General features: G+C 43.4%; 51 protein-coding genes (1 of these 51 running past the window's edge). 29 read left to right on the top strand and 22 right to left on the bottom strand.

The window, feature by feature from the left end:
* Nucleotides 1–302: 302 nt before the first annotated feature.
* From ACTRXI_RS13035 to ACTRXI_RS13045, 3 genes are all read right to left on the bottom strand, one after another.
* On the bottom strand, nucleotides 303–1,133 hold the full coding sequence (locus ACTRXI_RS13035) for a sugar phosphate isomerase/epimerase family protein (RefSeq protein ID WP_474263177.1): 831 nt from the start codon (nucleotides 1,131–1,133) through the stop codon (nucleotides 303–305).
* An 88-nt stretch (nucleotides 1,134–1,221) separates the two neighbouring features.
* Nucleotides 1,222–2,046: a sugar phosphate isomerase/epimerase family protein gene (locus ACTRXI_RS13040; RefSeq protein ID WP_474263179.1), complete on the bottom strand. Its 825-nt coding sequence runs from the start codon at nucleotides 2,044–2,046 to the stop codon at nucleotides 1,222–1,224.
* A 24-nt stretch (nucleotides 2,047–2,070) separates the two neighbouring features.
* Nucleotides 2,071–3,087 (bottom strand): Gfo/Idh/MocA family protein, encoded by a 1,017-nt coding sequence (locus ACTRXI_RS13045; RefSeq protein ID WP_474263181.1) that lies wholly within the window; start codon nucleotides 3,085–3,087, stop codon nucleotides 2,071–2,073.
* A gap of 726 nt (nucleotides 3,088–3,813) precedes the next feature.
* On the opposite strand from ACTRXI_RS13045, the gene ACTRXI_RS13050 reads away from it, so the two are divergent.
* From ACTRXI_RS13050 to ACTRXI_RS13120, 15 genes are all read left to right on the top strand, one after another.
* Nucleotides 3,814–5,097, top strand: coding sequence for a glycoside hydrolase family 140 protein (locus ACTRXI_RS13050; protein ID WP_474263183.1), 1,284 nt, complete (start codon nucleotides 3,814–3,816; stop codon nucleotides 5,095–5,097).
* A 141-nt stretch (nucleotides 5,098–5,238) separates the two neighbouring features.
* Nucleotides 5,239–6,777: an alpha-L-rhamnosidase-related protein gene (locus ACTRXI_RS13055; protein WP_474263185.1), complete on the top strand. Its 1,539-nt coding sequence runs from the start codon at nucleotides 5,239–5,241 to the stop codon at nucleotides 6,775–6,777.
* An 84-nt stretch (nucleotides 6,778–6,861) separates the two neighbouring features.
* Nucleotides 6,862–8,634 carry a sensor histidine kinase gene (locus ACTRXI_RS13060; protein ID WP_474263187.1) on the top strand — a complete coding sequence of 591 codons (1,773 nt, stop codon included), beginning with the start codon at nucleotides 6,862–6,864 and terminating at the stop codon, nucleotides 8,632–8,634.
* On the top strand, nucleotides 8,612–10,093 hold the full coding sequence (locus ACTRXI_RS13065) for a response regulator transcription factor (protein ID WP_474263189.1): 1,482 nt from the start codon (nucleotides 8,612–8,614) through the stop codon (nucleotides 10,091–10,093). Before ACTRXI_RS13060 ends, ACTRXI_RS13065 begins: the two co-directional genes overlap by 23 nt.
* A gap of 96 nt (nucleotides 10,094–10,189) precedes the next feature.
* Entirely contained in the window at nucleotides 10,190–11,476 is a 1,287-nt protein-coding gene (locus tag ACTRXI_RS13070; RefSeq protein WP_474263191.1) for an ABC transporter substrate-binding protein, read from the top strand.
* Between the two features lie 79 nt (nucleotides 11,477–11,555).
* The gene (locus ACTRXI_RS13075; protein WP_474263193.1) at nucleotides 11,556–12,443 is read left to right on the top strand and encodes a carbohydrate ABC transporter permease; all 888 of its coding nucleotides are present in this window, start codon (nucleotides 11,556–11,558) and stop codon (nucleotides 12,441–12,443) included.
* 15 nt (nucleotides 12,444–12,458) lie between these two features.
* Nucleotides 12,459–13,307, top strand: a complete 849-nt coding sequence (locus ACTRXI_RS13080; RefSeq protein ID WP_474263195.1) for a carbohydrate ABC transporter permease — start codon at nucleotides 12,459–12,461, stop codon at nucleotides 13,305–13,307.
* 14 nt (nucleotides 13,308–13,321) lie between these two features.
* Nucleotides 13,322–13,951 carry a YesL family protein gene (locus tag ACTRXI_RS13085; RefSeq protein WP_474263197.1) on the top strand — a complete coding sequence of 210 codons (630 nt, stop codon included), beginning with the start codon at nucleotides 13,322–13,324 and terminating at the stop codon, nucleotides 13,949–13,951.
* A 27-nt stretch (nucleotides 13,952–13,978) separates the two neighbouring features.
* Complete coding sequence (locus tag ACTRXI_RS13090) at nucleotides 13,979–16,867, top strand: alpha-L-rhamnosidase (protein ID WP_474263199.1); 2,889 nt, start codon at nucleotides 13,979–13,981, stop codon at nucleotides 16,865–16,867.
* A gap of 671 nt (nucleotides 16,868–17,538) precedes the next feature.
* A complete protein-coding gene (locus ACTRXI_RS13095) occupies nucleotides 17,539–18,600 on the top strand; it encodes a tyrosine-type recombinase/integrase (protein WP_474263201.1) in 1,062 nt (353 codons plus the stop codon).
* A gap of 175 nt (nucleotides 18,601–18,775) precedes the next feature.
* Nucleotides 18,776–19,879 (top strand): hypothetical protein, encoded by a 1,104-nt coding sequence (locus ACTRXI_RS13100; protein ID WP_474263203.1) that lies wholly within the window; start codon nucleotides 18,776–18,778, stop codon nucleotides 19,877–19,879.
* Nucleotides 19,845–20,129 carry a hypothetical protein gene (locus ACTRXI_RS13105; RefSeq protein ID WP_474263205.1) on the top strand — a complete coding sequence of 95 codons (285 nt, stop codon included), beginning with the start codon at nucleotides 19,845–19,847 and terminating at the stop codon, nucleotides 20,127–20,129. Before ACTRXI_RS13100 ends, ACTRXI_RS13105 begins: the two co-directional genes overlap by 35 nt.
* A gap of 278 nt (nucleotides 20,130–20,407) precedes the next feature.
* Nucleotides 20,408–22,903, top strand: coding sequence for a Spaf_1101 family AAA-like ATPase (locus tag ACTRXI_RS13110; protein ID WP_474263350.1), 2,496 nt, complete (start codon nucleotides 20,408–20,410; stop codon nucleotides 22,901–22,903).
* A gap of 438 nt (nucleotides 22,904–23,341) precedes the next feature.
* Nucleotides 23,342–23,608, top strand: a complete 267-nt coding sequence (locus ACTRXI_RS13115; protein ID WP_474263207.1) for an AbrB/MazE/SpoVT family DNA-binding domain-containing protein — start codon at nucleotides 23,342–23,344, stop codon at nucleotides 23,606–23,608.
* A gap of 20 nt (nucleotides 23,609–23,628) precedes the next feature.
* Nucleotides 23,629–24,048, top strand: coding sequence for a type II toxin-antitoxin system death-on-curing family toxin (locus ACTRXI_RS13120; RefSeq protein ID WP_474263209.1), 420 nt, complete (start codon nucleotides 23,629–23,631; stop codon nucleotides 24,046–24,048).
* A 1,227-nt stretch (nucleotides 24,049–25,275) separates the two neighbouring features.
* Here the strand turns inward: ACTRXI_RS13120 and ACTRXI_RS13125 are convergent.
* The 14 genes from ACTRXI_RS13125 to ACTRXI_RS13190 all read right to left on the bottom strand — a co-directional run bounded on the left by ACTRXI_RS13125 (nucleotide 25,276) and on the right by ACTRXI_RS13190 (nucleotide 40,020).
* Nucleotides 25,276–26,490, bottom strand: coding sequence for a CynX/NimT family MFS transporter (locus tag ACTRXI_RS13125; RefSeq protein WP_474263211.1), 1,215 nt, complete (start codon nucleotides 26,488–26,490; stop codon nucleotides 25,276–25,278).
* 188 nt (nucleotides 26,491–26,678) lie between these two features.
* On the bottom strand, nucleotides 26,679–27,821 hold the full coding sequence (ald, locus tag ACTRXI_RS13130; protein WP_474263213.1) for an alanine dehydrogenase: 1,143 nt from the start codon (nucleotides 27,819–27,821) through the stop codon (nucleotides 26,679–26,681).
* A 44-nt stretch (nucleotides 27,822–27,865) separates the two neighbouring features.
* Nucleotides 27,866–29,338 carry an alanine/glycine:cation symporter family protein gene (locus ACTRXI_RS13135; RefSeq protein ID WP_474263352.1) on the bottom strand — a complete coding sequence of 491 codons (1,473 nt, stop codon included), beginning with the start codon at nucleotides 29,336–29,338 and terminating at the stop codon, nucleotides 27,866–27,868.
* 121 nt (nucleotides 29,339–29,459) lie between these two features.
* Nucleotides 29,460–30,134 (bottom strand): SDR family oxidoreductase, encoded by a 675-nt coding sequence (locus tag ACTRXI_RS13140; RefSeq protein WP_474263215.1) that lies wholly within the window; start codon nucleotides 30,132–30,134, stop codon nucleotides 29,460–29,462.
* A gap of 64 nt (nucleotides 30,135–30,198) precedes the next feature.
* Entirely contained in the window at nucleotides 30,199–30,798 is a 600-nt protein-coding gene (locus ACTRXI_RS13145) for a short chain dehydrogenase (RefSeq protein ID WP_474263217.1), read from the bottom strand.
* Between the two features lie 23 nt (nucleotides 30,799–30,821).
* Nucleotides 30,822–32,048, bottom strand: coding sequence for an NAD(P)/FAD-dependent oxidoreductase (locus tag ACTRXI_RS13150; protein WP_474263219.1), 1,227 nt, complete (start codon nucleotides 32,046–32,048; stop codon nucleotides 30,822–30,824).
* The gene (locus ACTRXI_RS13155; RefSeq protein WP_474263221.1) at nucleotides 32,048–32,368 is read right to left on the bottom strand and encodes a (2Fe-2S)-binding protein; all 321 of its coding nucleotides are present in this window, start codon (nucleotides 32,366–32,368) and stop codon (nucleotides 32,048–32,050) included. The genes ACTRXI_RS13150 and ACTRXI_RS13155 overlap by 1 nt, the downstream gene beginning before the upstream one ends.
* Complete coding sequence (locus ACTRXI_RS13160) at nucleotides 32,352–32,636, bottom strand: (2Fe-2S)-binding protein (RefSeq protein WP_474263222.1); 285 nt, start codon at nucleotides 32,634–32,636, stop codon at nucleotides 32,352–32,354. Before ACTRXI_RS13160 ends, ACTRXI_RS13155 begins: the two co-directional genes overlap by 17 nt.
* A 17-nt stretch (nucleotides 32,637–32,653) precedes the next feature.
* Complete coding sequence (locus ACTRXI_RS13165) at nucleotides 32,654–33,436, bottom strand: aspartate/glutamate racemase family protein (RefSeq protein WP_474263224.1); 783 nt, start codon at nucleotides 33,434–33,436, stop codon at nucleotides 32,654–32,656.
* Nucleotides 33,437–33,512: 76 nt separating this feature from the next.
* The gene (gene dapA, locus ACTRXI_RS13170) at nucleotides 33,513–34,409 is read right to left on the bottom strand and encodes a 4-hydroxy-tetrahydrodipicolinate synthase (protein ID WP_474263226.1); all 897 of its coding nucleotides are present in this window, start codon (nucleotides 34,407–34,409) and stop codon (nucleotides 33,513–33,515) included.
* A 21-nt stretch (nucleotides 34,410–34,430) separates the two neighbouring features.
* On the bottom strand, nucleotides 34,431–35,615 hold the full coding sequence (locus ACTRXI_RS13175) for an NAD(P)/FAD-dependent oxidoreductase (protein ID WP_474263228.1): 1,185 nt from the start codon (nucleotides 35,613–35,615) through the stop codon (nucleotides 34,431–34,433).
* Nucleotides 35,616–35,637: 22 nt separating this feature from the next.
* On the bottom strand, nucleotides 35,638–37,152 hold the full coding sequence (locus ACTRXI_RS13180) for an aldehyde dehydrogenase family protein (protein ID WP_474263230.1): 1,515 nt from the start codon (nucleotides 37,150–37,152) through the stop codon (nucleotides 35,638–35,640).
* A gap of 28 nt (nucleotides 37,153–37,180) precedes the next feature.
* Nucleotides 37,181–38,533 (bottom strand): aminotransferase, encoded by a 1,353-nt coding sequence (locus tag ACTRXI_RS13185; protein ID WP_474263232.1) that lies wholly within the window; start codon nucleotides 38,531–38,533, stop codon nucleotides 37,181–37,183.
* A gap of 29 nt (nucleotides 38,534–38,562) precedes the next feature.
* Complete coding sequence (locus ACTRXI_RS13190) at nucleotides 38,563–40,020, bottom strand: CoA-acylating methylmalonate-semialdehyde dehydrogenase (RefSeq protein ID WP_474263234.1); 1,458 nt, start codon at nucleotides 40,018–40,020, stop codon at nucleotides 38,563–38,565.
* A gap of 216 nt (nucleotides 40,021–40,236) precedes the next feature.
* On the opposite strand from ACTRXI_RS13190, the gene ACTRXI_RS13195 reads away from it, so the two are divergent.
* Together ACTRXI_RS13195 and ACTRXI_RS13200 are read left to right on the top strand one after the other, a co-directional pair.
* Entirely contained in the window at nucleotides 40,237–41,112 is an 876-nt protein-coding gene (locus ACTRXI_RS13195) for a LysR family transcriptional regulator (protein ID WP_474263236.1), read from the top strand.
* A 240-nt stretch (nucleotides 41,113–41,352) separates the two neighbouring features.
* A complete protein-coding gene (locus ACTRXI_RS13200) occupies nucleotides 41,353–41,994 on the top strand; it encodes a DUF6198 family protein (protein ID WP_474263238.1) in 642 nt (213 codons plus the stop codon).
* 475 nt (nucleotides 41,995–42,469) lie between these two features.
* On the opposite strand, the gene ACTRXI_RS13205 is transcribed toward ACTRXI_RS13200, so the two are convergent.
* Complete coding sequence (locus tag ACTRXI_RS13205; RefSeq protein ID WP_474263240.1) at nucleotides 42,470–42,691, bottom strand: hypothetical protein; 222 nt, start codon at nucleotides 42,689–42,691, stop codon at nucleotides 42,470–42,472.
* A 106-nt stretch (nucleotides 42,692–42,797) separates the two neighbouring features.
* Nucleotides 42,798–43,577 carry a helix-turn-helix transcriptional regulator gene (locus ACTRXI_RS13210; protein WP_474263242.1) on the bottom strand — a complete coding sequence of 260 codons (780 nt, stop codon included), beginning with the start codon at nucleotides 43,575–43,577 and terminating at the stop codon, nucleotides 42,798–42,800.
* Nucleotides 43,578–44,513: 936 nt separating this feature from the next.
* Between ACTRXI_RS13210 and ACTRXI_RS13215 the strand changes: the two genes are divergently transcribed.
* The 8 genes from ACTRXI_RS13215 (at nucleotide 44,514) to ACTRXI_RS13250 (ending at nucleotide 51,928) form a co-directional block, all read left to right on the top strand.
* Nucleotides 44,514–44,807, top strand: a complete 294-nt coding sequence (locus ACTRXI_RS13215) for a hypothetical protein (RefSeq protein ID WP_474263244.1) — start codon at nucleotides 44,514–44,516, stop codon at nucleotides 44,805–44,807.
* A gap of 118 nt (nucleotides 44,808–44,925) precedes the next feature.
* The gene (locus ACTRXI_RS13220) at nucleotides 44,926–45,537 is read left to right on the top strand and encodes an N-acetylmuramoyl-L-alanine amidase family protein (protein ID WP_474263246.1); all 612 of its coding nucleotides are present in this window, start codon (nucleotides 44,926–44,928) and stop codon (nucleotides 45,535–45,537) included.
* Nucleotides 45,538–46,157: 620 nt separating this feature from the next.
* Nucleotides 46,158–47,270: a S8 family peptidase gene (locus tag ACTRXI_RS13225; protein ID WP_474263249.1), complete on the top strand. Its 1,113-nt coding sequence runs from the start codon at nucleotides 46,158–46,160 to the stop codon at nucleotides 47,268–47,270.
* Nucleotides 47,271–48,103: 833 nt separating this feature from the next.
* Nucleotides 48,104–48,535 (top strand): OsmC family protein, encoded by a 432-nt coding sequence (locus ACTRXI_RS13230; protein ID WP_474263251.1) that lies wholly within the window; start codon nucleotides 48,104–48,106, stop codon nucleotides 48,533–48,535.
* A gap of 83 nt (nucleotides 48,536–48,618) precedes the next feature.
* Nucleotides 48,619–48,933 carry a thioredoxin gene (gene trxA / locus ACTRXI_RS13235; RefSeq protein WP_474263253.1) on the top strand — a complete coding sequence of 105 codons (315 nt, stop codon included), beginning with the start codon at nucleotides 48,619–48,621 and terminating at the stop codon, nucleotides 48,931–48,933.
* A 193-nt stretch (nucleotides 48,934–49,126) separates the two neighbouring features.
* Nucleotides 49,127–50,230 carry an oxidoreductase gene (locus tag ACTRXI_RS13240; protein WP_474263255.1) on the top strand — a complete coding sequence of 368 codons (1,104 nt, stop codon included), beginning with the start codon at nucleotides 49,127–49,129 and terminating at the stop codon, nucleotides 50,228–50,230.
* 209 nt (nucleotides 50,231–50,439) lie between these two features.
* Nucleotides 50,440–51,663 (top strand): helix-hairpin-helix domain-containing protein, encoded by a 1,224-nt coding sequence (locus tag ACTRXI_RS13245; protein ID WP_474263257.1) that lies wholly within the window; start codon nucleotides 50,440–50,442, stop codon nucleotides 51,661–51,663.
* Nucleotides 51,664–51,673: 10 nt separating this feature from the next.
* A complete protein-coding gene (locus tag ACTRXI_RS13250; RefSeq protein ID WP_474263259.1) occupies nucleotides 51,674–51,928 on the top strand; it encodes a DUF3006 domain-containing protein in 255 nt (84 codons plus the stop codon).
* Between the two features lie 63 nt (nucleotides 51,929–51,991).
* Here the strand turns inward: ACTRXI_RS13250 and ACTRXI_RS13255 are convergent, their stop codons facing one another.
* The 3 genes from ACTRXI_RS13255 to ACTRXI_RS13265 all read right to left on the bottom strand — a co-directional run bounded on the left by ACTRXI_RS13255 (nucleotide 51,992) and on the right by ACTRXI_RS13265 (nucleotide 54,088).
* Nucleotides 51,992–52,573: a Crp/Fnr family transcriptional regulator gene (locus ACTRXI_RS13255; RefSeq protein WP_474263261.1), complete on the bottom strand. Its 582-nt coding sequence runs from the start codon at nucleotides 52,571–52,573 to the stop codon at nucleotides 51,992–51,994.
* A gap of 183 nt (nucleotides 52,574–52,756) precedes the next feature.
* Nucleotides 52,757–52,984 (bottom strand): hypothetical protein, encoded by a 228-nt coding sequence (locus ACTRXI_RS13260; RefSeq protein ID WP_474263263.1) that lies wholly within the window; start codon nucleotides 52,982–52,984, stop codon nucleotides 52,757–52,759.
* Between the two features lie 354 nt (nucleotides 52,985–53,338).
* On the bottom strand, nucleotides 53,339–54,088 hold the full coding sequence (locus ACTRXI_RS13265; protein ID WP_474263265.1) for a helix-turn-helix domain-containing protein: 750 nt from the start codon (nucleotides 54,086–54,088) through the stop codon (nucleotides 53,339–53,341).
* Nucleotides 54,089–54,413: 325 nt separating this feature from the next.
* Here ACTRXI_RS13265 and ACTRXI_RS13270 point away from each other — a divergent pair, with 325 nt between their 5' ends.
* From ACTRXI_RS13270 to ACTRXI_RS13285, 4 genes are all read left to right on the top strand, one after another.
* Complete coding sequence (locus tag ACTRXI_RS13270; RefSeq protein WP_474263267.1) at nucleotides 54,414–54,728, top strand: thioredoxin family protein; 315 nt, start codon at nucleotides 54,414–54,416, stop codon at nucleotides 54,726–54,728.
* 354 nt (nucleotides 54,729–55,082) lie between these two features.
* On the top strand, nucleotides 55,083–56,456 hold the full coding sequence (locus ACTRXI_RS13275) for a glycosyltransferase family 2 protein (protein WP_474263269.1): 1,374 nt from the start codon (nucleotides 55,083–55,085) through the stop codon (nucleotides 56,454–56,456).
* Nucleotides 56,457–56,478: 22 nt separating this feature from the next.
* Nucleotides 56,479–57,408, top strand: coding sequence for an LCP family glycopolymer transferase (locus ACTRXI_RS13280; protein ID WP_474263271.1), 930 nt, complete (start codon nucleotides 56,479–56,481; stop codon nucleotides 57,406–57,408).
* A 106-nt stretch (nucleotides 57,409–57,514) separates the two neighbouring features.
* Nucleotides 57,515–57,671, top strand: the 5' portion of a protein-coding gene (locus ACTRXI_RS13285) for a hypothetical protein (protein WP_474263273.1). The gene runs 122 nt beyond the window's last position; the window shows 157 of its 279 coding nt (coding positions 1–157); it begins with the start codon at nucleotides 57,515–57,517; its stop codon lies off the right edge, out of view.

Genomic DNA, 57,671 nt, shown 5'->3' on the forward strand with positions numbered 1-57,671 from the left:
GACGTGTGCTCTTCCGATCTAGCTGGCTTTTTGTGTGGAACATGTTAAAAAAACTATTTTTTATACTTTTCAAAAAGTACAACGTTTTGAGAGGCACAAGCAACGTACTAAAGTAGCCATTAAGCTTGCCACTTAACAAAGCGAGAGAAAGTCCCTCAGAGAAAAAATGACTCCATAGAAAAGTTGCCGTTGGAGGTGATTCTCCAACGACAACCTATGAATTTTACGTCTGGCTTGTTGTCTTCCTCTTTTTTCTGCTTCCTTGATACTTGCCGCATGTCGAAAGCAACTGGTTCGTTCCGTTAAGGAGCAGCGGCCTCCTCCAGCGCTTTTTTCACATAGGCATACGAAGCATCCGCGCATGCCTGCTTCTCCATGTCCCAATACTCCTGCCGGAACAATTCCAGGCTGGCGGGCCCCTCGTAGCCGATGTTTTCAAGAGTGCCAATGATCTCCCTTAAAGGTATCAGGCCGAGGGTCGGGAACACCCGGTTCGCCTCGGTCCGTTCGGCTTCCGGAACGTCTTCCGCATCATCGATATGAAAAACATACAAGTTTTCTTGATAGACTTCTTCGAGATCCTGGAGAGTCGATCGTCCAATGAAAAAGTGATAAGCATCCACCACGAGTCCTACACTCGGATGGTCGGTAAGGGAAACGATGCGATTGGCCGTGGATAGTTCATTGACCGAAAAGCTGCTGTAACCAATAAATTCGAACGCGATACGCACGTGGTAGTTGGCGGCAATATTCCCCATTTGTCGGAGCATGGGTACGGTGTTTTCGATGATCGTCTCGGTGGGGGTTCCCTCCGGCACTTCACTCGGCACCGCAATCACATACGGGCAGCCGATGGCGGAAGCGATGCGGCACCAGCGTTCGGTTTCCTGCAACATCTTTTGCTGTTCCAGCTCGGGCTTCATGTTAAAAAATTCTACAGAATTGATCGCGTAAGGATGCACGGAAGACTGTTGGAAGCTTTTGGCAAGCTCTGCGAGCGAATGGTCTTCCAGATAGGAATCCAGCTTATACGTGCGTAGTTCCAGGGTATCAAACCCCGCTTTTTCTGCCACTTCGATGTCTTCCAACAAGGTACATTGATTCGTCGTCGATCCGTTCAAGCCGATCTTCATCGTATTATCTCTCCCTTTTTGTTCTCTCCGTGCATAGAACTGTTGTAATTGCATCCAAACGTTAAGCGCTTACGTAAAATGACAAGAATCATAAAAATAAGCGTTTTAATGTTGAAAGCGATGAGGTGGCATCTTCATACAACTGATTCATCTGGGTTTCCGCTTTATTGGGATTAAAGGGGTCTTTCCCCGGAGCCAGGCACTCCACCGTGATCGTGCCGTGATAGCCACTGTTTTTGACGTTGGCCGCAAATGCTTCCCAGTCTAGGCGGCCTGCTCCCAGACCTCGTCGATTCGTGTCCGCCACGTGGATGTGGGCCAGGGCGTCGCCGACATCGTGAAGTGCTTCTTCAAAATTGGTTTCTTCGATGTTCATGTGAAACGTATCCAACATCGTTTGTACGGCCGGGTGGTTAACTTCGTTGACCAAGGCGCGGGCCTGTTTGCCGTTATTAATGATACAGCTTTCATACCGGTTGAGAGGTTCCTGCACTAACACAATATTGTTGGCATGGGCATAGGGGGCGATGTCTGTTAACGACTGCACGGCCGCGTCCCAATTTTGCTGCTCGCTGGCATCAGGAGCTGCTTTTCCAGGGGCGCAGGGAGACATGACAAAGTACTCGGCCCCGGCACGCGCGACCCGGTCAATTTGTTGATGAAAATAGTCCACCGATTTTTTTCGCATGCCGGGCTCTGTCTGGGAGAGGTCTGTGGTTTTATCCGGCCAGCCGGCATTGGCGGTAATCCCACGAATCGTTAATGACAAGTCGTCCGCTAAGCTGTTCAGTTTGTTCCAATCATAATCATGGGCATGAATTTCAATTTCATCGTATCCCATGGCGGCTACGTCCCGCATCGTCTGTTCGATCGGCTGATCACCAAACACCCAACTGCATATGGAAAATTTCATTACGACCATCCTTTTTGCTTTGTCTTATATTGTCTTCAGATGCTTGACCCGGCTGGCAACATCGATTTCTTTCCCGGTACGGGCGCTCTCATAAATGGCGTTGACCAGCATGGTTAATTGGTAGGCGTCATCGACATCTACGGGTGGGGCGGTGTCGTTAACCAGGGCGTCGATAAACAGCCGGTCTTCTTCAATGTATCCGCCTTTTTCATAGAACGGGACCTGCGTATAGTCTTCGGCTATCATCTGCTGTTCCAGCCCGGGGGACAAACGCACTGTTTCAAGCTCGGCGGTCGATGCTGTGGCATATTTTCCGTAAAGTTCGATAGCTTCAAATGGAAAGCTCCAGCCCGAATGGGCCGAGGAGACAAGGGTGGCCATGCCGCCGTTTTCGAAGGTTACGAGCACGGCAAAATCATCAAATTCATTATCGGAAATGGTTTGTCTTGCTTCACATCGAATGGTTTTCACCGGACCGAAAAAATAAGGGAGCAGATCGATTTGATGTATCGTCGTTTCATACAGAAACCCACCCGTTTTAGTTGAATCTGCTGTCCATGCTGGCTTGAGTAGTTCCCCGCGGTTGAGCTTGAACTGTCCGAGGTAAGGGTGGAGCGCACCTTCTTCAATCCAGTCCTTTACTTTTTTATGTGTATACGCGTACCGGCGGTTCATTCCTAAATTATATACGCCTTTGGACCTCTTTGCTGCGGCCCGGATTCGTGCCGCTCCTTCTTCGGTCACAGCCATCGGTTTTTCACTAAATACATTCAGATCTGCTTCCAGGCATTGAATCACAGGCTCGACGTGGGTCGTATTCGGCGTTGTCACATACACCGTATCGACTCCTAAGCCGATCAGGTCCTCCAGGGTTTCCACGGCCTGCACATGTCCTTCCAGGGTTTGGGCTAACTTTTTGGCATTATCCAGCACAATATCGGCAACTCCCATAATTTCCACGCGTTCGTCCTGCTGCAGAATAGAACTGTGTACAGAAGCAATGAAGCCCGAACCTAAGAAACCGACCTTGATTTTTTCCATGTATGATCCCCCCTAAATTAGAGTAAGCGCTTTCGTAATCATACGCTCATTGTAATGAATTTCCTTCTTGATGTAAACCTTTTCAATTATCGGTAGAACATACAGATGGGGAAACTTTCTTATGCCCTGGATATGTAAACGGTATAGACATCATATAGGAGGTAAACATTCCATTTATGCAATTGGCGTTGTCCTAATCACATGCAAAAAGGCTTCCTGGAGGGAGCCAGAAAGCCTTTATGTTCGCTATATTATAATGAAGCTTTAGACAAACAGCCATCGAAATAAAATCAAAAAAAGAGGGACGATTCCAAAAATCGAATGATCACTCATGAAACGGAAGCTGGAGATAATTCTCTGGCTTCTTTTTCATGGTTCCTGTTTTCTTTTACAAATGATAGGCAACGGCCAACAGCCCAAATTTCGTGGTAATCTTGGTGGTTCCTCTTTAATGTACAATTTGTCGACGCTCTCAGGCAGGGGCCAAAAGGCCGCTGCCTTTTTTATATGGAAGAACTCTTCCACCTGTAAAAAAAGCATGTTTTCCAAAGAATGCTCAATTGTAACCGCTATCATTAGGGTGGTTTAATAAAGAAAAACAGTAAAGGTTTAAAGTACAGATACTGACGGAAGAACTGGGGTGGGCAGTGAGACAGCTGGATTTTTCAGAAATGTCATTTTCATGAAGTGAAAATGATAAAAGAGCAATAAGTGGGAGGGAATCAATTGAATACAGTCAGGGTCTCGGAAAATAAACGGGATTTGGAAACAAAGGATGGAAAAAAGTTTTTTTATCTTGCCGATACGGTATGGAGTGCTTTTACGAATGCGACTCTGGAAGAATGGGGGAATTATCTGGATTACAGAAAAATACAAGGTTTTAATGTTCTCCAAATCAATCTGCTGCAGCAATGGGATGCCAGTGAAGCAGATATTCATATAAAACCATTCGACTACTACAGCGATGGATCGTTTAATTTCTATGAACGAAATGACGCTTATTTTGAAAGAGCTGAACAAATGGTGAAGATGGCCGTGAATAAAGGCTTTGTCCCAGCTCTTGTACTGTTATGGTGCGACTACGTTCCGGATACGTGGGGGTCTAAACTTAATGATAAAAACATCATGCCTTTAGAGCTGGTGGAAGAGTATGTAAAATTTGTTGATCGTCGGTTTTCAAAATACGCGCCTGTATATTTGGTGAGCGGGGATACCGATTTTCCGACAGAAAAAGCAATTGAACATTATAAGGTGGCTTTGAATACAATCAAGGAATGCAGCCCTGATTGTATAACATCATTGCATGTTAAAGGAGGGTTCATGGATTTGCCGCCTGAATTATTATTCAGCGATAATCTGGATATTTACATGTTTCAATCCGGCCATAACATCCAGGCTCAGCATATGTCCCATAAGCTGGCGGAAGAGTTTAATAACAAGCTGGTACAAAAACCCTCCCTTAATTCAGAGCCGTGTTATGAGCAAATGGGATACGCTGGAAATACCTTTGGAAGGTTTAACCGGTTTGAGGTCAGAAAAGCTGCCTGGCAGAGTTTATTGTCCGGTGCCAGTGCTGGTATCACTTACGGCGCCCACGGAATATGGAGCTGGCATAAAAAAGGAAAACGGTTTGGGTTAGTGGGGGAATCCTTTGAGCTTCCATTCGATTGGCGGGACGCCTTAAAGTTCGAAGGAGCCTGGGACTATTCATTTATGAAAAAATTATTTGAATTATACAAGCTGGAAGACATACAACCAATAGACCTTGTATCAAAAAGCACTGAAGAAATCAGGGCTTCCCAGGTCGGGGAGTTAACAAAAGTCATTATTTACGTGCCGGTAAACACAGTGATTGAACTGAATCAACGGCTGGAAGGTTACACATTTACGATTATCGATTTAGAACAGAGACGTTTTGGATCAGCAGAAGCTTCGTTTGAAACAAACAAGACCGTTATTGATATGCATAACTTCGAGTCGGATGTGTTAATCATCGGAGAAAAAACATAAAAAACTATTACCAGTAAAATGAGCATGTTTTTCAATGAATGTTGAATTATAACCGTTATCATTTGAACGATTTAATAAAAGAAGAGAATATTTTCAACTATCGAAATCAATCATATATACAAATGGGAGGAGTGGGGAGCGGTGAACGAGAACCTTAAACGTAAGGCAGAAGCACGGAAGCCTGAAATGGCCGAACGAACAATAACTCCGCAGCGGATCGTAAACATTATGCCCTCCAGCGAACATATCCATGGCTGGAAAGCGGAGCCTGTGGCTGAAGCCGTAGCGTTGCATGAGTACACGTTCGGCAAAGGAGACTCTGTGGTGCTTGATTTCGGTGAACACGTGGTCGGCTATCTGCAGATGAATATTGTTCCTGTGGGCAGCCCGCCGGATGCACCGCTGCATCTGAAGTTGACAGTGGGGGAAATGCCGGTCGAAATCGGCGAGCCGTTCGAGGAGTACGACGGCTGGCTCAGCAGCTCATGGCTGCAGGAGGAAGTGTATCACGTTGATTTGCTGCCGGCGGAGCTGCATCTGCCACGGCGATATACGTTCCGCTACGTAAAGCTCGACGTACTCGCTACGTCGCAGAAATACCGTGTCCAGTTTTCAAATGCGAAGGCAGTTCATGTAACTTCTGCGTCCTTCGATTTTCCTGTCCCTTCTCTCGCGGCAGATGAACAGACGCAGCGGATTGACCGTACGGCTGTCACGACGCTTCGCAACTGCATGCAGTACGTGTTTGAAGACGGACCGAAACGAGACCGAAGGCTGTGGCTCGGAGATTTGCGCTTGCAGGCGCTAGCGAATTACTATACGTTTAAGAATACGTCCCTCGTGGAGCGCTGCCTGTACCTGTTTGCCGCAAGCGCGGATAAAGACGGCCGCGTGGCGGCAAACGTGTTTACCCAGCCGGAGCTGATCGCCGATGACACGTATCTGTTTGACTTCTCTGCCTTTTTTGCGGCTACCCTGTATGACCTATATGACTACGGGGGAGTGACGGAAGCAGTTACCGACTTGTGGCCGACGGCGCTCCGCCAGATGGAGATCAGCTTTGAGCGCCTTGACGGGCGGAACGTGCTGATGGATGACGACACATGGTGGTCGTTTATCGACTGGCATGATGAGTTAAACAAACAGGCAGCAAGTCAGGGCGTGCTCCTCTACTGCTTGGAGCGGGCAATTGTGCTCGCTGAAGCCCTGGGCGATCCGGCGGCGGAGATGCTGAGAGAAAAGCACCGGCAGCTGCAGGGGGCTGCCCTTACGTACTTATGGGACGGGGATCGCGGATATTTTGTAAGCGGGAAGGACCGCCAGGTATCGTGGGCGAGCCAGATCTGGATGATTTTAGCCGGGGTGCTGAACGCAGAGGAAAGCCGGCAGCTGCTCTCACGGCTGGAGAACGACAATGTTACAATCCGGCCAATGACGCCGTACCTGTACCATCACCTTATAGAAGCGTACGCGCTGAGCGGGGAAAATAAACGGGCTATGACAGAAATGAAAAACTACTGGGGAGCGATGGTGGATAACGGCGCGGATACGTTCTGGGAGCTGTTCAACCCGTCGGACCTGCAGTTTTCCCCGTACGGAAGTCACATCATCAACAGCTACTGCCACGCCTGGAGCTGCACCCCGTCGTACCTGATGCGGAAGTATCACCTGCAGTCATAAAAGAACGAACCAAGCCAGCACGCTAAACGCAGCGTGCTGCTTTCGTCTATCGTTATTTATTTTATTCCGGAGAGAGGTGGAAAGATGAAGTGGAGAAACCGGTTCTGGTCGCTCGTGAATTTAAAGCAGCTGCGCGGCCGCTTTTTTTTAACGATGATACTTATTGCGATGCTCCCGCTTATCGCGCTCGGCATTATTTCCTATCATATTTCCAAGGATACGATCGAATCGAATTACGTCACGACCAATCAGGACCAGCTGAGCACCTCGAGCCAGATGACGGACCTGCTGCTCGAAGACGTCATCGAGCTCCACCGCCTCATCCTGTCCGATGACCGCCTGCAGCAGGAGCTCCGCAACGGCAGCACGAGCAGTGAAGAGGGGGAGGTGATCGGCTATGAGTCGACGCTCCGGATGCAAGAGATCATCTCTAACTATCTGATTGAGCAGAACCATATCGCTTCGGTCTGCCTGTACGACAACCAGCTTCGGGCGGCCTGCAGTGGACGGTCCAATAATCTGGGGATCTATCAGAGCAATCCCGAACGGGTTAGAGACGAGGACTGGTATCGGCAGATGACAGAAGCCGAAGGCAGGGAAGTATTTCTGCCCCAGAACGTGCTGACCAGCCGGGAGGAGAGCGAGACGTTTTCGTCGGTCAAGCAGCTGCTCGATCCAGACAACTTCGACCGGAGTCCGATCGGCTTTCTTGTGATCAATCTCGATACGGACGTATTTGGGGAGTCGATGGAGGAGTCGGAGGAGAGCGAGTTCATGGTGATGGCTCCGGAAGACGGAGGCACGCAGAGAGTCGCCGGCTCTGCAGGCCCCCTGGAGACAGACGACACGCGGGGAGACATTGACAATGTCACAGCCGGACTCGAAGACAACGGCTATATGGTGACGAGTCATGTGAACAGCACAACCGGCTGGCATCTGGTGAAAATGATTGAATCACGCTATCTGCTGCGGGATTCCCGGCAGATCGGCATTGTCACGTTCATTCTTGTGCTCGTGATATCGGCGTTAATAATTGCTGTCTCGGCCATCATGTCCAAGTCCATCACCCGACCGCTCAACAAAATTAAAGCGATGCTACTCGCCTGGTCGCTCGGGCAGCGGAAGTTTTCGACCACATTTAAAAACGATGAAGTCGGCATGATTGGTAACACCTTTAAAGCCGTATCAGCCGAAAATGAAAAGCTGAATCAGCGCCTCCTGCAGGCCAGAATCAGCGAGCGGGAATCCCGGCTGCATGCGCTACAGGCCCAGATCAATCCGCATTTTTTATACAACGTGCTTGATTCGATGTACTGGAAGGCAGCGCTGCAGAACAACGACGATGTCGCCCAGATGGCAATTTCCCTGTCGGAAAACTTTAAAATGATTCTCACTCAGCACGGGCGTCTCATCCCGGTTCGGCAGGAGCTGCAGCATGTCCAGCATTACTTAACGATTCAAAACATCCGCTACAACGACCGGTTTACCTTTACTGAAAGTATTGATGACGATCTGTACGACGAAAACATCCTTAAGCTGCTGCTGCAGCCAATGATTGAAAACGCGATTTATCACGGCCTGGAGCCGAAAATGGGGGAAGGGACGATTACACTCGAAGGGTACCGGGACAACGGTTACATTGTTTTTGCCATTACGGATAATGGCGTCGGCTTTGAAAACGATGATACCCACCAGAACGGGATTGGCATGAGAAACGTACGGGAGCGCCTGGAGTACAGCTACGGCAAGCACAGCTTTTTCCACGTGGAGAGTACGGTCGGCGAAGGGACGAGAGTGATGCTCGGCTACGTTCCCGGAAAGGAGAGTATACAGGATGAAAGCGATCATTATGGATGACGAATACATTGTGCTTGAAGGGCTGCAGAAGCTGATCAACTGGGAGGAGTACGGCATCGAGCTCGCAGGTACTGCGAGTGACGGGGAAGCCGGGTGGCAGTTGTACCTGGATACCCGGCCGGACATTGTGCTGACTGATATCAAAATGCCCGGCATGAATGGCCTTGAGGTGATAGAAAAAATCAAGGAAATGGACCCGGAGACTGTCTGCATTGTATTCAGCGGCTTTAATGAATTCGAATACGTGAAAAAGGGGCTGTCGCTCGGCATTCTGGAGTACATTGAAAAGCCGGTAACGATCCCAAAGGTTAAGGACGTGCTTGATAAAACGATGAAGGAAATCGGACGCCAGCAGGAGTTTCATACGATAAAGGAAGCCTTGCAGGAAAGCGAGGAGGAGCTGGCGGAAAAAGCACTGGCTGATCTGCTGCACGGCGCAGAGGAAGCGGCGGGCAAATGGCAGCCGCTGCTTGAAGAAAAGCTTGCTGGAGCGGTCTGTTATTCCGTGCTCGTATCGAAAACGCCGCTCGATATGGAAGCGGGCGGCACACTCCGCTACATGGCGTTGCAGGAGAAAACAAGTTGGACGTATGTGCTGCTGCACGAAAAAAAGGAAAGCGACGTGGAATGGCTGAAGCAGAATGATTTGTTTTTAACGGCGCCGGTAGTCGGTGTCGGCCGTCGGCGCGAAGCGGTGACGGACATTCCGGCAAGCTACCGGGAGGCAGTGAAGGCGTGGACCTACGGCCAGTTTATGGGTGAAGAGGGAGTGGTGTTTTATGAAGATCTTCCACATGCCGAATCAGCGGGCCGGCAGCTCTCCACCCAGGGGGAAGCGATGATTCTCTGTCTGAAAATCGGCAGCCGGGAGAAGCTGGAGGACCAGATTGAGCGTTACAGGGAATGGTTTTACAGCCAACGGTTCGAAAAAGAGGTAATGGAAAACGAGATTCTCGAGCTTTTGTATTCCTGCATGCACGCGGTCAAGGAAATGAACGACTACCAGGATATTGACCTGATCAAGGACTGGCGTCCGCATAAAGAAATTCAGGATTTACTGACGAGAGAAGAAGTATTCGCGTGGTTTTACCACCGGCTGCTGACGCTATTTGCATGGATGAAAGAGCGCCCGCAGGAACAAAGACACGCCTCTGTGAAGAAAGCTCTGCGGTACATGGAGGAAAACTATGATCAGCCGATCACCCTGCACGAAACGGCAGAACATGTGGAGCTGAACGCCACCTATTTTAGCGTGCTGTTTAAAGAAGAAACAGGAGAAACGTACATCAAATACTTAACAAGGTACCGGGTGAGAAAGGCGAAGGAAATGCTCGCTGCAGGTGAAAAAACGGCTAATGTTGCCGGTAGGGTCGGCTATCATACATACCGGCACTTTGCCGAGGTGTTTAAAAAACATACCGGAGTCACACCCGGCGAATATAAAAATGCCGGAGCCTGACCAAAAAAAACGGACCATATACGAAAAATGGCGCAGTTATATTAATAGTTGAAAGCGCTTACTATGAAAGTAAGCAATCACGAAGGGGGAAATTCGATGAAGAAGAAAGCAGCAGTAATGGCAGTGGGGATGCTCGTAGCGGGCGTGACCGCAGGGTGTTCGTCTGGCGGGGGAGAAGAAGGGGGAAGCTCGGATACAAAAACGATGAACTTTCTGACTGCGAACAGTGAAGGTGGGGACACGCGGGTGATCATGGACCTGGCCGAACAGTACCAGGAGGAGGAAGGCGGTGCGGAGGTGGAGCTTGAAACGGTGCCTCAGACCGACCTGCAGCAGCGGATTCAGACGCTGTCTTCGAGTAATGATCTTCCGGACATGTTTGAATTTGAATCCAACCGGCTCCAGGATCTGATTGAAGCCGACCAGCTCGTCAATATTGAAGAAGAATTTGAAAACCTCGGTCTGGAGGATTCCCTGAACCCGGCAGCTGTGGATTTACTGAAGGATCTGTCGGGGACGGACGGGCTGTACGCCGTACCGGTGGAATTAAACATTGAGGGCTTCTGGTTTAATGAGCAGCTGTTTGAAGAAGCAGGCATTGAAGAGCCGGAAACATGGGATGAAATGCTTGAAGCAAGTGAAACGCTCCAATCCCAGGATATTCAGCCATTCGCCGTTGCCGGTCAGGAAAAATGGCCGATCACGAGGCTGATCAACGCTTATGCGATCCGTGAATACGGCAGTGACGCAATGGACCGGGTGGCCGAGGGTGAGCTGAGTATTACCGATGACGGCTTCGTTGAAGCAACGGAAACGGTGCAGAACATGGCGGACCAGGGCTATTTCGGTGAGGGAGCCAATACATTGGACGCAAACGCCGCTTTGGACATCTTCCTGCAGGGTGACGCTGCAATGTACTACTCCGGAAGCTGGTCGCTCTCCGACTTTAACAATGAAGAAGTGAACCAAATCGATATCGACAATATTGGCTTCTTTAACATACCAGAGGTGGAAGGCGGCGAAGGATCTGCTGACGACTACTCCATTAACGCTGGACTCGTACTTGCGTTCTCTAAAGAAAACTTTGATGAGCAGACAGCAGATTGGATGGAATACGTTTTCACCAGATACCCGGAAACGGCACTTGAGGACTATGGCTTTGTATCAGGCTTTAAAGTAGAAAATGTGCCAGACAATGTCGATCCATTAACCGAGCTGGTTGTAGGAGAGATTGACCAGGTCGAAGAAGGCGCATTATGGTTCGAGGCCAACTTTGACGCCGAAACCCAGCGGGAAGCCGAGGACGGTGCGCAGCAGCTGATCAACGACTCCATGTCACCGGAAGAGTATCTCCAGGGCATCGAACAGACGATGCAGGAATAGATTAACCTGTTACAGGAGGCCGGTGGAGAGGTTGCCGGCCTCTTTCAATTACTAATTCCCTGATAGAAGGTGGCCGCATATGAAACGAACGTTGGGAAGAAAACGAATCATACTGGCGTTTTTAGCGCCGGCGCTGTTGATTTACTTAGTTATTATTATCATTCCTACTATTTGGTCTCTCGTGTATACGTTTTTTGAAGGGTCGCCGATCACCGGTTTTGAATTCGTCGGAGTGCGAAACTACCAGGCGGTATTCAACGACCCGGACTTTTTTGCCAGTCTGTGGCGAAGCGTGCGGTACATGTTTATCGTTACGACCGGCCAGGTCGTGCTTGGCCTGATAATTGCCCTGTTGTACGTGTTTTACATCCGGAAATTTTCATTTTTAATCCGGACGCTCATCTTTTTCCCGGTTGTCCTGCCGGCAGTAGCGGTTGCCCAGCTGTTTGCGAAGGTATTTGAAATCTCTCCGCAGCTCGGTATTTTTAATGAACTGCTGCGGGTGCTCAACCTCGAAATGTGGATTCAGGCCTGGCTCGGCCAGGGCGACACGGCGTTTTGGATTGTTTGTATTATGGATATCTGGCGGGCAATGGGCTTCTATGCGGTTATTCTGTATGCCGGCCTGATAGATATTCCTGATGATGTGCTCGAGTCGGCAAAGCTTGACGGAGCCAAAGGATGGAGCCTTGCCACCAACATTGTGCTTCCGATGATCCGGCCAATTTTAATATCTGCGATCATTTTCAGTCTGAACGGCACGCTCAAGGTGTTTGAATCGGTCATCGCCCTGACGAACGGCGGGCCGGGCAACAGCACCGAAATGCTCACAATGTACATGTACCGGGTGGCGTTCACCTACAGCCAGTATGGCTATGGAAGCACGATTGCCGTGTTCATCCTGCTCCTCTCGCTTATTGTCACACTCGCTGTGTACAGATTTTCCCGTACAGATGTCACGGAATAATAAAGGGTGGTCATAATGAATAACAAAGTTAAAAGGTTTTTTGAGCCTCTCAATTTAATCAGCAAAATTCTGGTTGCGTTCTTTCTGCTTGTGACGATTTATCCGATCATCTGGCTGCTTCTGTCCTCGCTGAAAGCACCGAGCGAATTTAACACAAAGCCGATGTTCGCCCTGCCGGACGGATTTTACTGGCAGAACTACGTGGATGCCTGGACGATCGGTAACATTGGCACCTACTTTACAAACAGCGTCATGGCGACGTTCCCGGCGCTCTTTTGCATTCTGCTGTTCGGCGCGATGGCCGCATTTGCCATTGAGAAGCTGCGTTGGAAGTGGAAAAACGGCGCAATGCTCTTGTTTCTGGCCGGTATTATGGTGCCGGTGCAGATTGTATTGCTCCCGCTGTTTAACATTTACTTTAACGTCGGGCTTTTGAACAGCATTCCCGGGCTGATTCTTACTTATATTGCATTCGGCCTGCCGCTCACGATCTTTTTGTTCTCCGGCTACTTTAAAGCCCTGCCGAATGAGTTGATCGAGTCGGGCATTGTGGACGGGGCCAATATTTTTCAGGTGTTCTACCGCATCGCGGTGCCGATTATTCTAAATGCCTTTGTCACGATCGCCCTCGTTCAGTTTTTCTTCGTCTGGAACGATTTGATCTTCGCGCTCACGTTCATTAACGATACCGATCTGCGGACGATCCAGACCGGGCTGCTGAACTTTACCAGCTCGTACGGCCAGCGCCAGTGGGGACCGACATTTGCAGCGATTTCTCTTACAGTAATCCCGACGCTGACGCTTTATCTTTTCCTGAATAAGCTCGTCATGAAGGGCATGACCAGCGGTGCTGTGAAAGGTTAAGAAGGGAGAAAACGATGAAACTTATCGCATTTATGCAGAAGCTTACCCAGTGGAGCCTGAAGCTTATTTATTTAAACTTTCTCTGGCTCGGATTCACCATTATCGGCCTGTTCGGCCTCGTTGGATTTTTTCCGGCGCTTGCTTCTGTTTTTGCGGTAGCAGACCGTCTGCGGGAAGACCCAGACAGTGGAAAGTCGATGAGGAAGGAATTTTTCGCACACTACAAGCGGCTGTTAGTACGGAGCAACATGATTGGGTACGGCATGACGGCAACGGCTGTCGTGCTGTATGTGGATGTGCATCTGCTGCTGCGGATGGAAACGACGCTTTCTTATGTGCTGCTGCCGTTTTTGGCTACGGTCGCGATTATTTTTACATGCGCCGCAGTAGTTGTTTTCCCTTTTCTGCTCGATGGGCGTTGGAGCGTGCCGCAGTGTTTTAAACAGGCGTTTGTGTTCGGAACGGCATCGCTTGTGTCGGTATTTCCGATTGTGCTCGTCGTGTTTGTGCTCTTTTTATTGACGATCAACATACCGTTCTTATGGCTGATGGGTGCGAGCCTGCCGTGTCTGCTGATTACTGTCATGCTTCAGAAGCCGCTATCAAAAATGCCTGTATATCAAAACGAGGAATCAGCGGCATAAGCATGCTGACTGTAAGGAGGAAACAATGTGAAGATTACGCATCTGCGAGTGAACGGCCTGGAGAAGCCGCTCGGCTTTTTCCTGGAGCCGCTCCGGCTTTCATGGATTACGGAAGATCAAGAGGGAGACTCGTCCTTCCAGCAGGCTGCCCGGGTGGAAATCTCCCGGAACGCCGCGTTTGAGAATGTGCTGTTTGACAGCGGAAGGGATGAAAAGATCCGGTCACTTGCCTACAAGCCGGAGGGTCTGAAGCTGGAACCTAGAACCCGCTACTACTGGCGGGTCAGTGTGTGGGGCGATCATGGCGGCTACGCCGTGAGCGAGCCGGCCTGGTTTGAAACAGCGAAAATGGAGGAACCTTGGCAGGCGCATTGGATTACGCCAGGGAACGGAGTATCGGGAGACGCGCATCCGCTGCTGAAAACAGTGTGGAAAATCGACAAACCGGTACAGTCGGCGCGGGTGTATGCGTGCGGACTGGGAATTTACGAACTGTTCGTAAACGGTAGGAAAGCAGGCAACGAATATCTGCTTCCGGGGTTTCACGCGTACGACTACTGGCTGCAGTATCAGACGTTTGACGTCAGTGACTATATCCACCACGGCGATAATGTGATCGGTTTCTCACTTGGACCCGGCTGGTACAAGGGGCGTTTTGGTTTTAACGGAGGTCATACAGATCTGTACGGCGAGGATTATGCAGCGATTGCTGAAGTGATTGTCACGTTTACAGACGGCACCGAGCAGGTAATCCGTACGGATGACAGCTGGAAGGCGGCAGTCTCGCCGGTAACGTTCAGCAATATTTACGACGGTGAAGTGTACGATGCTACGAAAGCAATTAAGGACTGGTCGAAAAGCCCGGAGGCTGCAGGATGGCAGCCGGTGAGGCAGCTGGAGCCATTCACGGCACAGCTGACTGCCCGCTACAGCCCATCAGTTAAAATCATGGAAACGCGACCTCCGGCCGAGATTCTGCATACGCCTGCCGGAGAAACGGTGCTTGATATGGGGCAGAACATGACTGGATGGGTACGGTTCCGGACGGAGGCGCCTGCCGGTACTGTGCTGCAGCTGAAATACGGAGAGGTGCTGCAGGACGGCTGTTTTTATCAGGAGAACCTGCGGACGGCTGAAGCCCAGTACACTTACATTGCCGACGGGCACGAGCAGGAGGTGGAGCCGGCGTTTACGTTTTACGGCTTCCGTTACGTGAAGCTGATTGGGTTTGAAAAAGTATCAGAAGCAGACTTTACCGGCCTCGTCGTGTACAGTGACATGGACCGGACTGGCAGCGTGGAGACGTCCAGCGATCGCGTGAACCGGCTGTTTGAAAACGCGCTGTGGAGCCAAAAGGGCAACTTTCTGGATGTACCGACTGACTGCCCGCAGCGGGACGAACGTCTCGGCTGGACGGGGGACGCCCAGATTTTTGCGGCGACGGCTTCAATGAATATGCATACGCAGGCATTTTTCCGGAAATACATGAAGGATGTGCGCGAAGAACAGCTGCGCATGAACGGCGCGGTGCCGTTTTTAGTGCCCGAAATCAAACCGGCCGAAGGTGGCAGAGGCTTCCTGGCCGCTTCCTCGACCGGCTCCACCGCCTGGGGGGACGCCGCCACAGTGATTCCTTGGGCACTTTACCAGCAGTACGGCGATCTCTATCAGCTTGAGGAGCATTATCCGATTATGTCCGACTGGGTGGACTATCTGCGGCGCACCGATGACACCACGCGTGAACACCGTCTGCTGACGGAAGGATTTCATTTTGGTGACTGGCTTGCGCTCGATGGCAGCGGGAGTTTTGACGAAGACCGTTTCGGGGGCACCGATGTGTATTATATCGCCTCCGCGTACTACTGCTATTCCGCTGCCCTCACCGCCAAAGCGGCGAGGGCCCTCGGCAGGACGGACGAGGCGACGGAATACGAACAGCTTTCGAAGGAAATCAAAGAGGCTATTCAGCAGAAATACTTTTCCATTGCCGGTAAATGCACGATTCCCACCCAGACGGCCCACGTGGTCGCTCTGTATATGGATCTGGTGCCGGAGCATTTTAAGCCGGGTATCAGTGCGGAACTGCATTACCTGCTGACGAAAAATCACAGCTATCTGCAGACCGGGTTTGTAGGTACGCCGTATTTGAATCACGCCCTTTCGGACAACGGTATGAATACGCTGGCGTACACGCTGCTGCTGAACGATAAATATCCGAGTTGGCTGTACGAAGTGGACATGGGGGCGACGACCATCTGGGAGCGGTGGAATTCGATACTTCCCGACGGGAGCATCAGCGGTACCGGTATGAATTCGTTGAACCATTACGCGTACGGCTCCATTGCCGAGTGGATGTATACGAAAATGTGCGGCATCCAGACGGACGAAATCGCTCCCGGCTACAAGCGGATCACGCTGGCTCCACAGCCGGACGCGCGGCTTACCTACGCCCGGGCTTCCATTGAAACGGCTTCCGGCCATGTAGCCTGTGGTTGGGAGTTTAAAGGCGGGCACATCCACATTACGTGCAGCGTGCCGTTTGATGCTGAAGCACGGGTGGAGCTCCCGGGGGCTGAAGGGAAAAAAGTATGGATTAACGACGCGGCTGCCGAGCAGTACGGCGAGCATGACGCGGAGCTGTTGCTGTCGAAGGGCGAGTATCATATCGTCTATTCGGCAGACGGATGGTTTAGCGCCGAACGGGGCGTGCATTGCTCGATCAATGAGCTGTTCGCACACGGCCCGTCTAGAGATATACTGCTCACGGAAGCGCCGGAATTCGCCGGAGAGGAAGTCGTCTGGACGAATTACCCCGATACACCCATAAAGGAGTTAGTACAAACCCCGGTTGTGAACGATAAAATAGATAAAGATGTCCTGAATCAGCTTAAAGCCAGATTGGAAGCGGAAAAATAGGTTTTTTTGGTCAGAGGAGGTTTTGGCGTGGACCCATCCACGGCTGCTTGGATGCCTGGGGGGTGTTGTTGCTTCTGCAGGTGAAGAATCTTTGCCTGCTTCCCAAGCTTGGTGCAGTGTGCTTTTTTAAGTGTTTGTAAAGATCATTGTGTTCACGTAGCCCATAGATCCTGCTTGTGATAAGGTAAGAATGGCCCCCCAATTATTACCTTAATCGTTATATACCTACCATGCTTACCAGCCATATTGGCTGGGATTTTTTTGTACTGTCGAAAATTTTATGGACCGTACATAAAACATCAATCATTCTTCTTAATACGTAAATAATGAAGTCGTTGGATTGGCGCAGCAGAAATATAACTATTAAAGGACAAGCGCCGTAGACGACCGTGTGATAATGTACGAACTTGAGCAAAACGACTTAAAGATTGACGCCTAAAAATACTATGAAGATAAACGTTCTAACCCCCAGGCAAGTGTGTCTATTTTTCAGGTGCAAGTGCAACATATTACTAGATTAATTTACTGAAACGTTTACGTGTACGTAAATGTGATTATTTACATTATTTAACCAACTGTATATCGTCTAACCATGATAAAATAAATACTAAAGAAAGCTTCAGTTTCCTTAGGTTTTAAAATAAGAACAATAACAATGGGGAGGGCTTTGAATGAACCACTTAGTTCTACCAGGAAATCAAACCCAAGCTCTTTCATTGGAAAGGTCTCACTCGTTTCTGAATAGCGACTTATATACAGATATTTCTGCCGAAGGTTTTGAAGGAGTCGAGTGGGGGCAGATCCCCGATGAATTTTTGATGTATATCTATTTACATAAAAACAATACGCTGCGTAAGGAGCGAAGTGAGCGAACAAAGCGCAAATACTTAGAAACGCTTGTCCCATTTCTTACTTACGTACAGGGTTTCGGAGGATTAAGAAATATTTCTCCTCAACGTATCTATGCCTATCAGTTGCATCTCGAGCGAGAGAAAGGGTATAAAGCGAGTACGCTGGCACGCCATAGTACGGTTATTAAACAATTCCTACGGTTTCTCGTGCAGGAAGATATGATAGAAACCGATTTGACGACAAAAATGGCGCCCGTGGCTCAACCTAGAGAGGAGCTCGTGGACCGGGATCTCCATGAGCACGAAGTCCAGCAATTGCTAACGTATTTCAAACAGAAAGATCTGTTTGCTTATACGTTGTTAGTCGTTTTAACGAGTACAGGTATGCGAATTGAAGAACTAGCGAATGCAAAATGGCGCGACCTGGAATGGCGTTCACCAGAAGGGGCCTTTTTTCTGCACATTACGGGAAAGGGAGAAAAGGAGCGGCCAATTTTCCTTTTCGTCGATGTGCTGCGTATCCTCCAAAATTTCCGGAAAGAGCGTGGAATGATCACAGAGATTTTTACCGGAGAGTCTGCCTTCTTTCCAAAGAAAAACGGGGAGCATTATCATGTAAACTACTTAGGAGATCGTTTCAGCAAGCTCATGGCCTCAGCGCCATTTCCATTTGTCCAACATCGTAGAGACCCTATTACGCCACACACATGCCGTCATTATACGACGTATTATATGTTGGAGCACGGTGCTGACCTTGCTTCGGTTCAGGATATGCTGGGTCATGCGTCGATAAGAACAACGGAACGGTACTTACTGCGCCGGAGAAATTACGGAGAGCATGCAGGGTTAAAAGTGAATACGAGAAGTTTCACAAATAAATAACAGAAGCGTTTGAATTTTGATATCCTAATATTAGATTGTTTTTTCCTTACAAACAATCTTCAAATATGTATCTATTTCGGCAAATAATATCTAATTTTAAGCTAAAAAATTATCGTTGATACTGTTTCCATGCTATACTTTGAACACCAGTAAACAAATAAAAGGAGAGTACATTTTGTCATTTAACAAACAAACTCCTCCTACAAGAAAAGCGACAATATATGATAAAGCTAAATCAATTAATATTACCGAAAAAGGCACTGGTAAAACTATTGGGTTTCTTAGTATTTTCTTTGCTATAATTGCCCTGATAGGTGATTGGCAAAATTTTCTTTGGCCTATAATATTGGTTGGCGCAAGCTTGACTTTTTTTTTCTTATGGTCAGACAAAAAGAATGCAGAAATTAATCACTATAAGAGTTTATTAGAAAAAGCCGGAATAGATTATGTGAATTTATATAGTACTTTGCAGCATTATGAAAGAGATTCTCTATACAATGAATTGTGTAAAAAGTTTGTAAGTAATCAACAAAACGTTTTAAGCGTACAATTATATGACTATGCTTTGGCAATTCAGAAAAAAAACTATGTGGTTAGGTTGAGTTATGATCAAAGCTATATAGATATTGATAGCAGCTCTAATGCTATTATTCAGGAAACATATAGATTCAATAAAAAAAAGGTTAAGGAATTAAGAAAAGCTGTGTTAGCTTTAGAACTTTCAGCGGATTTTAGTCCTTTATTGAAGTTTATTGAGCAAAGTGATGCTAATTATGTTAAAGATGAAGATGAAAATTTTATGTTATTTGACATTGCGTTAAACTATATTTTAAAAGGATTGAATAGAAAAGGACTACAAGAAAATAAAGCCTATGAACCTTTTTTTGATTTAATTGAAGACGTATATCAAGAAATCGAAGACCGAAGAAGTGCTGGTAAAAGAAGAATTGGGATACCCCAAGCCATACTTTTACATGAGCCAATTAATATAAGCGTTATTCATGATTTTTCCTATGAAGGAATTAATGAAGAGAAAAATTCAAGAAATTATTTAACCTATATAGTTCATACCTCTTTTGGTGAAAAAAAATTATTTTTGATAGCCTACGACATAGGTGAAGAAATGGATTTATCCGTAGAAGAAATTTCTATGTTAGAAGAAGAGATACTTTCAACATTCAAAGAGCTGTTGTTTAGATATAATCTTGTTAAGGGAAACATAAATGATAAAGGAGGTATTTTGGATGACAATCTACAACACCTCAAAAGGGAATTTTGAAAACAATGAAGAAATAATAAAAGATCTTTTAGAAGCTCTAAGTGAGGGTGGATTTTTAGAAGAAAAAGAAGAAGTGAAAGAAAAAATATTAAAAGGTCTTGAAAGTCAAGCTGTGCTGGAGAGTCAACCACAAAAAGACGAAGAAGAAAAAGATTCGCCCAAAGAATTTAATAAACTAGAAAATATTAAATTGAGATCTAGAGTTAGAAGTAAAAGAAAAAGAGATAATAACTTATTAATTATTAAATAGTTTCTTTAACAATGGATTCCTTCATTAATAAAGCGATTTTTATTAACTAAAGGTAAAAGAGTGAAAAAAACTTTGAATTTTTCATTATCATTTTAATCGAATATTTAATTTTTCTGCAAAATGTTCTTATATTATAAGACAGAATCCTTTTTAAATGGTGTTTTAGTTAATACCATTCTATTTATAAGGATTCTGTCTTCTTTTCATAAGAAATATTGCAAATAAATTTCTCACTTAAAATAAAACATACTCAGAAGCTTTGATGGAGGTGCTTTTCAATTTATAATAAACTTTCAAAAGTACATAACGCTATAGAGCAATCTAAAAAATCATACGGTAAATTGCGTAAAGTTGAATTTCATATACATACTCCTGCTTCTCATGACTATAGACTATTACCTAATGAAAAATTTGAAAGTTTAACTTTAGAAGAAGTTATTAATGTTTGTATAGAAGAAAAGTTATTTTCACGAACTTTTTTTGAACACAATAAAAATGAATCAAAGAAATTATTAGAGGATATGAATCAAAAATATGAAACAGAATTTAATGAATTAAAAGAATTATTAGGTTATATGTTAATCGCTCATCGTTTATATGAAAGTGATGTTGAAGCAGCAGTAATTACAGATCACAATACTATTTCAGGTTATAAAAAATTAAACGCAGCCATAATTGATTATTATAAATCACGGTTAAAAAATAATAGAACAAAACATTGTATATCACTTTTTCTAGGAATTGAAATAAGCTGTTCAGATTACTATCATTTAGTCGGTATCTTCAATGAACAAGATTATAGCAAAGTGGAAAAGTTTGTAGATAAATATATCCATTCAAAAGAAGAAGGTACTTATATTTCATGTTTAGATATGGTTGAAAAAATACATGAAAATCATGGTATTCCTTACATAGCTCATATTAACACCAGTAATTATTTAGGTACCAATTTATACAAACGCTCTCTATTTGGTTCTTCATTATTAAACATACTAGGAATAACTAATATTGAAAACCTATCTTCAGTAAAAAATAGAGTAAATGGATTAAAAGGTAAGTTGGCTGAAAGTTTTTGCTTTATTGCAGAAGGCGACTCTCATGAACTAAAACAAATAGGCACCAATAATACTTGGATTAGATTTGAAAGAAAAGATTTTTCTTCATTAAAAAAAGCATTTAATAATCATGATTTTTGTATTTATTTAGAAAAACCTACTTACAATGACAGGTTTTTGAAAGGTATGTATATTGAACCTGGTGAAGAAGGATTCCTTTCTGGATATGAAAAAAAATCCCCATTCATAATTGATTTCTCAAGAGATTTAAACTGTATCATTGGAGGTAGGGGTGTAGGGAAAAGTACGATATTAAATATTTTAGAGGTAGCATTCACTCTTGAAATAAAAGAAAAAAGAACCCTTAAGTTTATTTCAAAACATAAGAAAATTTATATATTGTTCCATTATAAAAGTAATGACTATATCTTAGAATTCTTACCACAAGTCGGCAAAGAAGGATATATAGATGATGATTTTTTCTTAAATAAAGCTTTTAAAGAGAATGTAAAAAATTTAGAGGGTAATATAAATTTAGCTCCCCATTGGATTACGCTTTATCATGTAATTAAAAAGAATCAAAGATATGAAATAGTAAATGATGAAGACACCCTAATAATATTAAAAGAAATGTACAAAAATAGCTTTTCTATAAATAACATAATTGAAAGAATAAATAGTGGAGATATTAGTAATTTTATTCAAGAAATTGTTTTAAATGGAGAAAAGTTTAATAATTCAAGAGAATTACTGAGAAAATTAAAGCAATTGAACAAAAATAATTACAGAAAATATTTACGTGAAAACATTACTGAGATAGCAAAAATGATCGATTCTCGAAAAAATAAAGTAAATGGCACAATTGATATTTTTAATCAAAATAATAATGAATTAATTAAAATATTATATTCGGCTAAAGAGCAAGAACCTTCTAATTATATAGATGAATTAAATATAAAGGGCGAAAATCACGTAGCTAATACTTATTTAACATGGGACGGGGTAGAAGCTTTTCTTTACCAAATTATTAATGAAATGGGCTACATAAATTTTCTAGAAAAATTGTTGAATAAAAACCATCAGGAAATAGAAAAGAATTATAAAATTAATAATTTTATAATGGAAAAAAGAAAAGGTGGATATGAAGAAATCTCTAAAAATAATATAGAAAAAGTTTATAATACAATAGAAAAAAGAATCTTTTCAGATTTGAATAAAGTAAATTCGAGTTTTGAAAAATTTCTTAATGCAGTTGATGAATTTGAATTGTTATTTAACATAAATTCAAAAGAATCTGTGCGGTCCGAACCTTCCTTAATGAAAAATGTCGAAGAACTATCTTTGGGACAAAAGGTGGTGGCCATTTTAACTTTTATTTTTAATTATGGTGAATACAGTTTAGATAGTACACCCCTAGTAATTGATCAACCTGAAGATAATCTCGATAATATCTATATATACGAGAATTTAGTAAAGAGTCTTAGGAAAATTAAGACAAAACGTCAAGTAATTATTTCCACCCACTCTGCTACTATAGTAACTAATGCTGATTCCGAACAAGTGATTGTTTTAGATTCGGATAATTATCACGGTTGGTTAATTAAAAAAGGATATCCGAGTAATAAAGCAGTACTTAATCATGTTATATCAATTCTAGAAGGTGGAAAATATTCATTTGCACATAAAAGAGATACTTATCAAACAGTCCTGGAAATATAATATATTTTTATTAGCAAACCTAGTAAAAATTCCTGGTCTTTTGAATAAAAAAAGAAAGAGCCTACTACGATTTTAATTAGTAGGCTTTCGATAGTATATAATTTCACATATCGTAATTTACTTATAAATCTATAACACAATTTTAAGAAGACAAATACATGTTTGTTTATGATCCAATACCTAAGGAAATAGAACATTTCCTTAGGTTTAAATCAGGGTCTGAAACTGGCCCCATTTTCTTCAAAAAGTAAAAACTGTATGTATTCCTTTAGTAGTATTTTTAATGTGAAAATAATTATGGTATGTGAAATTAAAATCAATTTTATGATCATCAAGGATTGTGTTTATAATAGTGATTATATATACTATACTTATAATATATACTTTTGAAAAGTGGTAAATATAGAACCTTTTTGAATAAGAAAGGAGACGTCTAAGATGACGCAGGCAGAGAAAAGATACACCCGCCGATTGAACCAATCAGGAAACAGTCTTTCAGCTGGGATCCCCAAAGCGATTGCTGATCGACTGGAGTTAGCTAAAGGCGATGAACTTAATGTCTATTATAATGAAGAAACTGGGGAAATTATTATGAAAAAAGTGAATCATTCCTTACCGAAAGGCGTGCGCCCAGACGTATTACAAGCAATGAATCGCGCCGTAGATAAATATGACGACGCACTTCGTAACTTAAAAAACAGGTGATGGCTTGGGGGCATTAATTTATGGAGGTATTTTACTTTTCCGAAGAAGAAATTCTCTTCATTCATTATACTATTATGGAAATGTATAACGACAGTGATCAAGCAGGAGTTAAGCAATACGAAAGCTTCCAAACGATGTTGCACCGTCCAAAAACAGAGCTATACGGCGAAGAAATGTACCCTTCCATTCCAGAGAAAGCTTGCTGCTATTATCATTCCATTGCACGAGGTGGTCATATTTTTCGAAACGGGAATAAACGGACTGCTTTAACGGTTTTCGATTCCTTTTTAACTCTTAATGGGTACAAACTTACACTTACTTCCCAGGAAGCAGAAGATTTCACTGTTTATTTAGCATATGATGACAAATTCAAAGAAAATGATTGTATTCACTATATAATAGAAGAAATAGGGGAGTATATTCAGCCATCAGAACAATAATTATTGAATCATAGATTGTATTTTGAGGCTTTTCACTGCTTTTTATTAAATCTTTTGTGCCGAGAATCGCTCTGTGTTGCATTTAGATATAGATTGACGGGGCGTTGGCTTATCAAATGCAAATCTCGCTACTTGATATTCGGCCCTTTTAAAAGCTTTTAAAATTATTGGAGAATCTATATTCTTCAATAATTATTTACGTTTATGTTTATGTTTACGTAATTAATTAAATAACTAATGTTATTTAAACTAATATAAACAGAGAAAATATGGTTTTCATTGCTAATTAAACCCTAGTATAATAGTTTTTATCGCCTGTTCACCTTCTGGCGAAATGTGTGTCAGAAGGGAGGTGATGAGCATGATATTTGAACTTTTATTGATGCATTTTCTGTTTCCTTTCGCGTCTACGGTGTTAGGAATCGTATTTGCGGATGTGTTGCTTAAGCGAATACGCAAGAAATGCAAGAACAGGCGATAATAGCAACAGAAAAAGCGCTCAGATGGTGTCGACATCTGAGCGCTTTCTTTTGGTGATGAGAATGATATTGAACTTTTATATGGTTAGTTTATCATAATAGTTGAAAAAGTGTAAAGACTGAGAATCAAAAGAACCAAATTAAAATAATCTGCATCTCTGAAAACACTTTTTATTTTGTCTCAAAACACGAAGGTTACTTAATATATTGAGATAAAAACCATTAACTTCCGATAACATATCTTATGTTAACTATAAATTATAACCTTTAAACTTGATCATTCCATCTTTCTTATTATTGCCCCATTTTATATTCTAGGGTTTGCCTCAGAACTCTCAAAGGTTACTCAATAGATAAAAATTCTTCTGAGAAGATTAGATTAAATAGCTGTCGAAAAACCAACTGAATAAGGATCACAATTTCACATTTGTCTTTATACTCCCTAGACGGATTATGCTCTCTTACCTCACTAAAACAAACAATATTAGAATTTATTTAAATATAATTTATGTTTACTTAAACGTAAACATAAAATTAAACATTTTTTATTGGTATTTTTCGATACGGGAATTAAAAGACTTCCTAATGCTGTTATTCGATCGGCATTAGGAAGTCTTTAGACCGAAAAATGCTGGCAACAGGCCTGCGGGTGAAAAAGAAAAAGGCACGGAAAATGTGCTGGCCGATTTACTGTCGGCCAGCACATTTTCCGGTTCTTAAAGTATCTAGATTTGTTAACTTTCCTATATTACTCATAAGCTATTTTAGTATCTTTTCCTGCAATTAATCCTGCTGCCGCAATACCTAATGAAATCAGTAGCAAAATATTTAAAGGCGCATTCCAGCTTTCAAAAATATCTGCTACCAGTCCTAAAGCAATCGGCCCGGTGGCAGCGATTAAATACCCAAAAGACTGAGCCATACCTGATAAATTCGCAGATTCACTGGCAGTATTTGTCCGCAGCACAAAAAACATCATTGCCAGACTGAAAGTCGTCCCAGCAGCAATTCCAGCGATTACGAGAAAAAGAGGAATGTACGCATCATTCAAAAATCGGATACCAAAAATGCCTATGAAAAATATTAGACCTGCGGAAAAAGCATACACCCTTTGGTCTTTCACTTTATCTGCCACAATAGGAGCAATAAAAGTAGTTGGAATCAAGCCTACTTGGTAAAGAGCAACCAGCCACCCCGCCTCCGTTTCTGAATATCCTTTTGATATTAAAATATCGGGCAGCCAGGTGAATAAACTATATGGAATAAAGGACTGTAACCCCATAAACAGGGTCACTCCCCAGGCTGTTTTTGACCTTAAAACTCCGCTTTTATTTCGCTCCTCCACTTTTCCAGGCTTCAACCGGTTTAAAGACATGACCGGTAACCTTAGGAGCAACACAATCACGGCCACCGCAGAAATCATGCTCCAGATTTGCAAAGATTCTCTCCATGAAATAAACCCTATATCCGTGAAAGGAACAGCAATGCCCGCGGCTAAAGCCCCGAAAACGTTCATACAGACCGAATAAATGCCTGTCATGAAACCGATCCTGTAAGGAAAGCTTAATTTAATAAGCCCCGGCATTAACACATTGCCTACGGCGATAGCAGCACCGGTAAGCAATGTACCTAAAAGCAGCAACGGAATCCCGGCCACAGATCTCATTACAATGCTGATAGTAAGTAAAATCATTGCAAATAATAGCGTTTTCTCCATGCCAAACTTACGGGCGATCCCCGGGATGAAAGGAGAAAAAAGCCCAAAGGCTATTAGTGGCAGTGTATTAATTGTGCCGATTAACGCATTGGGAGCCGTTAAGTCTTCCCGTATAAAGGGAATGAGCGGTCCGACAGATGTAATGGGAGATCTCAAAGTTGAAGCAATAAGTAGGACGACCATAATAAGTAAGAAAGTAAAGTATTTTTCTTTTCTCCGGGTCATTTTTATCTGATTGGTTTTCATAGTAATCCCCTTTAAAAATTAGCAGTTAATTCAACGACAAGCACAACATTGTATATTATAACTACATTTTTAAAGAAATGCAGACATGAGCTTTTATTTTTCTATTTTATCTCAAGGAAAATCAGGAGCCTTCTTTGAATATAAAGAAGGCTCCTGATTTTAAATGGCTGTATCCTAAAAGCTAAACATTAAACTTTTGCTTGTTGTACCTCTTTGTCTTGCAGTTCTTCATATACATCAGCATAAGGAAAATTATGAGCCACAGCTACTCCTTCTATCGTGATTTTTCCCCGGATCGTGTTAATGCCTTTCATTAAGACAGTATTCTCTCGTGCTGCGTCTTCTACGCCTTTTGAGGCTATTTGCAAGCCAAACTGAGTAGTAACATTGGTTAAAGCTATCGTAGAGGTACGGGCTACAGCCCCCGGCATGTTTGCTACGGCGTAGTGCACCACCCCGTGCCGGACATAAGTTGGGTTTTCATGGGTAGTAATCCGGTCAATGGTTTCAATGGATCCACCCTGGTCAATCGCTACGTCCACGATAACCGATCCTTCTCCCATATTTTTAACCATTTCATCTGTGACAATTTGCGGAGCTTTTGAACCCGGCACCAGAACTGCTCCAACGAGTAAGTCAGCTTTCCGAACAGCTTGTTCTACACTTAAAGGGTTGGATACGACTGTATTTATCTGGCCCTGGAATTGGTTATCAATCGCCCGTAGACGTTCTGCGCTGATATCCAGCAAGGTTACATTAGCTCCGAATCCCAAAGCAATTTTTGCCGCGTTCGTTCCTACCACTCCTCCGCCTATAATAACCACTTCTCCGCTCGGCACTCCAGGCACTCCGCCCAGTAAAATGCCTTTTCCACCTTTGTTTTTCTCTAGAAACTCCGCTCCTACCTGGGCGGCCATCCGGCCCGCAATTTCACTCATCGGCGTTAATAATGGCAACGTATGGTCCGACGATTGAATCGTTTCATAAGCAACTGCCGTTACGTTATTATCCAGTAAAGCTTTTGTAAGTGAAGGCTCTGCGGCCAAGTGAAGATACGTGTACAAAATAAGATTCTCTTTAAAATACTGGTACTCTTCTTTCACCGGTTCCTTTACTTTGATGACCATATCTACGTTCCAGGCTTCTTCGGCCCCAGCCACCATAACAGCCCCCGCATTAATATACTCTTCGTCAGGAAAGCCGCTTTCTGTTCCTGCGTTTCGTTCTACGAAAACCTGATGGCCCGCTTGTTTATATACGGTTACGTTATTTGGAGTAAGGGCCACGCGATGTTCATTATTTTTTACTTCTTTAGGTACTCCGATACGCATAGAATTCCTCCTCGTTTCTGTTAAAATCCTTACTTTTTAAATTTTTACTTCGCTTTTTTCTTCTCTTCCAAGCTATCGTAATCATAATCCCGTTCCCAAAAGTCTGCGTTTTTGATTCCTAACTTTTCAGGATCAAATACAGGATCCATACCGGCTTTCTTTTGTTCGTTGTAATCTTTTAAGGCTTTTAATGCCGGACGGTACATAAACAACAATGCAATAAGGTTGAGATAGGCCATACTTCCAAGTCCAATATCACCAAGCGTCCACGCAGTACTTGTAGCTACGACAGAGCCTGTGAAAACGAAAACCAATATTAAAAGCTTCAACAGAACGTTAGCCTTTGCGCCTTTGTCTTTCCATCCTTGAGCAATATACGTTAAGCTCGTTTCAGATTTGTAGTAGTAAGAAAGCATTGTGGTAAAGCAGAAGAAGAACAAAGCAATTGCCAGGAACACGTAACCAAATCCAGGAAGTACAGAATCTACAGCCAGCTGGGTGTAAACGGGGCCTGCTTCAGTATCTGGAACATTTTCAGCTAATGTAGGACCACTTCCCGGCTGCACATTAAACATCCCGGTGATAAGGATCATAAATGCTGTCATAGAACAGATAATCCAAGTATCGAAATACACAGCCAGCGCCTGCACAAGTCCTTGTTTAGCAGGGTGTGAAACCTCTGCGGCACCGCCTTCAAAGGTTTCGCCACCGGAGCCGGCAGCGTTGGAGAAAAAGCCCCGCTGAACGCCCCATGCGATCGCCGCACCGACAATGCCGCCGAATGTAGCCTGGGCACCGAAAGCACTTGAAACAATCAATGAAAAAACTGCAGGAATGGCGTCGAAATTAGCAATTATGACAATTAAACCCACAATGATATATCCAATTGCCATAAACGGAACCAGGAACTCTGCTGTTCTTGCAATTCGTTTTACTCCGCCAAAAATGACTAAAGCCAGCATCAATACAATGATAATACCTACGATTTCTGTGTTAATACCAAAAGCAGAAGATGCAGATACTGCGATAGTATTTGATTGAATATTCATGAGAAAGAATCCTTTAGCGCAAATAGCCAAAACCGCATATACTAAGGCATATTTTTTGAGTCCCAGTCCCTTTTCAATATAATAAGGAGGCCCACCACGATACTGACCGTTAATTTTGCTCTTATAAATTTGAGCTAAGGTTACCTCAATAAATGATGTTGCAGAGCCGAAAAAAGCCATTAACCACATCCAAAAGACTGCCCCGGGCCCGCCTAAAGCGATTGCTGTAGCAACGCCGGCAATATTGCCTGTGCCCACCCGGCTGCCGAGCGACAAAGAAATTGCCTGAAAAGAAGATACCCCGCTCGCTGAAGAGCCTCCACGCATTAAGTGATAAAACATGTCTTTAATATGCGTGACCTGAACGAACCTTGTCATGATAGTGAAAAATAAACCAATTGCTAGAAAGCAATATATAAAGTATTGATTCCATACCCATCCACTTATCATGTTTAAGAAATTTTCCATCATTGTATGCCCCCATCAATCCAGCAAGGATTGAAATAATTTAGTATGGCATCATGTGATTAAATACTCCTACCCTCTCCACCTTATAAAGCGGTCTTCTCTCTTTTTTACAATCATATTGCTAGTAATGTGTCATTGTTAATTCTTCTGTATGAAAATTCCGAACATTGACAATACTATATATTATCTGTTCTGCTAATGCTTCAGGCGGCGCATGCTTTTTCACTTTGTCTTCCTCTATCTCTGTATGTTTCCATAGATTCGTTTTCATATTTCCCATAAAAGCTGAGGTGAAGAAAACGTTCTCGTCCTCCTTGTATTCTTCTCCCAATGCTTCGGTAAACCCGCGCAAACCGAACTTGCTTGCACTATATACAGATTCTTCTTTCTTTGCCATAAGACCTGAGTTTGAAACGATATTGACCACCCGGATTTTCTTGTTTTCATATAACTGCAGTAGTTCTTTTGTACAGAAAATACTTCCTTTTAAATTAATATCAATCATATTATTAATTTCGTGCTCTGTTAAAGATAATAGCGGATGGAAAACGCCCACTGCTGCGTTATTAATCCAACAGTCAATTTTTCCGGGACCATCTAAAATCTCTTGTATCGTCTGACGAACTTCTTGAACATTTGCGATATTTACCATGTGCAGGGAGTAAGACCCTTCGCTCGACGAAGCGGTCTCCTGGAGTTTTTCTTTCGTTCTTCCTAAAAGACAAACGTGGTAGCCTGCTTGCAGAAACTGCTGGCTTAAAGCTCTCCCAAGACCGCTTCCTGCACCAGTAATCACTATTACATTTTTAATATGAAGGCCACCTCCATCTTAAGGCTATTTTGGAGCTTCCTTCTTTTACTTAATAGACTTCATAGCTTTGGCCGGTTTGTTTTCCGTAGATACTTTTTCGAAATGCTAAACCAATGTCTTTCGCTTCTCTTGGCTTGAATCCTTGAAACAGCGGTCCGTATTTTTCTTTTGATTCAATGACCATAGTAGGACTGACGGAGTTAATTCGTATTCCTCTCGGCAGTTCAATGGCTGAAGATTTCACAAAGGCCCGAACTCCGCCGTTAGCCATGGCTGATGAAGCTCCTTTTACAATTGGGTCATCCATTAAAACTCCAGTGGTTAAAGTAATACTGCCCTGGTCATTTAAATAATTTAAACCGAGAAGAACTAAATTGATCTGACCCAAAAGCTTGCTGTTAACTGCTACAAGGTTTTCTTCCGGAGTCATTTCTTCTACTAAGCCAAAGTGCGCTCCTCCTGCCGTGCAGGCTATTGCATCGAGGGGCCCGGTCTCCTGGAACATGTTTTTAATACTTTCTTCAGAAGTAATATCAACCTGAATATCTCCCTCCGAACGGTTAGCGCGAATAATCTCTGTATCAGGCTCAAGTTCCCGCTGTACTGCTTTTCCCAACGTTCCATTTGCTCCTACTAAAAGAACTTTCATACTTCCACTCCAATGTTTGAATTTTATATTTGAGCTATTTTGTTGTTTTCGTGATGAATGTCTGTTTCCTGGTACATCTTATCTCTGGCTTCTGCAATGCCAGGTTGGAATTGAATTAATGCTTCTTCTCTTGTTTTTCTTACTTCCTCTATTGCCTGCTCCAATTCTTTTTGGAATGAGCCGTTCAATTGCTGGACTTTTGAAGCAATGGTTAATCCTGCTACTTTGCCCTGGGCCATTGCCACCTTCGCACTCTCTATCCCAGTAATATTTCCAGCTGCAAAAAGGTTAGGTACCGTTGTTTGCATTTTTTCATCATGAACCGGAATATGGCCTCCGAGTTCTTTAGCGTAACGGAAATCACAACCAACAATAGCGGCAAGCTCTGCCATAGGGGTTAAACCACCGGCGATACAGACAAAGTCTGCTTTCGTGATTTTTTCGGTATTAGGTTTTATTCGACCATTTTTGTCGACCTGAGCTGTTTTAACGCCCTCTGCTTCTTCTATGCCGGTAATTTCCACCGCGGCTTTCTTTATACGGATAGGTATACCGAACATTTTAATTCCGCTTTTCGGAAAAAATTTCATCGCCAGCTCTGGAGGCACCTTCTGTCCTAATTTCCCCAGCTGCCTGAGCAAAGCGTTCGGTGCCAGGTGAGTTAATTTCATCAATGACGTCAGCACTTTGACTGGATTTCCAGCTTCATTATTCACCATTTCTGTTCTAGGAATGATAATTTCTTTTACTTTGATCCCGCACAGTTTTAATTCATTAGCTATAGCCATCGATAAAACATTCGCGCCTATTACGACACATGATTCTCCAGGTTTCACTCTATGCACGTTGCTCATCACCTGGGCCGCTCCAATGGACATAACTCCTGGCTTTGTCCATCCTTTTATCGGAATCGGGCTTTCCGATGCGCCTGTTGCTAAAAGAAGATTTTCGCTTTTATTGACCCCTGTTGTAGTATATATTTTCCATCCGTAATACTCTTTACTTATATCGTAGACTGACACTTCACATTCGATACTTACTGCTAAATGTAAAGCTTCTTTATACAGTCGGTCACTTTCTTTAATTCCGTTCCACCATTCTCCGTCAGGCTCCTGGTGAAGCTGTCCCAACAGCCGTCCGCCAGTTCTTGGAAATTCATCGACAACTTTGACAGAAAGACCTTTCTTAGCAGCTTCAATAGCAGCTTTTAATCCAGCAGGCCCCGCCCCAATAATTAGGAGATTTAACATCAGTCTGTCTCACCCTTCACAAAATCCGTCAACGAATAAATCTTCATATTATCTGTCACGGGAGTCAGGCATGCCCGTACTACCTTTTTATCATTAATTTTCACTCGGCACTCAAAGCAATGACCAATGTTACAGTAAACGCCTTTATTTTCCCCGCTTACTTCATGCTTTCGAAGTGTTCTCATGCCTTGAGCCATCATCGCCGAAGCAATGGTGTCCCCTTGGAAAGCTTCGTAAGGCTTATCATTAAAGTAGATAGTGACAGCTTCCATGTTATCCAAGTCTTCCAATACAGGGTGATGCTTAATCCTTGTCTCCATCGTTTCCGCCTCCCAACTGTCCAAAAGTTACTGGCCGAACTGGAGCACGATAACTAAGCTGACTGTTATCTTCGGGGGCCTGGTCGTTGATTGTTCTTACAATTTCCTCTACCATCGGCCTGCATGTTCTTCCACCGCAATATCCCATAGCAGCTCTGGTCCGTAACTTAATCTCCCTAGGAGAACATTGAAATTCCTGCACCGTTTCAGTAATCGTATTCAGCGACACTTCTTCGCACCGGCAAATAATAACGTCTTCCTCCTGCATGCTGGGTTGCCTCCTTTTTACATAAAACCGCTGTATGGTTTTTGTGCTGTCGCCTTATGAGCCCATTCGATCATTGTAATAAAATCAAAGACCGGAAGGCCGAGTGACTGTTGGATGTGGACCGCATACGGAGGTAAATCACTGCATTCCAGTAAAATTGCCCCGATCGACGGGTGCTCTTCTATCAACTGCTGAGCCGCATCTACCACTTCCTGCCGCACAACATTATTGTCAAAATTGCCTCGACTTTCTACAATAGCTGAAAATTCTGACATAGTGCTCAAGTCTTTCACTTTCAGCCTGTTGGAATCCACGATGCCACAGCTTTGAAGCAGGGAGTCTGTCAGGCCGTTGCTGTCAGCAGTTAAAACACCAATGTCCTGGCTGGATTTTATACCTACCTGGATCCAAGGAGCCTGCACCATACTCGACATGAACACGGGGATATCTACAGCTTCAGCAACTTCCTTTTGGTAATTACCGAAAAACCCGCATGCTCCGCAGACAACTTTTGCTCCTTCGTCTTCCAACTGCCGGGCGGCAGCAATGACATCTTCGACGAGTGTCGGATCCCCCCGGTGAATACGTTCCTGGGTGCAATTAGGAACGACTTTCATCACGACTGGGAAATCATACGTAGACAAATTGGCCACGTTTCCTGGAACAGTGGGATACCAGCAATCATCCAAAAATAAAATGCCTACGGAAAAACCTGAAACGTAATGACCTTTTTTCATATGAATAACAGAATCGGAATTTTCATTCACATAGCCGTAGCGGGGTCTTTGATTTTTAATCAAATTCTCACTTCCCATTCTCTCTTGAAAAATTTTAAGGAAAGAGCGCTGCTTGTTAAGGAGCGCTCTTCAACCTTTTTTATACCGTCTTTACTTCGTATCCTAATTCAGCCAAGGTGTCTGCTATTTTACTTTTCAATTCTTCGGAGGCCGGCACCAGAGGTTTTCTAACGGAGCCGCCCTTAATACCGAGAATGTCTAAGCCGGCTTTGACAGGACCCGGTACCGGCTCTGCTTCTACGTAATCGTAAAGAGGCAGCAGTTTTTGATTGATTGCCAACGCGCCTTTAGTATCTTCTTTCATAAACAGGCTATACATTTCTACAATTTCTTTTGGAACCAAGTTATGCACAATACCAGTCGCACCATCCCCGCCTGCAGCCAGGGTTGGCAAGATAAGGTGTTCAAATCCAGTTAAAACCGCGAAATCCTCCTGATCCTTTGTGAGAGCGATAACTTTGCACGTATGCTCCTGATCGGTCGTATTTTTCACCCCGACAACGCCATCAATCTTACTTATTTCTGCAATCAGTTCTGGGGAAAGTTCCACGCTTGTAGCATCCGGGTAATGATAAATCACAATTCCTATATCTGACGCTTCAGCGATCTCTTTAAAATAATCAATGATTCCCTGTTCACTAGTTTTCAGGTAATACGGGTTAATGACCAGAGCGCAGTCAGCTCCAATATCACCTGCGTATTTCGTTAATTCAATAGTCTCTTCCGTCCGGTGAGCGCTTGTTCCAGCCATAATTGGTACTTTTCCGTTCGCCGATTTAACTGCGGCTTCCAATACAGACTTTCGTTCATCCATCGACATTAAAGAGTACTCTCCTGTACTTCCTCCAGCGAGCAGACAATGTACGCCTCCATCAATTAAATGATTGATGAGCTTATCATAAGCCTGAAAATCAATGTTTCCTTCCTCGTCCATCGGTGTTGGCATAGCTGGGATCATTCCTGTTGGTTTAAACATTGCAATTCCTCCTAAGATTTATTAAGTTGCCGCTGATTCTTTGTAGCGGGAAAAATTTAATCGTTCAATGTTGAAATCTGTTTCCTTTTCCAATACCAGCTGGGCCATCATCTTCCCTGTGATCGGTGCCATGCTGATGCCATCTCCTTCGTGCCCGCTCGCTATATAGTAGCCGGGCACCTCCTCTACTTCCGAAACAATAGGAAGATGATCCACGACCCATGGTCGGACCCCCGCATAGGAACGAATACAGCTTACGTCTTTAAGACCCGGTAAAAAACGCAAAGCCCGTTCGGCAATCCCCTGCATTACTTCGTTTTCCGAACTGATATCATAGCCTTTAAACGCACGGTGTCCTCCAAGCAGAAAATTTTCTGCTTCTGTCGGTTCAATCGTAAAAGCGATATTGTTATCCTTGACCCGGTCGCTCACATTTCTAGAATAATTAATATCTTCAAATTTGGAGAGCATGTATCCAAATTCGTGTACTTTTTGGTGAACAATCTTTTCTGTCTTTTCCGATACCAGAATCATGCCTTTACGCGGCCGGATGGGTATATCGATGCCCACCATTTCGCCTAACTTCGCTGCCCAAACACCAGCGCAATTGATTGCTTTTTGGGTGTAAATTTTCGATTCACTGGTAATTACCGCCTCCACCTTGCCATCAGGGCCCTGCTGAATATCTTTCACTTCTTGGTTTGCAAATAGTTCCAGTCCGTATTTTTTAGCCTCTTCCACAAATGCGTAACAGACAAGATACGGGTTCATCGTGGAATCGACTTGAGTCCAAATGCCGCCCGCCAGATCCCTAGCAAGGTGAGGTTCGATATCAAAAAGTTCGTGTGAATCCACCGTTTTCATTTCATAACCGGCTGCTGTTTGTTCATTGACGTAATCCCGGGCAATTTCCATTTCTTGATCTGTTTCACAAACATACAGGCTGCCTCTGGAGGAAAATTCAAAGTCAAAAGACAATTCCTTTGCTAATTGTTTGTAAAGCTGAATGCTTTTAAAGCCCATCTCTGTATCAATCCCGGGCTTTTTATCACAAATCAGGGCGACAGCATCACACCGGCTTGATGTTCCTGAAGCAACATCGCCTTTATCAATCAGAGCCACCTTGAACCCTTCTTTTGACAAATAATAAGCCACGCTGCAGCCTATAATTCCTGCGCCCATTACCACAATGTCGAAATTTGGCATAACATGCCTCCTACTGCTTGTCTTAACCTTTATAAAAACCGGAAGGCTTTACTTCCAACGCAGTGTTAATTTGTTTTTTGCATAAATATTCTTCAAAGCCAAACGTTCCCAGGTCCCCGCCAATCCCACTCTGCTTATAGCCACTCCAGGGCGCTTCATTGAACGTAGGATGATACGTATTAATCCAGGTAATACCAGCCTGGAATTTCTTCACTACCCGCTGTGCCTTTGCCCCGTCATTGGTAAACACGGCTGCTGCTAAGCCAAATTCGGTCCCATTTGCTAAAGCGATAGCTTCTTCTTCTGTTTCAAATGTTTGAATCACTAGTACAGGACCGAAAATTTCTTCCTGCACAATGCGCATATCCGGAGTGGTATTGGTAAAAATCGTTGGTGCCACGTAATTGCCTTGTTTATGCACGCCTTCCTGCAATTGATGGCCCCCACATAGTAAGGTGGCTCCTTCATTCAAGCCAACTTGAATATAATCAAGGACCCATTCTAGTTGTTGTTTTGAAATTATAGGCCCCATTTCTGTTTGTTCTTCCCAACCCGGGCCGACGGTAATTTTCTCAGCACGTGCTACTAATTCCTGTACAAATTCCTCATAAATGCTTTTTTCCAGTATTAACCTCGATCCAGCCGAGCATATCTGGCCGGCCCCGGCGAAAATGCCGAGCAGTGCATAATCGACGGCCGTCTCGAAATCAGCATCTGCAAATACTACGTTAGGTGACTTTCCGCCTAATTCCAGACCAATTCTTTTTAATGAATCTGCAGCATTTTTCATAATTCTCTTTCCGGTTCCTGTACTCCCCGTAAAAGATATTCTGTTCACGTCTGGGTGATTGGCCATACGTTCACCTACCACCGATCCCTCTCCGAGAACTAAATTGGCAGTTCCATTCGGCAAACCGACTTCGTCTATAACTTCAAACAAGCGGATTAATGTCAACGGCGTTTTTTTATCGGGTTTTACGACAACGGTACAACCTGCCGCGAGGGCCGCTGACATTTTTTGTGTAGCCATAACCAGTGGGAAATTCCACGGGGCAATTTGCGCTACTACCCCTACTGGTTCACGAACTACCATTGCCTGAATTTCATCTGGTACTTCATACGTTTGGCCGTGCGGCTTTGTAGCCAAACCAGCATAATATTCAAATTGATTAATCGCATCTTCAACATCGACCATAGAATCTTCAAAGATTTTTCCGTTGTTTAACGTTTCGAGCATGGCAAACTCTTCTTTGCGTTCTTTCAACTTGTTGGCGATCTGTAGTAAATAGTCGGCTCTTGTTCTTGCATATGTGGTTTTCCACTCTTCTTCAAAAGCTTTTTTTGCAGCCGCTACTGCGATATCCACCTCTTCTGTACTTCCTTCTGTTACGGTTGCTATTAACTCGTTGGTAGCTGGGTTAAATACTTCTCTCTGTTCATTTGTCGAGCTCTCAATCCACTTACCATCGATATACATTTTCTGCACGGATGTACTGGCCTTTAAAACCTTTTCAAAATCTTGATATAAAACTTCCATCTTTATAACTCCTTTACGGCAAATAATTTTAAGAATCGAATTGATAACGGAAAACTTCTTTTAACGTCTGGACGATAAACTCATAATCTTCTTCAGAAATACTTAACGGAGGCGAAAGCTGCACGACATTATTGTAATCTTCCACCGTGTCTCCATTTTTTCCGACCAACAGCCCCTTTTGTTTGCACAACCCTACAATGTTTGAGGCTTGAGCATTATCAAGCGGTGTTTTTGTCGCTTTATCTTCTACCAGTTCAATGCCTATTAAAAGCCCTTTGCCGCGGACATTTCCTACAACGGAGTATTCTTCAAGTTCCTTCAAATCATGAAGGAGTCTTTCTCCCAGTTTTTCTGATTGCGAAAACAAATTCTCGCGCTCCATAATTTCTAAATTTTTTAATGCTACCGCGCAGGAAGCCGGGCTTCCTCCATAGGTGTTCACATGCCGGAAGCGATCATAGGCGTCTTCCCCGGCAAACTGTTCAAAGACCTCTCTTTTCACCGCTGTCGCTGAAAGCGGCATATATGCGCTTGTAATTCCTTTGGCCATCGTGATAATATCCGGCTGCACATCGTAGTTCATAAATCCGAACGGCTTACCTGTCCTGCCGAATCCGCAGATGACTTCGTCTGCAATCAAAAGGGCTCCGCGTTCTCTGCAAATCTCTTGTACACGCTTCATATAGCCCTGGGGCGGCATTAATACGCCTCCACCGGTAATGATCGGCTCCATGATGACTGCTGCTATCGTCTGTTCTAATTCCCACTTCATCGTTTCATTGATGGCTTCTGCGCTTTGAAGAGTGTCTTCATCTTCCGGATGACGATAAACGTCCGGCGGCGCTACATGTAGAAACCCTGGAGTTAAGGGTTCGTATTTATGCTTTCGCTGTGCCTGCCCAGTGGCTGCCAGAGCTGCCATTGTGTTACCGTGATACGAACGGTACCGTGAAATGAATTTGTATCTGCTTTCCTCTCCGCGCTGCTGATGATACTGTCTTGCAATCTTAAAAGCTGTTTCATTGGCCTCTGATCCACTATTGGAAAAGAAAAATACATAATCACCGTCTAAATACTCATTAAGCTTTTCTGCTAATTGAATAGATGGCTCATGTCCATGCGACAATGGGAAAAATGATAATTTTGTTAATTGATCGTAGGCAGTCTGCGCCATTTCTTCGCGACCGTAGCCGATGTTTACACACCATAATCCTGACATTCCGTCTAAATACTGGTTTCCATCAATATCTGTCACCCAGGAGCCCTTGGCTTTATCAATAATCATGGAGGAAGGCGTGGCAGACGCGCCTTTCATGGCATGCCATACATACTGATGGTCTTTCGCTTTCAATTCTTCACTGGTTTTATTTTCCGACTGCATATAGATCCCGCCTTATTCAATCAATATCGTTAATAACGAGCAGTAAGCATTTTCTTTCTGGTATAAAACTCTACGCCGTCTTTTCCATTTGCGTGAAGGTCTCCATAAAACGACTTTTTATAGCCGGAAAATGGGAAAAATGCCATTGGCGCCGGAACGCCTAAATTAATGCCGAGCATGCCCGCATCGATTTCTTCCCGAAACTCTCGAATTGCTTTGGCACTGTCTGTATATAAACACGCACCGTTAGCAAATTCTGACTGATTCGTCACCTCTACAGCTTCTTCTAGCGTTTCCACCCGGATGACCGAAAGCACCGGGGCAAATATTTCATCCTGCCAGATGCTCATATCGGTCGACACGTGATCAAATATGGTGGCTCCTACGTAATAGCCGTTTTCTTCGACCACATCCTCTCTACCATCCCTGACCAGTACCGCTCCTTGTTTTTCTCCGGTTTGAATGTATGAGGTGGCCCGTTCCTGTTGTTCTTTTCGTATCACTGGTCCTAGAAAGACGTTTTCATCCGCCCCGTTACCAATCACGATTTCGTCTGCTTTTTGTTTGAGGTTATGGACTAACTTTTCTCCAACTTCTCCCACTGCGACTACAACAGAAGCTGCCATACAACGCTGACCTGCTGACCCAAAAGCTGCTCCAACAATATTGTTGACCGTGTTTTCCATATCCGCATCCGGCATAACAATACTGTGATTTTTAGCCCCGGCCAAAGCCTGAACTCTTTTTCCATTTGCAGCAGCTTCGGTATAAACGTATTCCGCTACCGGTTGTGAGCCCACAAACGAAATCGCTTCTATTCCTTTATTTTCGAGCAAGCCGTTTACCACATCTTTTGCGCCATTTACTACATTTAGGACACCGTCCGGCAGGCCAGCATCTTTGAACAATTCTGCCAATCTGGCAGCTAACATCGGCGTATGCTCAGAGGGCTTTAGAACAAAAGTATTGCCACACGCGATCGCTAACGGGAACATCCAGCAGGGCACCATCATCGGAAAATTGAACGGGGTAATACCAGCCACTACGCCAATCGGGTAACGATACATTCCTGATTCGATGCCCGTAGCAATGTCAGGTAGTTGTTCTCCTTTCATTAGCGACGGGGCTCCGGCAGCAAATTCAACACATTCGATCCCTCGTTGAACTTCTCCAAGCGCTTCCGTATGGTTTTTGCCGTTTTCCCTCGTAATGATTTCAGCCAACTCTTCTCGATGCTTCATTAACAACTGCTGATATTCAAATAGAATCCGGGCTCGCTTGGGCACTGCTACTTTTTTCCAGCTTTTATAGGCTTTTCTGGCAGCTTCGACTGCCTCCTGAACGTCTTGCTTGTTGGAAAGAGCCACGTCAGCTATCGCCTCGTTGGTCGATGGATCTTTTACGGCCTCATAGGAAGCAGAAATTGGTTCGACCCATTCGCCGTTAATAAAGTTTTTAATGGTTTTGCCTGGAGCGCTCATAATCATCAGAAAACCTCCACCTATCTATTGACTTTTTTTCAGTATAGTCTGACAATTATCATTAGTGAAATGAAATTTTTAAATACTAAATATGAAATAAACTCATGCTTAGGGAAATATGTATTGTGTAAGCGTTTTCTAATTTACTATGATAAAGTCTTTGCTTAAAATTTTTTAATGCTTTCTTGTTTTTTCTAAATTAGAGCGAAAAGAGGCGACTCAATGACAATTCAAAGATATGAAGTTTTAAATAAGGTGATTCAGTTCGGAAACATTACCAATGCCGGCGCGGCTCTTGGGATCAGCCAGTCTGGGATCAGCCACGCATTAAAAAGTCTTGAAGACGAACTCGGCTTTCCTCTGCTTACTCGGAATAAACTCGGTCTTCAACTAACAAGAGAGGGAGAAAAAATCTACTATCATAGCCTTCGGGTTGTTCAGGAACATAACCATTTACTGCAGGAGGCAGGCAATTTAGCAGGCTTGGAAAAAGGTACGATAAAAGTTGGTTCATTTGCCAGTGTGACTACGCACTGGATGCCTGCTATTTTAAAATATTTTTCGGAACACTATCCTGGCATCTGTATTGAAATATATGAAAATGATTATTCAAGCCTCGAGCAGGCAGTAAGTACTGGGGAGCTTGATTGTTGCTTTACTACCCCAGTTAACCATAAAAACATTCAGTTTAAAGCCATCACCCAAGAGCAGCTGTATTGTATTGTTTCGAAGCAACACCCTTTAGCTAATAAGCATACAATTAGCGTAAAAGAGCTTGAAGAGTATGAACTTATCAAACCCAAAAGAGGTTGGGATAGTGAGTTGGCCGATTTTTTCCGCCATTATCATGTCAAGCCGGTAGTTAAATATGAAGTCTCTGACGATCAATCTATTCTTGCGCTGGTGAGTGAAAATATTGGCATTAACGTCCGCCCTGAGCTAGTGCTGAAGAATGCTTCTGATCATATTCATAGGCTGACGTTTAAAGAAGACGCCTACCGGATTATCGGTATAGGAACCCCCCGCCATCTTTCGCCTGCTACTTCTGTTTTTATAGAAGTAGTAGTTGAGTTATTTAGTACTATGAATAAGGTTTAACAGTGTTGTCTTTTTCACGACAACATTGATTTGATAAGGTTTTTATACGTTGCTGATTACTAGATGAAAAATCTTCATGTTGAATATGTCAATTTTTCATTTTAATCAGAATATCCGTTCATTTACACTGTTGAAACAGAGGTTTAATCTCTTTTCGGCCTATACCAAAAATGTACAAAAATAGTTTTAGTAAAAAACATCGTATCTCTGGAGTTTATAATGAAAAGGACATCTGTAAACATGACGTGGTTTATTTGTTCGATTACTTTAAATGCTCTAGGGAATAGTTTTATGATTACAGCTAATTTAGGGAGCGCCCCATGGGCTGCCGCCGGTGAAAACCTTGCCTCCGTTTCCCCCTGGTCCATCGGGGTCTGTATTATTTTTTTAAACCTTTGTTCCTTTTTCCTTAGTTATTTGATGAAAATTCAATTTACCTTGGCAATGATTGTTCAAAGTATCGCTCTTGCATTTGTCTTTGGAATATTTATCGACTTATTTATGTACCTTCATCACATAATTTATCTCCCCGAAAATCTTGGCGCTCGCTTCGGATACTTATTCATCGGCCTCAACTTTGTGGCTGTTGCTGTCTGTATTTATTTTCAATCAAGTTCTATTTATTTACCTTCCGACCACCTGTTAAAAGCATTCGGAAAAATGATGAACAATTATGCGGCGGGGACGATACTTTGTACGGCTATTCCCGTTTCTATCAGCTTCGCTATCATAGTTTCTCAGAACCAAGTAATTGGTTTAGGAATAATAGGCACTATAGCGTTTATGTTCGGCATTGGTTTTTTGATTGACCATTATAATCGGGGGATCGTTATCCCTTCCATTTCGGACAAAAGGCATCTTCAGTATGAAAATGAACTTTAACCTAGCCCATAGATAGAAATACTTACGGAAATTCATTCACTTTATTCCGGTTCAAGAATTTTTTATTAGGTAACGCTAAATACCGGGGACTCTTAAATGTATAAGAGTCCCCGGTATTTTTTGAATAAATAGTTACAATTTATAACTTTTTCAACTTAAAAGATCCAGAGGCGCCATCAATAATTTTGTGTAAATGGCTGTCCTTTTCCAGCCGTAAAGTTAATCCTGCCATTGGTACGACCGGATCCTGAAATAATGGTTAAGCTCACTCCATTTTCACTTTAAAATAACAAACTGAATAAAAATAAAGAAGTTAGCTTTATTATTTGTGAGAGCTGGCTTCTTTATTTTTTTCGATCAATTCTCTATCGATACTATGTAAACTCTAAGAGAGCAAAATCAGCGTTTTTTTCATGTATGTTTGCTCTTTTTCGTGTTTTTTTCTATTTCATAGTTTATTTCTTGAGATTGTTCCTCACCGATTTAAGATAAATACATGATTGCCTCTTTCCACTTGATGTTCATTATTTGGGAAAATGATGGTGTCAGCTTGCGGAGAAGAGTCTTTATCGACCCAGTGATAGTCCACTTGATACTCGCCTCCACCGAGATTAAAAGTTTGATATTCAAGCATGTGATGGTCACTTGTTGAAGAGAGTTTAGGCGTACCACCAATGTCAAAATAAATTGTTGCCATCTATGACTCCTCCTTACATTATGGTTATCGCATCTGCAAACCCTCTATCTTCCCTGGGGTTAATGAACTTATAACTTCAATCCCTTCGTGCTACGAAAAAACAATTTTATTCTCTCCCTTGTTCTACTCCGCCGCTAATGTTGGCGGTAAAAGCACGATATTGCCCAGGCGTATATCCATATATTTTTTTGAAACACTGACTAAAATAACTGGGACTCGAAAACTGCAATTGGTGGGCAATCGTTTTAACTGGTACATGCTTGGCTTGTAGCAAAAAAGCTGCTTTCTGCATCCGTTTATATGTGATGTAGCCGGGGATGGACATGCCTAATTCCTCATTCACTAACCGGGAAAGATAGCTCCTCGACACTCGTAATTGTTGCTCGAGAACGTCCGTGGTCAATGTGTGAAACAGATGCTGATCAACTATTATTATAAATTTTGAAATAATCGGAGAGTGGTGCGTTTGAACTTCTTCGTCCCCCATCGTCTCGATCATTACGTCCACCAGGACATCCATACCCTTATAAACATCTTCTTCTTGCTCCCATTCATTCAGTACATCAATCAAAGCTAAGCAGGCAGCCAATGTTTTGTTATCGTTCGAAAATGCTTGTGTGTACCGGTCGATAAAGCCACCGATCAAAAAGAAATAATACTTCTTCAATGTTTTTAATCGTTCATAGCGATTTGGTTCTAAAGAAATAATTTGATAGATGGTTCCCAATTCTTGTTTTGCTTCTCGCTTGTGGCAACGAAATACCTCGTCAAAAAAACGCTTTTGGATGGTAAACAACTGGGCTGATTCTGGTTTTTCCGGCTGTTCCCATTTTTCCAGTTGTTGTTCATAGAACAAGCAAAATTGACGAAATGCTTTTGTCATCATAAGGCCTCTTCCTTTGCTTCTAAATTGAGGACCGTTTATTTATTTGCTCTATTGGAATTTTCTACTCTCACGATGTTTTTCATTTTTTCTTATTATTTTTAAAGTGCTGATCTACGACGTACATAACATAGGCACCCAGACATGCAATAAGTAAAGGTATCAGAAGGTACAACAATAAATTCATGGTTACTTTCCCTTCTCTTATGAAAGCAGCAGTATTTTTTGATTCATAAAAATAAAATATTTTGTACATTCTATCCTTTTACTCTTTATGGTAAGCGAAGTCGGACATAAAGGCTACATAACAGGAGGACCTTTATAAACTAAGTCTTTCTTTGATTATTTCTAACATATTAATAGATACTGCCTGCTTCTTAAGACGGACTTCCTCCTTTTTATTGCTCTAGATAAGAACAGATTTTAATACAAACAGAAGAAACTTAATACATTAACAATTTCTAATAAAAAAGTCCTTTTTCTTGTAATAAGTGACACAAAAACCAGCAGTTTCTAAAGCGAAGCTGCTGGTTAATCAGGTTATTTTCTATGACGACAAGACAACTAGTTAAGAGGCCTCCGGAGCCTGATGGATCATCACAGCTATTGAGCGTGTGGTTGTTTCAACTTTTTATTTTCTCCTTTTTGAACTGACCCATCCACCTAACCGTTTAACATTTTCACATGTACAAGAAATAACCGTAGGTCAAAGATCTTTCTCATGACGAAAATCCATAGCTTCGAGTGAAACTTAGATAGTCAAACAAGGCTTCAAAGAACTTCAGGTACAACTGTTTGTCTTGTAGAAAAATATACATTTATTTTGGGAGAACAGTTAGATAATAGTAGGTCCTGGAAAAATATCTCTTTCCTAGTGTGGAATAAATGGAATTTATTTATTAACATGTAATAAATTGAGATTATTAGGAGGGTATCTTAATGAAACGAAATCCCGAATTTATCAATACGGTCATCAACGTAGGTATTCAACGCATAAGTAATAAACTTGGCGTTCCCTCCGTAGACAAAAACGGAGAATCATTGAAAGATAAACTACTCTTGTTTTACCAAAAGTATCCTGCAGCCAAAACATGCATGATCGAGACAGAAGATAATATTATCTATTATCGTGGTTCTCGGGCAAATTTCATCGAAGTTGCCAATGTGAAACAGTTATCCTCCATGACACTTGAAGCCATTGATAAAACATTCCATCAAAGAGTCATTTCCTAAAAGCATGTCATTAGCTCCCATAATTGAAGAAACATATCTGAAACGATGCATTCGCTTTTATTTTTGCGAGGGCATTAAAACTAACAACGTTCACGTATTAGCATAGGAGGCTTTATCATTGAAAAAATATTTTGGAATTTTCTTGATCGCTTTTATACTTGGTTTATGTTCCTTTGCCGCTGACACTCACGCATCAGTAGCTGGAAAAACAATCGCCCTCGATCCGGGCCATGGAGGTTATGACAGCGGAGCCTCGGCGAACGGACTTACGGAAAAAGAGTTGGTCTACGATGTTGCGTATCGAACCAAACAACGGTTGGAGCAAGCAGGTGCTGAGGTTATTATGACTCGTGACGCAGACTATTATGTCGGCTTACAGGATCGAGCCGCTATTGCCAACCGAGCCAATGCGGATGTTTTTGTTAGTATTCACGCTAACGCTGCCGCTTCCGTTTATGCAGAAGGCACGGAAACCTTTCACTACCCCACTAGTTCCGAAGGTCAACGATTGGCTGATAATATTCAATCCAGCATGGTTAATGAATTTAACAGTAATGATCGTGGGGTAAAGTCTGCTAACTTTAGCGTTTTACGAAATACTTCTATGCCCGCTGCGCTAGCAGAATTAGGATTTGTCACTAATGATGATGAAGCCTGGCGTATGAAATCCAATTCGTTCCGAAATGAAGCGGCCAATGCTTTGTATTTAGGGTTACACTATCATTTCTAATTTTTTTAAGCGATCTCCCGATACTTTAAATATTTACATATCAGCGAATGCATTAAGTGATACTCCTTGCCTACATCCATGTTCACCATATGAAAAAGCACTCTCAACACTCAGAGAGTGCTTTTCGTTTTTCTATCTATACAAAACCAATCGTTTCTACCTCACCCATCTTTTATACACAGACCTTAACATCTCCCTCCATCACCAGTACTTTTGAGTTTATATGTATACTATAATCGTCATTTATAATGCCTACTCATGTCTTTATCGCCTCTTTCTAGAAACTCTATACGGTACATCTTTTATTCCATTATTTTTAAGAGGTTTTAACATTATTCTCTCTAATCATTCATATATTAACCTCAAAACATTATGCAAAACAAAGAAATTTTCAACAACTAATAAACGTAAACATTTACGTAAATGTTTACGTTTATTATTTCATATGTTTACATTAGTTATAATATTAATAGTTTTTGTCGTTAAATAATAGAAAATTCCAGTAAAGACAGGAGTGCATTCTCGAATGTAATAGCTCTTTCTTCTTAACATTCTCTTATTTGGTTGCAATGTAAAAATTGTCCTTCAAACTAGAACAAATACATTTTAGGGGGAAGAACATGAGAACATGGGGGATAAGTCTTTTAGCAGCGTTATTATTCGTGTCTATAGGGAGCACAGGCAAAGCTTCAGCTGACAAAGGCGAGTATTTAGTTGGGTTTGAAACAGGTGTTGGGGAAAATAGGCAAACCGATATTGCTTCCCGTATTGGCGAGGTCGAACATGAATTTCAATATATGAATGTCCTAGAAATGAATATACCAAGTAAAGCTGTACAGGCTCTCGAAAACAACCCCAATGTAGCATTTGTGGAGAAAAACAAAGATGTCGAGATTTCTGCGGAATATATTCCTTGGGGCGTAGATTACGTAGATGCCCCTTCTATTCAAGATAGAGGCATCACGGGTGACGGCGCAGATGTGGCTGTTTTAGACACGGGCATTAGTGACAACCACTTTGATTTAAATATTACTGGAGGAGAAAGTTTTATTTCTTATGAACCTTCTCCTTTTGAAGATGGTAATGGCCACGGAACTCACGTCGCCGGCACCATCGCTGCTTTGGATAACGGCTCTGGACTGATTGGAGTGGCTAATAATACGCAGTTACACGCTGTTAAGGTTTTAGATAGTAGCGGCAGTGGCTCTCTTAGTACTATTATTAAAGGAATTGAATGGTCTATTTCTAACGATATGGATATTGTAAATATGAGTCTTGGAACGGCTAGCGGGGCTGAATCTTTAGAAATCGCAAGTGATAATGCTGAAGAGGAAGGTATCCTTATGGTTGGTGCCGCTGGAAATAGTGGCACCAATGGCTCTGATAATACCATAGGCTATCCCGCACGCTATGATTCTGTTATGGCAATTGGCTCGATCGACCGCTATGAAGATCGTTCTTCCTTTTCTAGTGTCGGAGAAGAATTAGAAGTCATGGCCCCGGGTTCTTCGATCACAAGCACCTATCCAGGTCAGAACTATGCCACTCTCAGCGGCACTTCGATGGCTGCTCCTCACGTTTCTGGCGCCGCAGCTCTCATGTTAGACAAAAATTCATCTCTATCGAATGAAGAAATACGTCTCCAATTAAACAACACTGCCGATCCAGCAGGTGATTCATTCTATTACGGAAATGGGATTATAGATTTGCCAAAAGCTATTGAGAGTGAATAATTACTTTATCAATCTTCGTTTTCTATTATTTAACTATAACAAATGTTTGTTGGTTAAAAACTTTTGAAGATCCTTGAACAAAGACCTTCAAAAGTTAGATTATAAGACAAAGGCCTCCGAAATTCGTTTTCGGAGGCCTTTGTCTATATCCTAGGGTCAATTTCACTAAGGGTACTGATTCTTTTCGAGATAAATAGCACTTATATAAACTGCTTGATTTCTGCTACGAATGCTTGCCGGGCTTCTTGCGGAACCCAGGGCGCAGCATGATCAAAACATACCCACTGATTGTTGTAAGTCCTGAACTAACATGTCGCTGGATTCTACAGAATGTTAGAGAGCTTTTGCTCCCTATAAAAGAAGCAAAGGGGTATTGAATATGAATAGTGGATAGTTTACGTTTGAGAGCCATTGTATGATTGGTATTCAATGCAGTTGTCTTACGAACAAGGCAAAATCATCCTTGTTCGTACATTTTCACCTACAGTTCTCCTAGTACCAGTATTGTTCCGGCAATACTTTTGTATTCGTCATTGCTGCAGCTTTATTTTTATTGTTCATTGGCATCACGTCTTACTTTTAAAATCTCGTCAAACAATGGCTCGGCCTTATGTCAGATGAATCTTAAAGGTGTCGTAACCCATCTTACATCTTTTTCACTTCTACTTTCCTATAATACAAATAGAACTGAATAGATTCTGGTAGGGGCCATGCTTGAATAATCTCTGAAGAAACAATGTAATCTATCTTACACCCCTGGTTTCAACTAATTGGCTCCAGGTAATTTCACCACTAGCATCAACGGATTCATCAGACTAGAATAGGAGGAATTTATGATGATCGAACACATTACTGCGGTATCAAAAGGTATGAACACCGAGAGCACTTCTGCAAACCATAAAATTGTTATCGATGAACCTGCTAATATGGGAGGGACCGATGAAGGCGCCAATCCGCTCGGTACGCTGCTTGCCTCTTTGGCCGGCTGTGAAAATGCCATTGCCAACTTTGTGGCTAAAGAAATCGATTTTGACCTACAGGGCATTGATTTTGAGGTCCAAGGGGAACTCGATCCCAACGGCATGATGGGTAAAGGCGATGCCCGTCCGTATTTCCAACGCATTACAGTCAACGCGAAAGTGCATACGGGCGAATCCAATGAACGCATCCAGGAACTTCAAGAAAAAGTCGATGCCCGTTGTCCGGTCTTCACCACAATGGTCGCGGCCGATGTCGACATGCAAGCTACCTGGACGAAAGCATAAAGAATAGAAACAAAAAAGGAAGAACTCGATAGCTGATCCTATCGCTTTCGATATCCACGTTTTTAATAAAGGAGAGATTTCAAATGGCTATTGTTCATGTAACAGATAGCAATTTTCACCAAGAAACATCCGAAGGGGTCGTATTAACTGATTTTTGGGCCCCTTGGTGCGGTCCTTGTAAGATGATTGCTCCCGTCCTCGAGGAGATCAATGAAGAAATAGGCAATCAAGTTACCATTGCTAAACTTAACGTAGATGAAAATCAGGCTACTGCCGCCGAATACAGTGTTATGAGTATTCCTACCATGCTTCTATTTAAAAATGGAGTAGTCGTGGAACAAATCGTTGGTTTTCAACCAAAAGAACAATTAATGAACCACATTCAAAAATACACCTAGATTAAAATCCTTAACATTTAAATACCCTCGTTCGTTTCACAGGATAAAACGAATGGGGGTATTTCCTATCTTTCAATTGTTTATTTTGCTTATACTCGTTTTTAAATCATTTACTATAAACAAGTTTCTTGCCTAAAGGATGGTCCACTTTTACTATTGGATTTATTATCATTTAATCGGAGGTTAAATATTTATGTCTACATTATTTCAACCGTTTCAATTGAAGAATAGAAAACTAGGCAACCGATTTGTGGTCGCTCCCATGACCCGTATTAGTGCCGAAGCAAATGGCGTGCCCACGGAAGCCATGCAACAGTATTATGATCGCTTTGCCCGAGGAGGGTTTAGCGCCATTATCACCGAAGGCATATACATTGATGAACGCTATAGCCAAGGGTATTATCATCAGCCTGGACTCGCGAAGGTGCAGCACGCCGAAGCCTGGACCCCTATCGTTCAAACCGTGCAGGCCCATGATTCAATTATCATTGCCCAATTGATGCATGCCGGGGGCCAGAGTCAAGGAAACATGCATACGGATGAACGTATTTCCCCCTCCGGAATCGCACCCAGAGGGGAACAGCTTGAATTTTACGGTGGAAAAGGACCTTTTCCAGCCTCTCGTTCGTTAACAGATAAAGATATAGCTCAAGTTCAAGAGGCCTTTGTAGATAGTGCTCAGCGTGCCAAACAGGCAGGATTTGACGGTGTCGAAATTCATGGCGCCAATGGTTATTTGCTTGATGAATTTTTAACCGAATATATGAATCAGCGCCAGGATGATTATGGCGGTTCGCTTGATAACCGCCTTCGCCTACTTCTGGAGATTATTCAGGCAGTGCGCCAAGCCGTCGGAGACAACTTCATTGTTGGCATCCGTATTTCTCAAATCAAAGTCTCGGACCCCGAATACACATGGTCCGGAGGAGAAAATGACGCGCAATACATTTTCGAACAATTTGGCGTTACTTCCTTAGACTATATTCATGTCACCGATAGTGATGCGACGCAACCTGCTTTCGGTGAAGGGACAATGACCTTGACTCAGGCAGCAAAAACATTCAGCCAGCTGCCGATTATCGTCAACGGCGGGCTAGGCGATGCGGAACAAGCTCAGGCATTACTTGCTGAAGGCGATGCGGATGCTGTCGCTCTCGGAACTAGCGCGTTAGCAAACCCCGACCTGCCCCATAAAATTGCTAAGGGCAAAGCATTAGCTTCGTTTGATTTTGCCTCTATCTTGCTCCCGCAGGCGGAAATCAAAGACCATGAACTGCAAATGAGTGTTTCCGAATAAGGTTAGTACCAAAATAAAGCACCAAAGTACGCCACAAGCCCTTAGGCTCAACCCTGCCTAAGGGCTTGTAGTGTATTTGACATTGAGATGAACGATAAAATGACGGAATGACATCGCCTCTCCCCGATAAATTTTCCTTTTCTTGGTGGGACTCGTTGTTTAAAAGTGTTAAAATTTAGAAAAATGTGTATGAAAGGAGGAAATAATGTATGCAACAAGTATGGCACCTACTCCTATCCGTATTTGTTATATTATTATTCATCCCGAACGAGTCTTCTGCAGAAATAAAAAAGAAGGAAGACATTAGTGCAGCTTCCTCTGATGAAGCCGTCACCACCCAAACAGAAAACGGCATTACGGACTATCTGCCAGCCTTTCCCCTGCTGTCAAACAATCCTACCGCCTTTCTTTCTTCTTCCGTGCTCTCAGGCCATACCACAGAGCCTGAAGACGAGGAAATGACCATTCATTTTTTGGACGTGGGCCAGGGGGACAGTATACTCGTAGAGTCTCCCACGGGCGAAACGATGTTGATTGACGGCGGTCGCCAATGGGAAACCGATACGATTCTTTCTTACCTGGAAAAAGAAGGAACCGATGAACTGGACTGGGTCGTAGGTACCCATCCAGATGCGGATCATATTGGAGGACTCATTGGAGTATTGGAAGAAGTAGAAGTGAAAAACGTACTCGATAGCGGGAAAGAGCACACCACGGATACCTACTTGGACTATTTAGAGGTTATTGACGAGCAAAACATTAACTTTGTGGAAGCTCAGGAGGGAGACGACGTAGATGTGGCCCCGCTGGCGCACGTTCAAATTTTAAACGGGTATAATGAAAGTAGTGATTTAAATGAATCCTCTATCGTATTGCGCCTTTCGTATAAAGATATAGATGTGATGTTCATGGGAGATGCCACCGAGGAGAATGAAGAGGACATACTAGAACAATACGACGTGGAAGCGGAGATTCTGAAGGCCGGACATCACGGGGCTGATACTTCCACAGGTTCGTCCTTCGTGGATGCCGTTGATCCGGAAGCAGCTGTGCTTTCCTATGGCGATAATAATTACGGACATCCGGACCCGGATGTTATGGAACGTTTGCGTGCTCATGACACGGATTTGTTCAGTACCGCTGATAGTGGACATATAACGATGACGACTGAAGGAAACCATTACGATATTCACGCTCAACCGTGGGATGGAAACGAGAAAGACGCTGATCCAGAGAAAGAATTGATTAACGTAAATACCGCCGGCTTTGAAGAGTTACAGGAAGTCACAGGAGTGGGACCAACACTTGCTCAAAACATCTTGGACTATAGAGAAGCCAACGGACCGTTTGAATCTATAGAAGAGCTTGATAATGTCCTTTATATTGGATCTGCCACCATCGAAGAAATGCGCCCAGACATTACACTTGGTTAGGAGGGATTATGTGGAAAAATACACCGTCGATCGATTTGAAGGAACTCTTGCGATTCTCCTTTTGGCTGGTAATGAATCGGTACAAAGGGAAATGGAAAGAGACCAAATGCCCGATGGCCTGACTGAAGGCGATGTCGTGGAAATTGCATGGAACAATGACGGATCCATGTACTCAGTCATATTAAAAACCGAAGAAACTGAAATCAAAAAAGAAAAGGCCCGGTCGCTTCTCCACAAATTGAAAAACAAAAAATCAGAACAATGAGCACTTAGAATATCGATGAGGGGGAACAGCTATTTTAGCTGGCTCTCCTTTTTTATACCTGGTCTAAAAGACGGTACGTTTTATCGGCGTGAATCGAATCACGTCTTCCTGCTTAATTACTTCTTCTTTTTTTAGAGCACTTAGAATGGCTCTCGTCGTTTCTCTGGTAGATCCTACCATGTTCGCAATATCGGCATGTGTTAATTTCATTTCAATAGATTGCCATTCATGGTGGCGCTTCCCTTCTTTTTCGCTTAGTTTTAACAGTAGAAACAAAATCCGGTACTTCACATCTGATAACGCGATTTTTTCACTCATCGAATACGTTTCTTTCAATCGATTCGATAGAGTATTGATCAGCTTCAGCGCAATCTTGGGATGTCGCTCCATGAACGATTCGAACGCTTCCACGTTAATAATGCAGACACAGGTATCCACCATGGCTTCTGCGTAGACATTTTCGTCTGTTAACGTCACGGAGCTTGTTTCTCCAAAAATGTTTCCACTCGTCAAAATATCCACCGTAAACTGTCGGCCCTGATGATTCATGCGATACAATCGCACCTGCCCCTGTTTTAATAAAAACAGAGACGGAAGGGGTCGTTCCGGAGAAACAATGACCGCCCCTTTATTGATCGGATGCATGTCACTCAGGCGATCAATGGTCCGTACTCCTTTGTCAATTCTTCGAATAATCTAATTTGAGAAATCATCGAAAGCTTGTCCATGGTCCCCTTCTTTCTTTATATCGGTATTGTATTTTTGCAACCAACATGGCTAATACCTTCAACTTCCGTGAACAAAAAGAAAATTCTTAGAATGAAAATACTATTCGCATTTTCGTTCCAATACTCTTACGGTTAGGGAACCAGATGACAATGTCATTTTTTTTACCGTGCCTGCTCGCTCTAATTGATCCACCGCATCGTTTATCTCTTTAGCATGTACGGGAAATTCCATTCTCTTGGAGACTTCACGCCCTAATGCCGACATTTCCCATTCATATTTGGACCCCAGGCAGCTTATCACTACTTGTTTCAAACGTTGCGTGTGCATACACTTCCCCCTCTTACTTCCTATGAATTCTTGCATTATTTTGCATGGTCAAGATAATCATTACACCCTTCCGCAGAAATGCTCGCATAGATCATTCCTTCTTCCTTGCTGATCGCTAATTGATCGCTCACTTCCCAAAAATAAAAGCGCCTGCTTCTCGAGGGAGTTGAAGATGCGGCTTTATTCGACGGCATTCGTGGTGGAACATGCACAGGAACACGTTCTCCCGGTCTATCAACGCCCCCTCCAGGTCCTGATGCAGTTATTTCGACAAACTTCGCACGGTTTTTTGTATTTTATAGCTATTCAACGATATAGTCATGAGCTTCTTCCTTTCCCTGGTTTACGAATCTATTATCGCTGCACGGCTAAAGTACGATACTGCCTGGGCGTACACCCATAGGTGCTTTTGAAGCATACGCCAAAGTAGCTAGGACTGGAAAACCGCAGTTGAGAGGCAATAAATTTTACCGACGAGGAAGTCGTTTGCAACAGATACGCTGCCTCCTGAATTCGTTTGTAGTTGATATAGTTGGATATAGACATGCCTAATTCCTCATTCACCAATCGGGACACATGACTGCGGGACCGTTTCAGCTGTCGGGCGAGAATCTCCGTGTTTAATGACTGGTAGAGTTGCTGCTCCACTATGGTAATCAATTTTGAAATAATGGGGTTATTGTAAGTCCGAATGTCTTCGTTCCACATGGTGTCGAGCATGCCATCGACCAGCATGTCAATGCCTTCCTCAAAATCCTCTTCCCGTTCCCACCCTTCCATGACATGAATCAGCGCCACCGATGCCGCCAATGCTTTTTTGTCGTACGAAAAGGTCTGGGTATAGCGGTCCAAAAATCCTCCGACGAGGAAAAAGTAGTACTGTTGAAGCACTCGGAATCGTTTCTTCTTATCTGGCTCTCGCGAAATCAGATGATAGATCGTTGCTAATGCTTCTTTGGCTTCTCCTTTCCGGATTCGAAAGATACGATCAAAAAACCGATTTTGCGCTATATACAGCTCTATCAAGCCTTCATTTGCTGCCTGGTTTATTTTTTCCATTTCCTGCTCATACAGAGAGCGAAAGCGATTATAATTGGTGGTCATAAGGAATCGTCCTTTGTGTAAGGTATGATTGATCTGCTTTTAATCTACCCCATCTCTTGTTTAAAATCTATCAATTATTGCTCATAAACTGTTAATAAACAACCACTACTGTTAATATTAACGTATTTTTATATTAACAGTATCCTTGTACTCCTCTTGCTTCTCCGACTGCGCCGACGTAGAAGTACTGTTTTTTATTAATTTATCGTCATTTATATCAATTTCATGTGGTTAATGTTTTCTTTTTCCATTTCTCTCTTTATTTGTACTTGGTTTTCTCTATCATATTATGCACACAATATTCTTATTTTAGGGGGCTTATGTAATGAATGAGGAGACACACCAACAGGATATAAGGAACTCCGAGGCTTCGGTGGTACTAGCTTCCTTTTGGGCCCCGTGGTGTACACCATGTCATCGGCTGCCCTACATTTTAGATAGGGTACATCAACAAATGAAGGCCCAAGTGGCGATTTTCCCGGTAAACGTGCAGAAATCCCCTCATCTTACTGAAGAGTTTGAAGTGAACGTATTACCTACCCTGTTGATTTTACGCAAAGGCCATGTTCTCGAACGCCTGGAAGGGCTTCATTCTTCGCCGGAAATTATCGATTACTTGAAACCTCATATTCAAAGGTAATTGGGAGGAAGGAAGTGGGAACCGAACGTTCGCTGCTCCCTCGCTCTCTCTTTTCGTGTCGCAAAAATGAAGGGCTATCGTGATTCTTTTGCTCTTATTCTACCTATGCACTTATACATTATAGCCTTAATTTTTTTGATTCATCCTCTTCCTACTTTTTTCCTTTTTATGATTTGCTGATAACGATAAAAAAGGGCCAAATTCTTTCATGAGGGGCCTTTCCCATTCCCTTTATTTATTGGCAAAGCTTTTGTTTCTTTATTTAGAAAGCAACAGTATCTTCTCTGAAAAATTTCTGGTCCCCCATTCGGCCATCCCGACCCGTATAATGAAGAACGAAGGAGGTTCAGTCCCTTGCAATTATTTTTTATCATCTTTTTTTGCTTATGTTTATTTTTCCCTGTGCTCCACCTGTTTCATTGCCTGCCCTGGTTTCGGGAAACGGAGGAACAACAGCCGTCGGTCACCGGGCACCAGACAGGCATCAGCATCATTATTCCCTGTTACAATGAGGCCGGCATTATCCGTACCTCTATGCAGAGCATGAAGGCGTTGGATGCAGAACAAGCCGAAGTTCTCTACATCGATGACGGCTCGCGGGATGATACTTTTATGATGTTGAACGAGGAGCTGGACCTGCACCTTTGGGAGAAACAAGCCCTTGGCTCTCTCCCCCATCAGCCCGTGGAAGGGGTTTACCGCTCGTCGCTGCATCCGAACATCTACGTCATCCAAAAAAGAAACGGCGGGAAAGCAGACGCCCTGAACACCGGTATTGAATACGCCGCCGAAGAGGTCGTGGTGACCCTTGATGCTGATACGGTTCTCACGCCAGAGGCACTGCCCATCATCAACAACAAATTTTCCGATTCGGATGTGGTGGCCGCCGGCGGCATGGTGCATGTTCTGCAGACCAAAACCGCCTCGCCATTACGGAAGCTCACCCTCGCGGGCACCAGCATGCTGCTCCGTGTCCAAATGCTCGATTTTCTGAAGGCATTCTACGTCACCAAGCTGTCGCTGGCCCGTTTTCAGGCGCTCGCAATCATTTCAGGCGCTTTTGGTATTTTTCGCAAGGATGCCCTGCTTGATGTTGGCGGGTACCGATCCTCCGTCGGAGAGGATATCGATATTACCCTGAAAATCCACCGCTATATTGGACGGCAGAAAAACAAAAAGGTGTTACTGCTGACCGAAGCGATCAGCTATACCGAGCTCCCCGAAACATGGAAGGACCTGTTTAAACAGCGGATCCGGTGGCAGAAGTCCTACATGGACTGCCTCGTGCACTTTCGTTCGTTTTTTGCCCGGACGCTCGTTACAAAGGCGGTTTCCTTTTTCTATATCATCGAATCTCTAATCGTTGGCATTTTAGCTGCTTACGTGACCGCCGGCTTCTTTGTCGCCAACGCCTTCCTGAACATGGCATTTGTCTTTGTCGGCTTTATCGTCGTCTATATGAGCTACATATTCGTGTTTAATTTCATCTATAATATGCTGGCCCTCCGCCAGGTGAACCATTACGGGTTTACGTTTAGCCAAGGCGACCGCCTCCGCCTGCTTGCGACCATTGTCTTTGACGTCTTCGTGCACCGGTTTATCACGATGTACTTCGTCATGTATGGAAGCATTGCTTATTTTTTCAACAAAGACTGGAAAAAAGTCTCCCGCACGGGAAACCATTACGACCTGCAGGCGGCACCGTCGGAATCCAGAAAGAAATCTTAAATGCAAGGGGGCGGCTCGAGACATGAAATGGAAAAAAATCGTATTAATCATCGGTACCAGCCTTGGTGTCATGCTGGTTGTCGCCGGCAGCTACGGGTGGAACCTGGTTGCCACCACTTTTACGGCCATCCAGGAAGACGTCGACCGGGCGGAATCTGACAACCGGCTCGACACGATTCATTTGGACGAGGGAGATCCGTTTTCCGTCTTATTGATGGGCGTGGACGAATCCGGGGGTCCGGATGACCCTAACCAACGCACAGACGCGCTCGTGCTGTTAACGGTCAATCCGGATACGGAATCCACCCAGATGGTAAGCATCCCCCGGGACACCTACACGACCATTGCCGGAGAGGGGGAAAAGGATAAAATTAACCACGCCTATGCATTTGGCGGGAAGGATGAAACGATCCGCACCGTCGAGCAGTTATTGGACGTGCCTGTCGACTACTTTTTCCAGGCGGACATGGCCGGTTTTGAAGACATGGTGAACACCATGGATGGTGTCCGGGTCGATAACTCGTTCGCCTTCACGTATAAAGGCACCCATTTCGCCGAAGGCTCCCAGGAATTAAACGGCGACGAAGCCCTGAAGTATGCGCGCATGCGCAACGACGATCCCCGCGGAGATCTGGGGCGCCAGGAACGGCAGCGCAACCTTCTTCTTGGAATGATGGAGAAAGGCACCGACATCTCTTCGGTACCGAAAATAAAAAGCATTCTCACCGTTGTGGAAGACCATGTGCGCACCAATTTCCAACTGAAGGACGTCTGGACGGTCCAATCGAACTACCAGCCCGCCTTCGACGAGGTGAAGCAGCATGAAATCGAGGGGGAAGACGGCGAAAAGGACGACACGTATTACTACATGCCGGACCATGAACAGGTTGAGGAGCTGTCGGACCGGTTAAACCGTCACCTGGAAATTGAACATACAAATGATGAGGCATAAAGTTTTGTCAGCCGCATGGGGAGGTTACCTCCGATCCCTTTCCCATGCGATTGTTTCAGTTCAGCTTAATTTGGCTTCCACAGAGCCAACAGTTAGGGAGGAAACAATGAAGCTAAAAATTCAAAAAGCATTAAACAAACTAGATAAACATGCGAACGACAACATTTCTTTATCATTGGTCCAAGGCCAGGAAGCCTTGATATATCTAAGCGCTAAGGAAGAGCAAAAATTAAACGATATTTTCTACTTTCTTCGCGCAGAAA

It is taken from the genome of Marinococcus sp. LNHM4E3-1, from assembly GCF_056034405.1.

What these genes read in the sequence shown, in the direction of transcription:
- ACTRXI_RS13035 (WP_474263177.1), bottom strand. Translation starts at nt 1,133, where the DNA reads ATGAAGATCGGCTTGAACGGATCGACGACGAATCAATGTACCTTGTTG.
- ACTRXI_RS13040 (WP_474263179.1), bottom strand. Translation starts at nt 2,046, where the DNA reads ATGAAATTTTCCATATGCAGTTGGGTGTTTGGTGATCAGCCGATCGAA.
- ACTRXI_RS13045 (WP_474263181.1), bottom strand. Translation starts at nt 3,087, where the DNA reads ATGGAAAAAATCAAGGTCGGTTTCTTAGGTTCGGGCTTCATTGCTTCT.
- ACTRXI_RS13060 (WP_474263187.1), top strand. Translation starts at nt 6,862, where the DNA reads ATGAAGTGGAGAAACCGGTTCTGGTCGCTCGTGAATTTAAAGCAGCTG.
- ACTRXI_RS13065 (WP_474263189.1), top strand. Translation starts at nt 8,612, where the DNA reads ATGAAAGCGATCATTATGGATGACGAATACATTGTGCTTGAAGGGCTG.
- ACTRXI_RS13070 (WP_474263191.1), top strand. Translation starts at nt 10,190, where the DNA reads ATGAAGAAGAAAGCAGCAGTAATGGCAGTGGGGATGCTCGTAGCGGGC.
- ACTRXI_RS13075 (WP_474263193.1), top strand. Translation starts at nt 11,556, where the DNA reads ATGAAACGAACGTTGGGAAGAAAACGAATCATACTGGCGTTTTTAGCG.
- ACTRXI_RS13080 (WP_474263195.1), top strand. Translation starts at nt 12,459, where the DNA reads ATGAATAACAAAGTTAAAAGGTTTTTTGAGCCTCTCAATTTAATCAGC.
- ACTRXI_RS13085 (WP_474263197.1), top strand. Translation starts at nt 13,322, where the DNA reads ATGAAACTTATCGCATTTATGCAGAAGCTTACCCAGTGGAGCCTGAAG.
- ACTRXI_RS13095 (WP_474263201.1), top strand. Translation starts at nt 17,539, where the DNA reads ATGAACCACTTAGTTCTACCAGGAAATCAAACCCAAGCTCTTTCATTG.
- ACTRXI_RS13105 (WP_474263205.1), top strand. Translation starts at nt 19,845, where the DNA reads ATGACAATCTACAACACCTCAAAAGGGAATTTTGAAAACAATGAAGAA.
- ACTRXI_RS13115 (WP_474263207.1), top strand. Translation starts at nt 23,342, where the DNA reads ATGACGCAGGCAGAGAAAAGATACACCCGCCGATTGAACCAATCAGGA.
- ACTRXI_RS13120 (WP_474263209.1), top strand. Translation starts at nt 23,629, where the DNA reads ATGGAGGTATTTTACTTTTCCGAAGAAGAAATTCTCTTCATTCATTAT.
- ACTRXI_RS13125 (WP_474263211.1), bottom strand. Translation starts at nt 26,490, where the DNA reads ATGAAAACCAATCAGATAAAAATGACCCGGAGAAAAGAAAAATACTTT.
- ald (WP_474263213.1), bottom strand. Translation starts at nt 27,821, where the DNA reads ATGCGTATCGGAGTACCTAAAGAAGTAAAAAATAATGAACATCGCGTG.
- ACTRXI_RS13135 (WP_474263352.1), bottom strand. Translation starts at nt 29,338, where the DNA reads ATGGAAAATTTCTTAAACATGATAAGTGGATGGGTATGGAATCAATAC.
- ACTRXI_RS13145 (WP_474263217.1), bottom strand. Translation starts at nt 30,798, where the DNA reads ATGAAAGTTCTTTTAGTAGGAGCAAATGGAACGTTGGGAAAAGCAGTA.
- ACTRXI_RS13150 (WP_474263219.1), bottom strand. Translation starts at nt 32,048, where the DNA reads ATGTTAAATCTCCTAATTATTGGGGCGGGGCCTGCTGGATTAAAAGCT.
- ACTRXI_RS13155 (WP_474263221.1), bottom strand. Translation starts at nt 32,368, where the DNA reads ATGGAGACAAGGATTAAGCATCACCCTGTATTGGAAGACTTGGATAAC.
- ACTRXI_RS13160 (WP_474263222.1), bottom strand. Translation starts at nt 32,636, where the DNA reads ATGCAGGAGGAAGACGTTATTATTTGCCGGTGCGAAGAAGTGTCGCTG.
- dapA (WP_474263226.1), bottom strand. Translation starts at nt 34,409, where the DNA reads ATGTTTAAACCAACAGGAATGATCCCAGCTATGCCAACACCGATGGAC.
- ACTRXI_RS13175 (WP_474263228.1), bottom strand. Translation starts at nt 35,615, where the DNA reads ATGCCAAATTTCGACATTGTGGTAATGGGCGCAGGAATTATAGGCTGC.
- ACTRXI_RS13180 (WP_474263230.1), bottom strand. Translation starts at nt 37,152, where the DNA reads ATGGAAGTTTTATATCAAGATTTTGAAAAGGTTTTAAAGGCCAGTACA.
- ACTRXI_RS13185 (WP_474263232.1), bottom strand. Translation starts at nt 38,533, where the DNA reads ATGCAGTCGGAAAATAAAACCAGTGAAGAATTGAAAGCGAAAGACCAT.
- ACTRXI_RS13190 (WP_474263234.1), bottom strand. Translation starts at nt 40,020, where the DNA reads ATGATTATGAGCGCTCCAGGCAAAACCATTAAAAACTTTATTAACGGC.
- ACTRXI_RS13195 (WP_474263236.1), top strand. Translation starts at nt 40,237, where the DNA reads ATGACAATTCAAAGATATGAAGTTTTAAATAAGGTGATTCAGTTCGGA.
- ACTRXI_RS13200 (WP_474263238.1), top strand. Translation starts at nt 41,353, where the DNA reads ATGACGTGGTTTATTTGTTCGATTACTTTAAATGCTCTAGGGAATAGT.
- ACTRXI_RS13205 (WP_474263240.1), bottom strand. Translation starts at nt 42,691, where the DNA reads ATGGCAACAATTTATTTTGACATTGGTGGTACGCCTAAACTCTCTTCA.
- ACTRXI_RS13210 (WP_474263242.1), bottom strand. Translation starts at nt 43,577, where the DNA reads ATGATGACAAAAGCATTTCGTCAATTTTGCTTGTTCTATGAACAACAA.
- ACTRXI_RS13215 (WP_474263244.1), top strand. Translation starts at nt 44,514, where the DNA reads ATGAAACGAAATCCCGAATTTATCAATACGGTCATCAACGTAGGTATT.
- ACTRXI_RS13225 (WP_474263249.1), top strand. Translation starts at nt 46,158, where the DNA reads ATGAGAACATGGGGGATAAGTCTTTTAGCAGCGTTATTATTCGTGTCT.
- ACTRXI_RS13230 (WP_474263251.1), top strand. Translation starts at nt 48,104, where the DNA reads ATGATGATCGAACACATTACTGCGGTATCAAAAGGTATGAACACCGAG.
- trxA (WP_474263253.1), top strand. Translation starts at nt 48,619, where the DNA reads ATGGCTATTGTTCATGTAACAGATAGCAATTTTCACCAAGAAACATCC.
- ACTRXI_RS13240 (WP_474263255.1), top strand. Translation starts at nt 49,127, where the DNA reads ATGTCTACATTATTTCAACCGTTTCAATTGAAGAATAGAAAACTAGGC.
- ACTRXI_RS13245 (WP_474263257.1), top strand. Translation starts at nt 50,440, where the DNA reads ATGCAACAAGTATGGCACCTACTCCTATCCGTATTTGTTATATTATTA.
- ACTRXI_RS13255 (WP_474263261.1), bottom strand. Translation starts at nt 52,573, where the DNA reads ATGCATCCGATCAATAAAGGGGCGGTCATTGTTTCTCCGGAACGACCC.
- ACTRXI_RS13260 (WP_474263263.1), bottom strand. Translation starts at nt 52,984, where the DNA reads ATGCACACGCAACGTTTGAAACAAGTAGTGATAAGCTGCCTGGGGTCC.
- ACTRXI_RS13265 (WP_474263265.1), bottom strand. Translation starts at nt 54,088, where the DNA reads ATGACCACCAATTATAATCGCTTTCGCTCTCTGTATGAGCAGGAAATG.
- ACTRXI_RS13270 (WP_474263267.1), top strand. Translation starts at nt 54,414, where the DNA reads ATGAATGAGGAGACACACCAACAGGATATAAGGAACTCCGAGGCTTCG.
- ACTRXI_RS13280 (WP_474263271.1), top strand. Translation starts at nt 56,479, where the DNA reads ATGAAATGGAAAAAAATCGTATTAATCATCGGTACCAGCCTTGGTGTC.